This window comes from Ilyomonas limi (assembly GCF_005233845.1).
Classification (GTDB): Bacteria; Bacteroidota; Bacteroidia; order Chitinophagales; family Chitinophagaceae; genus Ilyomonas; species Ilyomonas limi.
The window spans coordinates 57,672-110,852 of sequence record NZ_SZQL01000017.1 but is presented as its reverse complement, the minus strand read 5'-3'; the positions used below and the strand labels follow the sequence as shown (position 1 = coordinate 110,852).

At 41.3% G+C, this 53,181-nt stretch carries 40 protein-coding genes and 2 tRNA genes (1 of these 42 cut by a window edge); 27 read left to right on the top strand and 15 right to left on the bottom strand.

All coding sequences use genetic code 11. From position 1 onward, the window contains the following. Positions 1-369: 369 nt before the first annotated feature. A tRNA-Leu gene (locus tag FC093_RS18760) sits at positions 370-453 on the bottom strand. Positions 454-545: 92 nt separating this feature from the next. Beyond that, complete coding sequence (locus FC093_RS18755; RefSeq protein ID WP_240743362.1) at positions 546-1,523, bottom strand: LuxE/PaaK family acyltransferase; 978 nt, start codon at positions 1,521-1,523, stop codon at positions 546-548. Between the two features lie 52 nt (positions 1,524-1,575). On the opposite strand from FC093_RS18755, the gene FC093_RS18750 reads away from it, so the two are divergent. From FC093_RS18750 to FC093_RS18725, 6 genes are all read left to right on the top strand, one after another. Next, positions 1,576-2,031, top strand: coding sequence for a hypothetical protein (locus FC093_RS18750; RefSeq protein WP_137263345.1), 456 nt, complete (start codon positions 1,576-1,578; stop codon positions 2,029-2,031). A gap of 2 nt (positions 2,032-2,033) precedes the next feature. Continuing rightward, the gene (locus tag FC093_RS18745; RefSeq protein ID WP_137263344.1) at positions 2,034-2,942 is read left to right on the top strand and encodes a UbiA prenyltransferase family protein; all 909 of its coding nucleotides are present in this window, start codon (positions 2,034-2,036) and stop codon (positions 2,940-2,942) included. Between the two features lie 51 nt (positions 2,943-2,993). Continuing rightward, entirely contained in the window at positions 2,994-4,118 is a 1,125-nt protein-coding gene (locus FC093_RS18740; protein WP_137263343.1) for a M42 family metallopeptidase, read from the top strand. 307 nt (positions 4,119-4,425) lie between these two features. Further along, complete coding sequence (locus FC093_RS18735; protein ID WP_170971153.1) at positions 4,426-5,250, top strand: type 1 glutamine amidotransferase; 825 nt, start codon at positions 4,426-4,428, stop codon at positions 5,248-5,250. 202 nt (positions 5,251-5,452) lie between these two features. Continuing rightward, complete coding sequence (locus FC093_RS18730; RefSeq protein WP_137263342.1) at positions 5,453-6,097, top strand: DUF998 domain-containing protein; 645 nt, start codon at positions 5,453-5,455, stop codon at positions 6,095-6,097. A gap of 396 nt (positions 6,098-6,493) precedes the next feature. After that, positions 6,494-7,372 (top strand): glycoside hydrolase family 16 protein, encoded by an 879-nt coding sequence (locus FC093_RS18725; protein WP_137263341.1) that lies wholly within the window; start codon positions 6,494-6,496, stop codon positions 7,370-7,372. A 117-nt stretch (positions 7,373-7,489) separates the two neighbouring features. Here the strand turns inward: FC093_RS18725 and FC093_RS18720 are convergent, their stop codons facing one another. After that, on the bottom strand, positions 7,490-8,404 hold the full coding sequence (locus tag FC093_RS18720; RefSeq protein WP_137263340.1) for a pirin family protein: 915 nt from the start codon (positions 8,402-8,404) through the stop codon (positions 7,490-7,492). A gap of 308 nt (positions 8,405-8,712) precedes the next feature. Between FC093_RS18720 and FC093_RS18715 the strand changes: the two genes are divergently transcribed. Both FC093_RS18715 and FC093_RS18710 read left to right on the top strand, forming a co-directional pair. Further along, positions 8,713-8,910, top strand: a complete 198-nt coding sequence (locus FC093_RS18715; protein ID WP_137263339.1) for a YwbE family protein — start codon at positions 8,713-8,715, stop codon at positions 8,908-8,910. A gap of 293 nt (positions 8,911-9,203) precedes the next feature. After that, on the top strand, positions 9,204-9,413 hold the full coding sequence (locus tag FC093_RS18710) for a hypothetical protein (RefSeq protein ID WP_137263338.1): 210 nt from the start codon (positions 9,204-9,206) through the stop codon (positions 9,411-9,413). A 143-nt stretch (positions 9,414-9,556) separates the two neighbouring features. Here FC093_RS18710 and FC093_RS18705 read toward each other — a convergent pair whose 3' ends face one another. Continuing rightward, entirely contained in the window at positions 9,557-12,619 is a 3,063-nt protein-coding gene (locus FC093_RS18705) for a ligand-binding sensor domain-containing protein (protein ID WP_170971152.1), read from the bottom strand. Between the two features lie 1,071 nt (positions 12,620-13,690). Here FC093_RS18705 and FC093_RS18700 point away from each other — a divergent pair. Beyond that, positions 13,691-15,112 (top strand): tail fiber domain-containing protein, encoded by a 1,422-nt coding sequence (locus tag FC093_RS18700; protein ID WP_137263336.1) that lies wholly within the window; start codon positions 13,691-13,693, stop codon positions 15,110-15,112. 339 nt (positions 15,113-15,451) lie between these two features. Here FC093_RS18700 and FC093_RS18695 read toward each other — a convergent pair whose 3' ends face one another. Together FC093_RS18695 and FC093_RS18690 are read right to left on the bottom strand one after the other, a co-directional pair. Next, positions 15,452-15,850: a GlcG/HbpS family heme-binding protein gene (locus tag FC093_RS18695; protein WP_137263335.1), complete on the bottom strand. Its 399-nt coding sequence runs from the start codon at positions 15,848-15,850 to the stop codon at positions 15,452-15,454. A gap of 206 nt (positions 15,851-16,056) precedes the next feature. Continuing rightward, positions 16,057-17,121, bottom strand: coding sequence for a TolB-like translocation protein (locus tag FC093_RS18690; RefSeq protein WP_137263334.1), 1,065 nt, complete (start codon positions 17,119-17,121; stop codon positions 16,057-16,059). A 685-nt stretch (positions 17,122-17,806) separates the two neighbouring features. Here FC093_RS18690 and FC093_RS18685 point away from each other — a divergent pair. The 5 genes from FC093_RS18685 (at position 17,807) to FC093_RS18665 (ending at position 30,265) form a co-directional block, all read left to right on the top strand. Next, complete coding sequence (locus FC093_RS18685) at positions 17,807-19,447, top strand: hypothetical protein (RefSeq protein WP_137263333.1); 1,641 nt, start codon at positions 17,807-17,809, stop codon at positions 19,445-19,447. Between the two features lie 629 nt (positions 19,448-20,076). After that, entirely contained in the window at positions 20,077-23,598 is a 3,522-nt protein-coding gene (locus tag FC093_RS18680; RefSeq protein WP_137263332.1) for a VCBS repeat-containing protein, read from the top strand. A 275-nt stretch (positions 23,599-23,873) separates the two neighbouring features. After that, a complete protein-coding gene (locus tag FC093_RS18675; protein ID WP_137263331.1) occupies positions 23,874-26,945 on the top strand; it encodes a SusC/RagA family TonB-linked outer membrane protein in 3,072 nt (1,023 codons plus the stop codon). 27 nt (positions 26,946-26,972) lie between these two features. After that, on the top strand, positions 26,973-28,430 hold the full coding sequence (locus tag FC093_RS18670) for a RagB/SusD family nutrient uptake outer membrane protein (RefSeq protein ID WP_137263330.1): 1,458 nt from the start codon (positions 26,973-26,975) through the stop codon (positions 28,428-28,430). A gap of 251 nt (positions 28,431-28,681) precedes the next feature. Then, the gene (locus tag FC093_RS18665; RefSeq protein WP_137263329.1) at positions 28,682-30,265 is read left to right on the top strand and encodes a family 43 glycosylhydrolase; all 1,584 of its coding nucleotides are present in this window, start codon (positions 28,682-28,684) and stop codon (positions 30,263-30,265) included. A 242-nt stretch (positions 30,266-30,507) separates the two neighbouring features. On the opposite strand, the gene FC093_RS18660 is transcribed toward FC093_RS18665, so the two are convergent. Continuing rightward, positions 30,508-30,581 (bottom strand) — tRNA-Pro (locus FC093_RS18660). A 100-nt stretch (positions 30,582-30,681) separates the two neighbouring features. Between FC093_RS18660 and FC093_RS18655 the strand changes: the two genes are divergently transcribed. The 4 genes from FC093_RS18655 (at position 30,682) to FC093_RS18640 (ending at position 34,789) form a co-directional block, all read left to right on the top strand. Beyond that, positions 30,682-31,947 carry a dihydroorotase gene (locus FC093_RS18655; RefSeq protein WP_137263328.1) on the top strand — a complete coding sequence of 422 codons (1,266 nt, stop codon included), beginning with the start codon at positions 30,682-30,684 and terminating at the stop codon, positions 31,945-31,947. 5 nt (positions 31,948-31,952) lie between these two features. Further along, positions 31,953-32,489: a DUF4199 domain-containing protein gene (locus tag FC093_RS18650; protein ID WP_170971151.1), complete on the top strand. Its 537-nt coding sequence runs from the start codon at positions 31,953-31,955 to the stop codon at positions 32,487-32,489. Next, positions 32,489-33,433 carry a glycosyltransferase family 2 protein gene (locus FC093_RS18645; protein ID WP_137263326.1) on the top strand — a complete coding sequence of 315 codons (945 nt, stop codon included), beginning with the start codon at positions 32,489-32,491 and terminating at the stop codon, positions 33,431-33,433. The genes FC093_RS18650 and FC093_RS18645 overlap by 1 nt, the downstream gene beginning before the upstream one ends. A gap of 222 nt (positions 33,434-33,655) precedes the next feature. After that, complete coding sequence (locus tag FC093_RS18640) at positions 33,656-34,789, top strand: glycosyltransferase (RefSeq protein ID WP_137263325.1); 1,134 nt, start codon at positions 33,656-33,658, stop codon at positions 34,787-34,789. A gap of 4 nt (positions 34,790-34,793) precedes the next feature. On the opposite strand, the gene FC093_RS18635 is transcribed toward FC093_RS18640, so the two are convergent. Both FC093_RS18635 and proS read right to left on the bottom strand, forming a co-directional pair. Further along, the gene (locus tag FC093_RS18635; protein ID WP_137263324.1) at positions 34,794-35,255 is read right to left on the bottom strand and encodes a Uma2 family endonuclease; all 462 of its coding nucleotides are present in this window, start codon (positions 35,253-35,255) and stop codon (positions 34,794-34,796) included. Between the two features lie 160 nt (positions 35,256-35,415). Then, entirely contained in the window at positions 35,416-36,897 is a 1,482-nt protein-coding gene (gene proS, locus FC093_RS18630; RefSeq protein ID WP_137263323.1) for a proline--tRNA ligase, read from the bottom strand. Between the two features lie 111 nt (positions 36,898-37,008). Between proS and FC093_RS18625 the strand changes: the two genes are divergently transcribed. Both FC093_RS18625 and FC093_RS18620 read left to right on the top strand, forming a co-directional pair. Continuing rightward, positions 37,009-37,809, top strand: a complete 801-nt coding sequence (locus FC093_RS18625) for a hypothetical protein (protein WP_137263322.1) — start codon at positions 37,009-37,011, stop codon at positions 37,807-37,809. A gap of 74 nt (positions 37,810-37,883) precedes the next feature. Continuing rightward, positions 37,884-39,422, top strand: a complete 1,539-nt coding sequence (locus tag FC093_RS18620) for an OmpP1/FadL family transporter (RefSeq protein ID WP_137263321.1) — start codon at positions 37,884-37,886, stop codon at positions 39,420-39,422. 201 nt (positions 39,423-39,623) lie between these two features. On the opposite strand, the gene FC093_RS18615 is transcribed toward FC093_RS18620, so the two are convergent. The 3 genes from FC093_RS18615 to FC093_RS18605 form a co-directional block, all read right to left on the bottom strand. After that, positions 39,624-41,432: a glycoside hydrolase family 35 protein gene (locus FC093_RS18615; protein WP_137263320.1), complete on the bottom strand. Its 1,809-nt coding sequence runs from the start codon at positions 41,430-41,432 to the stop codon at positions 39,624-39,626. A gap of 367 nt (positions 41,433-41,799) precedes the next feature. Then, positions 41,800-42,861 (bottom strand): Gfo/Idh/MocA family oxidoreductase, encoded by a 1,062-nt coding sequence (locus FC093_RS18610; RefSeq protein ID WP_137263319.1) that lies wholly within the window; start codon positions 42,859-42,861, stop codon positions 41,800-41,802. A gap of 302 nt (positions 42,862-43,163) precedes the next feature. After that, on the bottom strand, positions 43,164-44,297 hold the full coding sequence (locus FC093_RS18605; RefSeq protein WP_137263318.1) for an AI-2E family transporter: 1,134 nt from the start codon (positions 44,295-44,297) through the stop codon (positions 43,164-43,166). 219 nt (positions 44,298-44,516) lie between these two features. On the opposite strand from FC093_RS18605, the gene pnuC reads away from it, so the two are divergent. The 4 genes from pnuC to FC093_RS24475 all read left to right on the top strand — a co-directional run bounded on the left by pnuC (position 44,517) and on the right by FC093_RS24475 (position 47,334). After that, entirely contained in the window at positions 44,517-45,167 is a 651-nt protein-coding gene (pnuC, locus tag FC093_RS18600; protein ID WP_137263317.1) for a nicotinamide riboside transporter PnuC, read from the top strand. Continuing rightward, on the top strand, positions 45,154-45,756 hold the full coding sequence (locus FC093_RS18595; protein WP_137263316.1) for an AAA family ATPase: 603 nt from the start codon (positions 45,154-45,156) through the stop codon (positions 45,754-45,756). The genes pnuC and FC093_RS18595 overlap by 14 nt, the downstream gene beginning before the upstream one ends. 243 nt (positions 45,757-45,999) lie before the next feature. After that, positions 46,000-46,473, top strand: coding sequence for a methyltransferase family protein (locus FC093_RS18590; protein ID WP_137263315.1), 474 nt, complete (start codon positions 46,000-46,002; stop codon positions 46,471-46,473). Between the two features lie 303 nt (positions 46,474-46,776). After that, entirely contained in the window at positions 46,777-47,334 is a 558-nt protein-coding gene (locus FC093_RS24475; protein ID WP_137263314.1) for a sugar O-acetyltransferase, read from the top strand. 248 nt (positions 47,335-47,582) lie between these two features. Here FC093_RS24475 and FC093_RS18580 read toward each other — a convergent pair whose 3' ends face one another. Together FC093_RS18580 and FC093_RS18575 are read right to left on the bottom strand one after the other, a co-directional pair. After that, a complete protein-coding gene (locus tag FC093_RS18580) occupies positions 47,583-47,978 on the bottom strand; it encodes a transmembrane 220 family protein (RefSeq protein ID WP_170971150.1) in 396 nt (131 codons plus the stop codon). Positions 47,979-48,165: 187 nt separating this feature from the next. Further along, positions 48,166-49,815, bottom strand: a complete 1,650-nt coding sequence (locus FC093_RS18575) for an alpha-amylase family protein (RefSeq protein WP_137263312.1) — start codon at positions 49,813-49,815, stop codon at positions 48,166-48,168. Between the two features lie 201 nt (positions 49,816-50,016). Between FC093_RS18575 and FC093_RS18570 the strand changes: the two genes are divergently transcribed. From FC093_RS18570 to FC093_RS18560, 3 genes are all read left to right on the top strand, one after another. After that, complete coding sequence (locus FC093_RS18570) at positions 50,017-50,610, top strand: Crp/Fnr family transcriptional regulator (RefSeq protein ID WP_137263311.1); 594 nt, start codon at positions 50,017-50,019, stop codon at positions 50,608-50,610. A 68-nt stretch (positions 50,611-50,678) separates the two neighbouring features. Then, positions 50,679-51,554, top strand: a complete 876-nt coding sequence (locus FC093_RS18565; RefSeq protein ID WP_137263310.1) for a pirin family protein — start codon at positions 50,679-50,681, stop codon at positions 51,552-51,554. Between the two features lie 102 nt (positions 51,555-51,656). After that, entirely contained in the window at positions 51,657-52,055 is a 399-nt protein-coding gene (locus FC093_RS18560) for a YidH family protein (protein WP_137263309.1), read from the top strand. An 82-nt stretch (positions 52,056-52,137) separates the two neighbouring features. Here FC093_RS18560 and FC093_RS18555 read toward each other — a convergent pair whose 3' ends face one another. Then, positions 52,138-53,181: the end of a cation:proton antiporter gene (locus FC093_RS18555; protein ID WP_137263308.1), read on the bottom strand. Its footprint extends 1,125 nt past the window's final position; the window shows 1,044 of its 2,169 coding nt (coding positions 1,126-2,169); its start codon lies beyond the right edge, outside the window; its stop codon occupies positions 52,138-52,140.

Below are 53,181 nucleotides of genomic sequence, written 5' to 3'. Positions count from 1 at the left end.
AAATATTTTTGCCAACGCACGGGCAAACAACAAAAAAATCAACCTTATTCAGGATGTATTATCTTCATCAACCAATAACAGGATTATTAACTAAAACCAGTCAACTTTTTTCAGGACGGGTCACCTATCTTTTCAAAAGCAGGACAGCATTGACAAAATAATTTTTGACAACAACTGTAAGGCTTGTCATTTACCCAATAAGGCGACTAGTGTTGCACCTTCATTTCAGAATATTCGTAAAAACTACGGCTTACAATAGACTTTGGCATTGTGTAAACAATAGTAGTAGAAAGCGTAAAAAAGCGACACTTTTTTGGCACACCACAAATAAAAAAGCCTTGCAGATCAATGATTTACAAGGCTGAGAAGTGCCCAGGACTGGATTCGAACCAGCACACCCTTGCGAGCGCTGCGACCTGAACACAGTGCGTCTACCAATTTCGCCACCTGGGCATTTACAATACTATTCAAAAGAGCCTTCCTGAAAGAAGGTTTTGTGTCAGGGGTGCAAATATATACACTGCATTCATTTCACAAAAACAATTTTAAACAACCAATAAGCTGCAACCGCGAATATCGCTGTTGTCCACGCGTCCCCACACTTCAAAAGAGCCATCTTCATGCACAATCCCGGCATCGTCGGTAGCAATAAAGGCGCAGCTTTCTATATTGGCAAGGTCAATGATGTTTAAAATACCTTTACCCGAAACACTTATTTTCAGCGGATCCTCTTCATCGCGCACTAACACTTTCATCCATGGCGGACAATGAAATACGCCGGCAGCTTTAGCATAAGCCTGACTCAACAATTCCGTCATGCCATATTCGCTATGTATGGCATTAACACCCAATTGTTGTTTAAGGATAGCATGTACTTCGTTGCGGGTGAGTTCTTTTTTTCTGCCCTTCATGCCACCGGTTTCCATCACAACCGTATGCTGCAACTGCATAGGAAATGCGGCTGCAAAGTCAAGCAAGGCAAAGGTTACACCAATCAATAACGTTTGTTGCTTTCTCCCTTCCAGTTGTAATAAAGTGGCATGCAGTTTTTCAAAATCATACAAATAAAAACCACTCCGTTCGTGCTTCGATTGCTGTATTAAATCGTTCACCATATACACTAATGATGAATTAGTCCTTTCTAAATAAGCTGGCAACAAGCCAATAATACACCAGTCCTGTACATCGCCATAAAATAGAGAGAATGCTTTGGTAAAACTTTTCTTGTAAATGTTGATGTCGTGAATGTAATGATGACTGTTGATGGTTTGCGTGGTACCGCTGCTGGTAAAACTCATTTGCGGTTGTACATTGCCGGTTATTACTTTGTGTGTTTTAAAAAGAGAAATGGGTAAGAAAGGGATGTGTTGAATATCCCTGATTGTGGCTGGATTGATATTGAGTAAAGTGCACCATTGCTGATATACCCTATTATACTGGTACTGGTAATGAAACAATTCCAAAGACGTTGCTTCATCAAAAGCAGGGTTGCTGAAAATATTGTTAACAAAAGTTTGATTCACACTAAAAAGGAAATTTGTTTGTTATAATTTTGAAACGAAATTAAACCTGATAATGAAACTACCCTATTTATTAGCAACTATTGCAGTATGTGTGCTGATGGCAACTTGCTCTAAAGATAAATACACCACCAAACCTCAGCTGGAGCTGCAATCCATAAATGGGGAGGCATTTCCAAGTGGCGCGAATCTCAGCTTTAAATTTGATGTTACCGATAAGGAAGGTGACATACAGGATACCATGTGGGTACAAAAAATTTCTTACAGTTGCCCCGATGCAAATGTTGGCTGGCCGGGCGCTTACAAAATTCCTGATTTCACCGGCAGCAAAAACCTAAAAGTAGAGTTAGATGTTAATTACTGTTACAACTGCTCAGTAAGCCCATATCCTATTATCTCCGGCTGCGAACAACGCACCGACTCTTGCTATTTTAAATTCTGGATGAAAGACAAAGCAGGTAATGTAAGTGATACGGTTACAACTGCCACACTCAAACTTTTAAATGAATAGTATTGGTAAGAAAGCTTGGGCAATTCTTCTTCTTCGGAAATTATTTCTTAGGACTTTGTATTGCTATGCTTTCTGCCGAAACCCTTGTACAGAACGGCTTTCATTCCATCAACCTGTTATATTTTATTGAAGTAGTACTGCTTACCAAAGTGTATTACACCAATGCTTACACCAGTGAAATAAAGTTTTATAGAGGTACGAATGTGCGCACGCAGTGGTACGTGCAACATCGCAATTTTATCCGCACGGCACAAAAATTTTATACAACAGTTGCTGTAGTTATTCTTATTTATTTTTTAATCCACTATTACCATCACTTGCTTGTTTTATCAGCAGCAAGCTGGTTGCTTATCCTTATTTTTCCTTCGCTGGCGTGTATGTATTATGGCATTTTAATTTTTCCGCGCCGCAAATTCAATCTTCGCAGTTATGGCAAGTTAAAGCCCTTTGTTATTGGCTTTGTTGCAACCGGCACTGTTACAGTTTATCCGCTCCTTTTTTTTAGCATTGAAGAAAATACGGCATTTCACTTCACGGCGCAGGAAGCTTTTTTCTTTATAGCTAATTTTATGTTTACTACTGTTATTGCTATCATGTTCGATATAAAAGATTATGCTGCCGATCATAATAGCCGTTTAAAAACGCTAATCGTTCGTTTCGGCTTGCGCAGATCCATTTATTATGTGTTGCTGCCTTTTATAGCTGTAGGAATGATGGCGTTTATTGTTTTTACCATTAATAAAAACTATTCTTTTATACAAATACTTATTAATTGCATTCCGTTCCTTTTATTGGCAATGGTTGCATGGTCGCTGCAACAGCGCAAAAAAATTCTCTATTATCTTGCGGTAATAGACGGGCTTTTGCTGGTAAAAGCAATCTGCGGCATTATTGCTGTTGTGTTATTTTGATGAAAGTCCCCACTAACTTTGCACTTTTTAAATTGAATATAAACATACATAATGGCAAAAGAAAAAGATAAGAAGCAACCGGATGAAAAGCAAACGATTATCACAGAAACCTCTTTTCAGTTTTTTAAAAATTATATCAACAATCCATCGCCCGTAGGGTTTGAGAGTTCGGGACAAACAATGTGGCTCAACTACCTGCAGCCTTATATAAACACGCATTTTGTAGATCCGTATGGTACTGCCGTAGGCATCATCAATCCCGATGCACCTTTTAAAGTGGTGATAGAAGCTCATGCCGATGAGATAAGCTGGTTTGTAAATTATATAAACGACCAGGGTTTGATTTATCTGAAACGCAACGGCGGTGTTGACCATCAGGTGGCACCTGCAAAACGGGTGTTGATACATGGTAAAAAAGGGTTGGTAAAAGCAGTGTTTGGCTGGCCGGCAATCCATACGCGCTTAAGTAATAATGATGCAAAAGAACCGCAGCCCAAAGTAGAAAACCTGTGGCTGGATTGCGGTGCAAGAAACAAGAAAGAAGTGGAAGATTTGGGCATTCATGTTGGTGCGGTAGTTACGTATGAAGAAGGCTTTGATGAACTGGCAAATAACTATTACATAGGTCGTGCATTCGACAACCGCATTGGTGGTTTTATGATAGCCGAGGTAGCGCGTTTGTTGAAAGAAAACAACAAGCAACTGCCGTATGGTTTATACATTGTAAATGCAGTACAGGAAGAAATTGGTTTGCGCGGTGCCGAAATGATTGCCCGTCGTATAAAACCCAACGTTGCCATTATCACCGATGTAACACACGACACACAAACGCCGATGATAAATAAAATGATTGAAGGCGATGTGGCCTGCGGAAAAGGACCTTCACTGGCGTATGGGCCGGCAGTGCATAACAAACTGCTCAACTTTGTGATGGATGTGGCAGAAAAGAATAATATTGCCATACAAAACCGTGCTGTAAGCCGCAGTACCGGCACCGATACGGATAGCTTTGCATATGCCAATGATGGCTGCCCGTCGGTGCTGATTTCTATACCATTGCGCTACATGCACACTACGGTAGAAATGTTGCATAAAGATGATATAGAAAACACCATCCGGCTGATGTATGATACGTTGCTGGCATTGACACCCGAAACGAACCTCAGCTATTTATAAGCAAGCCTTTGCAAATATGTTGTAATTATGTGCTACGTCGCCACAGCGCCGTGGCACTTTTTTGTACGTACAGGCAACATATAGAAAGCTTATCTGGAGCATGCTTCTTTACGCGTAAATATGATAATATACCGGCCATTTTATACATCATTTTTCTATCATCAGACCATTTGATTACACACATCCAACATTACAAAACGTTGTACTTTTTGCTCACTTTTTATGTAAGTGAGGTTAATGTTTTGGTCAGCAAAACGTATTTTTTTCTAAAAAGTGTAAATTTGTAATTTATTCAAATAAGTAACACATGGATTTGAGGATTGCAGTATTGGATATGAATGATGGTCATGCTAATCAGGGTATGCGTTGCATAAGAGAGATAATAAAGCATTGGAGTACATTGCACCAGTACAATATACAGTTGGATGAGTTTAATGTTCGGCAAAAGACTGAACTGCCTGATTTATCATATGATATATACATTTCCAGTGGTGGCCCCGGCTCGCCATTGGAGAGTGTGGATGAGGCATGGGATAAACAATTTTGCCAATGGATTCAGGCGGTAGAAGATTATAATACAGATGTTAATCATTACCCTAAAAAACATGTATTTTTTATTTGCCATAGTTACCAACTGGCTTGCCGTTATTATGGGTTGGCTAAAGTATCGGAGCGGAAATCAATGTCGTTCGGCGTATTTCCTATGCACATGACCGAAGCTGCCAGTAATGAGCCGGTATTTGATGGTTTACAGGATCCGTTTTATGCAGTGGACAGCCGGAGCTATCAGGTAACGGAGCCTGATGATGAGGTGATAGAAAAAATGGGCGCGCAAATTTTAGCAATAGAAAAAGACCGGCCGCATGTACCTTACGACCGTGCGGTGATGGCTATACGGTTTAATGATTATTTTATTGGTACACAGTTTCACCCGGAGGCAGATGCAATTGGTATGAGCATGCACCTGCAAACAGAAGATAAAAAGAAAAGTGTAATTGAAAATCATGGTGAGGCTAAGTGGAAAAGCATGATTGAACAATTGAATGATCCGGATAAAATCATGTTTACCTACAGCCATATTTTGCCCAACTTTTTAAATATTGCTGCGGGTGCTATGATTGAAGCGGCTTAAGTTGAAAGAATATAAGTTATTAATAACAAGCCTGTGCATGTAAGTACACAGGCTTGTGTATTTGTTATTTTTTGTAGTATAGATTTTAAATTTTTAAGCGAGATGATTTTGTAGCCCGATTAAAAAAGAAGAGTGCAGCCGTTTAAAACTTTTGTATTTTTAGTTGAGTTTTTTATACCGAATTTCAATCCCTTGCTTAATCATGGCAACCGATTCGCAAACCCCAACACGGCCCGATTCGCTGGTGATTTCTTACTTAACCCTGCGTAAGTTAGTAGGACTGCTTGGCATTTCGTTGGTGCCTGTAATGGTAGTAGGTTCATTTATATTTGATCATACCAATGAAATACAAGTCTCTGTAAGTGCTTATTATCACACCAATATGCGCAACGCATTGGTGGGTATTGTGTGTGGAATTTCGTTGTTTTTACTCTCTTATAATGGTTACACCTGGGAGGATGCGTGGGCAAGCAAACTGGCAGGCGTATTTGCATTGGGCATTGCCTTTTTGCCTACTTCTGCAACCGGCGATAAGAGCGATATTATAAGTACGCTGCACTATATTACCTCCGGGATTTTCTTTGCTATTTTGGCATATATGTCCATCTTTCTGTTTACACGAAGCGCTGGTAATATGACACCACAGAAAAAGAAAAGAAATCGCGTTTACAGGATTTGCGGCGTGATTATGACTGTTTGTGTCATTGGTATTCCTGTTAGCGGTATTCCGGCTATTCACGACCATATTAAATCGATAAGGCCAACATTAATTCTTGAATTTCTTGCACTTACGGCTTTTGGTATTTCGTGGTTGACGAAGGGAGAATTTATATTGGAAGACAAATAGATTAAGGTTAAGCGCTGTATAAAAGGCTACAAATTTTGTAACCACCTGTTTGTTCGCAGAATGTTGCGCAACGGCAAACAGGATTACAAGGAATATGCTTCATGAATAACTGAATGCTCATATAATAAAATGGCTGTTATAACCTCAACAGGCATTTTACAAAACCTAAAATCATCCGGTGGATTTTCTAATAGGAAAACAGCAGGTTCGTTTTTGTTATTAATAGCATGATGAAAATCTTGCAAGTGGGTAAAATAAACTATCGTTCCATAGCCAAAAATTTTGTACTTCTTCAAACGAATCCAGGGCTGTTCAAGAAAGTAGGAGAGAAGGGTTTGTTGAGTCTTAGCTTGTAAAATGTATTACATTCGTATAAAGCATAATATTCATCATTTCATGAAACAAACCACGCTGCTACTGGCTTTATTTTTTATTGGTTGTATTATTCATGCACAACAAGGAAAGTTATCCGGCGCTTTTACTGAAGATTTTAGTGATTCTATTCTACATAATTTCAGATATGGATCTACCGGAAATAAAGCTCCATTTAAATGGACATCCGGTGTTAAGGGAATAGAACCAGGCTCGAATGTGCTCCTGTTTAAAATAGATCCTGCGGATAGTGCCGGTGCAGGGCGTGGTCCGGAAATTATATCCAATAATTTTACTCATTTTGGTACATATACAGCGCGGCTGAAGGTTCCTGATGTAAAAGCAATTCAACCAAATACCGGTGCTGTTGTTGGTTATTTCACCTACTATATGGATAGTGTGTACGGGTTAAGTGAAATAGATTTTGAATGGCTGGTTGCAGATCCTTCTATTGTGTATATAGGCACCTGGACTGGTTATGAAGGGCAACTTAAAAGAATCGGGCGAACCATCAATTTAGCCAAGGGCATTGTATATAATACCGTTTATAGAGAGGGGCATACAGGTGAAAATACTCCTTTAACAGGTGCTCAAAATGTACCCGAAACAATTGCAGCTATTGATGGTTATGATGCATCGGCTCAGTTTTATACTTACGGCTTTGACTGGTTTTCCAACCGTCTCAGATGGTGGATGATTCATCCGGAGACAGGAGAGAAAATCGTGTTGTGGGATTATCAGGGTTCTCAAAGGGGCATACCTCAGCATCCGTCGTATTACCGGATGAACTTTTGGCATACCAACGAATGGTCGGTTGAAACCAATGCAAATGCTATAGAGAAGCCGCTGCACCCGTATGCGTTGGAAGTAGATTGGATGAAATATGAACCATTCAAAAAGTGATAAATTTTCCTTTCAAACGAATGGTAGTAGCCACTTTGCGGAAACTGACTTGCTTTAGTTAATTGGTATAACGAATTTCTACAACCATAAAAACAGTAATTGATCAAACCGCTATCCTCATGAAAGTGCCTGAGGCGGAGGACCTGCAGAGGGCTTTGACTTATCTTCGGGTAGCGGCATAAACACTTGGTTATCGGTAGGCGGCAGCAGAATGCGCCCTTCTTTCCAATCGTTCTTTGCCTGTTCTATGCGTTCTGCTCTGGAAGATACAAAGTTCCACCAGATGAAGCGTTGCCCCAAAGGTTCGCCGCCTAAGAGCATTAACGTGGAATCTTCCATTGCAATAATTACGGGATCAGCACTTTTGGTGAACACCAGCATTTGCCCTGCAGTATAACGATTCCCTGCTACTTCAATCGTCCCTTTGGCGATGTAAATTCCTCTTTCCGAATGCTCCTGCGGCAAGCCGAAGCGTGCACCTTGTTTTAATACTACATGCAGGTAAAATAAGGGAGAATGTGTTCGTACACTATTAGTGAGCCCAAACGCATTACCGGCTATCAGCCGCATCCAAACACCCGTATCGGTAAAGATGGGCAACTGGTTCACCTTATAGTTGTTGAAAGTAGGCGCATCTTCTTCATCCTTTTCAGGCAATGCTACCCACGTTTGTATCATTTCTAATGCACCACCTGCCAGTGCTGCGGGGTCTTCAAACCGTTCTGAGTGGGCTATGCCGCTGCCGGCTGTCATCCAGTTCACTTCGCCGGGGCGAATAATTTGTTGGGCACCCGTACTGTCGCGGTGGGTTACCTGTCCGCCAAATAAATAGCTCACTGTAGATAAGCCTATATGCGGATGCGGTAATACATCCATTTCCGGCAGGGCCTGTGGTGCTACATTCACCGGGCCCGCATGATCCATAAAGATGAAAGGACCTACCATTCTGCGTAACCGGAAAGGCAGTATTCTGCGTACATCCAGCCCATGGCCGATGGAAGCTTTGCGTGCTTCTATTACAATATCCAGCATCGTATTATTATGGCTTATACCATCAAAGATAACAATTCAGTTCATCCGTTTACTTTGCACTCCGGCACAGATTGGATAAAAAGTTTTATCTGGTTAAATACTTAACAATAATAGCAAAGTGCACTTATTACATTATCAATTAAGCAACTTAGGTGTTCGTCGGGTGGGACACCCGCCAATAGCTCTCTAACGGTGGTGCCTTACCTGCCGAAATGGTAGCCATAGCGTTTAAATATATTTAATAGACAATGCACTTATTGCTAATGGCATGAAGACTGTATTATCATAAACAAATTTAAATAACACATATGGACGGAACAGTAAGAGCAAACATCAAACGCGGTATGCTGGTAAACATTGTCCTTAAAAAAGACCAACGGACCGGCATACTTACGGAAGGTATTGTAAAGGATATACTTACCAGTTCGCCCAAACATCACAGAGGCATAAAGGTGCGTCTGGAAGATGGGCAAATAGGGCGGGTGCAAGAGATTTTGGAAACATAAATAAATTGAAGAAAAATGTTAAAAACATGTGATTATAGTAATATGTCTATCATCGTCAGCCCAATTTTAATCTCATTCTAAGGTGAAATCTGCATAGTTTATTTACAATTGCAGCTATGTTCATCAACTACAGCATACTGATTTACGTAATAATAGGTATCGTATTAATCGCCCTGCTTGACACCTTTGGATCCATCCTTTCCAGAAAGCTCAAATTTAATTACGGGTTATTATCGCCAGTTTCCTTTGCTATCTACACGTGCATTGGTTATTTTATTTCAAAAAATAATTCAATGGATATAGCCATAGCATGTAATATCCTTATCGGGATGTTTGATGCAATTATTGGCTGGAATGTTTCTATCAAGCTGAAAGCCAATACTGGCCAAGCGGAAGGACAGGTAATTGAAATAACGGAGGGACAAAGGATTATAGTGATGGCAATAATCGGGAGTTTTTTTGCGGTAATTGGCTATATGATGGCGCACAACATGACCATATAATTGTAATAAGTACCGCTATTATGAACACCTGCGTAAAGGTTCACGAGTATAAGAATTTTTTATTGCTTTACCAGATGGTACGCATAGATGTTAGCAACCGACCTTCGCAATGCCACGGAGACTTTGCGGTAGAATAAAAGATGTTACTTCACCGGAATTGTCAAGACAATAGACGTATCCCGTTTCCCCATTTCAAAATTTAAATGTGCCTGCATAGCGCGTGCTTGTTCTGTCAGGTTCTTGTGCAGTTCCTGCATTTGCAAAATTCCTTCTTCGGTCTCCGAACCAACGCTTAGTATTTTTACAACAATTTTTGTCCGCACCAGGTCAATATCTACCATAATATTTTTATTGGACGAATATTGGGCAAGGTATTGTAATGCTTCTTTGCAAACGAGGAAAAAATCGTGACGCACCTTCATATCGAGCCGCAGGTCTTTTACTTTTTCGTGCACCACCATGTCAATGGAAGCACCAGAGGCAGTTTCCAGTGTATTGGCAAGTTCTAAGATGCGGAGTAAGGTTTTCTCCATGGTGTCATTGTTCGGGTCAATGCTCCACAGGATGTCATCCATCGAAACAATCATGTCGTAGCTTTTACCACTGATTTCATCAATCAGTTCCTTCGAGCGCACAATGTCTTTTTCGGCTTTCAGTTTGGCAATCTGGCTAAGCATGTTGATGTTGTTGAGTGTGGAGCTAACATCCTGGTGCAGTTCGCTGGCAATGTTTAACCGCATATTGTGCAGAGTGGCAAGACGTTTCATCCGTTCCCTGTCGAGGAGATATAGCACCAGTCCGATGCTCACAATAATGGCAGAGTAGAACCACCATGTTTTCCAGAACGGCGGATTTACTGAAATATAAAAGTAGGTGATTGCCGGGCTGAAAATGCCTTCTATATTTTTCGTTTTCACCTTGAAGCGATAATTGCCCGGTGGCAAATACGTATAAATCGCCTGGTGCCTGTCATCGCTTTTAATCCAGGCGGTATCAAAGTTTTGCAACTGGTAATAGTAATCCAGCTTTGCCAGTTTGTTATAGTTCAACGCACTGAACTCGATCATCATGTTGGTGCCATTATAGTCCAGTTTTATTTTTTTTAGTCGCAGCAAAGAATCCACCAGCAACGGACAATTCATTAGTTTAAAGTCGGTGATGAAGGGCGTGTTGAAGCTGTCTTTTCGTAGTATGAAAGAGGGGTCGAAGATCAAGAAACTTTCTGCCGTCATAAACAGGAGCCTGCCATTGGAAAGGTTGTGTGCACCGGCTACGTTAAAGCTTTCGTTCATCAGCCCGTCGCGTTGGTCATAGGTAGTAAAAGTATGTTTAGCTATATCGGTACGGCATAATCCATTCAGCGTTCCCAGCCAAAGCATTCCCGAAGCATCTTTTACCACACTCTGCACAGTATTGGATGGAAGCCCATCATAGCGGCTGATATGTTGTACGCGAAGCGTGTTCAGGTTAATGATGTTCAAAGCGCCGGAAGCCACCACCAGCAAACTATCGTTGTATTGCAGCATGTCTTTCGGATTGTTGTTCCAAAGCGCATAGCCTGCCGGGCTGGCTGCATTAATTTGTCCTACCACCTTGTTTGTTTGGGGATCTATTTTTAAAAGACCTTCAGCCTCGGCTGCTACCCATACATACCCGCTCTTGTCGGTAAAGAGTTTTTCAATAACCCCCCATTTTTTCACCAAAGAAAATCCTGCAGCGATGTTTTTCCCCGCTGCCGCATAGTCCCATTTCACCAGGTTGCCACCCTGTGTTCCCAACCAGAGGTTGCCTTGGTTGTCTTCGATGATTTGTGTAATGGCACGTTGTGCCATTGGTTCGGGTGCCAGTAATTGTGCCTTTTTTGTTGTGGTATCGTAAATAATTAACTGACCACCCCGCAGCGCAATCCAGAGTTTCCCGGTTTTGCTGTGCAGGTGCATGTCCCACACCGATTTCCCTTCCCGCAAAGAAGCAAGGGATGCAGGGAGCGGCAAAGGGAGCATGTGGCGGTCGTAACAAAAAATACCAAGGTCGCGGTAACCAACCCACAATTCGCCATTGGGCCATTGAAAAAGCGATTGGGAGCGGCCTTCCACAGTAAAGCGTTTGGGGGTGGTAAGCGTGTAGTTGTGAAAAAGCTGCGCATCTGGATTAAACTGGTAAACACCATTATCGGAACACACCCAGATGTTGTGCTGGCGGTCTTCAAACAAAGAGTACACGATATTAAACTTCGGTTCCTGCTCCTTGTTGTAATCTTTCTTCAAAAAAGAAAAAGGCTCGGTACTACCTGTGTACCGCGCTAAAAAAGGAAGTCCGAATATCCAGAGCTTTCCACTCCGCTGTTGCAAAAAGCCCTTTATCTGGTGGTAACTAAGTCCATACTCCTTTTGCAGGTCGTACTTTTTTTGCACGCCTGTTTTAAAGTCGAAAAGATGCAGCGAAGGATGCGTATTGTTTGGTAGCCATTGTTCGGCAAACAGCCGGTGCGCCGCATCCATATACAGGTAATTGAAAAATCGCTCGCCTTTGTATTGTGTTATAAGCGGGTCTCCTTCGGGATTGTGATCGTCGTATGCTGCAACACTTGTTTTTGGATTATATACCAGAAGACCAGAATCGGTGGAGCAAATAAACCGCTGTCGCCATTGGTCATAAACAATGTAGTTGATCTTCCGGCTGTTAACAAAGGGAAAGTAGGTAGAAGGTACAAAAGCATGAGCGTGGGTATCGTACTGAAAAAGCTTGTTGGATTTGCGAAATTGCAACAGCAGCCGGTTGTCAGCTGTTTCGATGAAGAGTTTGTCAACATGTACTTTTTCCCGGCTCCATTGTTTGATGGGTACTTCGGTGTACCGGAAGGTGTGTGTGTTAAAAATGCCCACTTTGTTATCGGCCGTGGCGACCCAAAGATTGCCTCTTTTGTCGAGGTACACCTCGGTTACTTCATCGGAAGGCAGACCGGCGACATCACCAGTATCGCTGTTGATGGTAATAAAATTGTTGCCATCATAACGTTGCAGGCCATTGTTGGTAGCCAGCCACAGAAAACCGCTTTCATCCTGCACCATGTTGTTGACCACATTGGAGGCGAGCCCGTCTGATAACTTGTAATGAGTATAAGCATACTGCTCCGGAGGTTGACACAACCCGTAAACAGCAAGATTGAGTAGCAGGAGTATAAGATTAAAGCGAATGAATGGCATTAGTCTGGTTGTTTCATCATAGCTGCATTGCTGCACCCACAAGGCGCTGCACAAAACCGATTCAATATAGGGTAAATATTTGGATTTTGTAGTGAATTTTGGGTTTGAAAATATTCTTGAATTAAACGTCATATTAGCATTGGGAAGCTTTCGTTACAACATCATGCAATAGTGGAGGTGAACAGTTATAAATAAAGAGATAGAGAGATCAGCTTTTATCTTTTACTCCGAGGTGCGCTGCGCTTAATACCGGGAAGAAAAAGGGAGAAGAAAAATAAAAGGGAAATCAATTATTTTATTTACCTTAGATCAAGGAATTGATCATTTGATGCAACGTTAGTTGTTTTTAATAAAGATCGCCAGAAAACAAACCTTCATAAAGCCATAGCAAACACAATATCAACACACTAACGTCCCGGATATCTTAACGCCAGCCTTGTTGAGAATGAATTACATAATATAGCCAAAATAGAAAAATTAATACCTGGAAAATGCTTTTTCTATACAGTATGCTATCGCAGTAAGTAATTGATAGTACATTTTTTATATGCCTCCAAAGCTTCTACAAAAGGCACCCATACAGTATATATAAAGCATGTATATGTACTACAAAATATTTGGGGCTATGCTTATACGTCAAAGTAATGGTTGAATGCCTGCATCATTATGAATCCAAATTATTCAGGTATCCTTTAAATTCTCAATAGTAACCTTTTTAAATGTTCATAAAAGCAGACTGAACATTTACATTTTTGAGTTTTTATACTTCAGACATTATCAAAAAAAAATAGGGTAGTAGTCAATTTCATTCCCAGGCAGCACTTGTATTAAGTTGTTTTTACCGGCACGTAATAGAACAATTAAGGCATAAAAAAGTTACCAAGCCATCTTCCTGATCATAAAATTTACAAACATCTGTATGCTCCATATTCTATATATTATAATACACTGTACTGTCAATAAATTATACAGTAGCTATGACATTCCACCTTAGCGTGTGCTTCTTTAATCAGTCATTACCCTTAAGACATTTATTGTATAAAACATTTCTTCATAACAAATCATATCTATATGAAAAAGCAAATTTTATTTACATTATTCTGCTTGTTGCTGTTTGGTAACATGCAACTACTGGCTCAATGGGCAATAAACGGTAATAATCTGCCCGGAAACAGAAGCTTTGGCTCTAACAACAATTTTTCTGTAATTTTTGAAACACTCAACACCGAACGCGGCAGAATGACCAATACTGGTTTATGGGGCTTTGGTACGCCGGCACCTAACAGCCTGGTACATATCAACAGCACTGTTGCAGGGCAAAATCCTTTCAGGGTACAAGTCAATGGTGCATCAAAACTGTATGTGGACAATGGCGGAGGTGTTTCTATCGGCAGTTCATCCATTCCTCCAGCTAATGGTTTGTTTGTTGCCGGGAATGCAGGTATTGGCACTACTGCCCCTGCTACTAAATTGCATGTTGTAGGCGGATCAGATGCCAGCTTAACCAACAATGGCTTTATTGTTTCGGGACCTATATCCGGTTTCAATGTAGTGATAGACGATAATGAAATCATTGCCCGAAACAACGGCGCTGCTTCTACATTAACGCTCAATAACAATGGAGGTAATTTGATATTTAACGGAACCACTGTTGCCGGTGCAAAATTTGGCGTAAACACACCATCTCCTGTTTCTGACATTAGCCTGGTACATACCAACGGTTTTATTTCGAATGGTATTACGCTTAAAAACAGTTTTGCTGCAGGGCTTAGCTGGAATATTTACTCTGCAACAACCGATGATCTTTGGTTCTCCAACGATGGATCACATGTAGCTACGATTGATGGTACCTCGGGTGCGTACACACCACCATCTGATAGGCGATTGAAAAAAGATATTGTGCCTATGGACAATGTAATGGAAAGGGTAATGAAACTAAGTCCGAAGCTCTATCATTTTAACACGCAAAGCGCATCTAATGCACGTAAATATATGGGCTTGATTGCACAGGAAGTACAGCCGATTTTTCCGGAAGCAGTATATGCACAAAGTGGTAAAAACGATGGTACAGACGATTACCTCTCGATGGATTATTCAATATTTGGGGTAATTGCTGTAAAAGCTATACAGGAACAGCAGGAAATAATAACTACACTTGAACAACGTGTTGCCAAACTGGAAGAAGCATTGAAAGCAGTAGCTGGTACTAACGGTAAGAATGATGTGAGCAATAACTTAGCAGGTGTTGTACTGAAGCAAAACAATCCTAACCCCTTTAGCAGTACTACAACTATTCAGTACGCCATACCTGCAGGCGCCAATGCACAAATCAATATTTATGGTACCGGTGGAAACTTAATAAAATCTGTAAAAGCAACAAGCAGCGGTCAGGTGCAACTGAATGCCGCCGAATTAAGAAGCGGCACTTATACTTATAGCCTTATTGTAAATGGTGTAACGGCAGCAACCAAGCAACTGATAGTAGTAAAATAAGATAGCTGATATAAACAAATAATATGAGGCCTGACTTTTGAATACAACAGTATAACAATAGCATTTTTGTAAAAGGGAGGATACAGAAGTATCCTCCCTTTATCTTATAACTTTAAGTCAAAACAGGAGTAATAAACTACGTGCAATTTCTTTCTTCTCCGCAATCTCTGCTTTTACAACTTATGTGTGGATAGCTAAGGGACATTGCAGGACAGCGGGTGCAAGTTGAAATAAGTACTATCCAATAAATTTAATGCACTTATCTTACAACCGCTGCAATGTCTCAAAGGGAAATATTGCAGAGAAGAAATATATCAAAATACGGTAGTCCAATTTAACTTATAATGCTGCGGCGCCTGCAGTTGCCACTTCATGATCCTGTTCTACAGCTCCACCGCTTACACCCACACCACCAATAATGTTGCCTTGCGCATCTTTCAGCACTACACCACCCGGAAAAGAGATCAATCCGCCATTGGAGACTTCAATGCCATACAACGGCTGTCCCGGTTGCGACAGCTTGCCTATTTCGCCACTGTTCATATCAAAAAAGTTCGCAGTCCTTGCTTTTTTTATAGCAATATCTACCGAGCCAAGCCAGGCGCCATCCATACGTATAAATGCCACGAGATTGCTGCCCCTGTCAACTACAGCAATGTTCATGGGTACTTTAATATCTGTTGCTTTTTGGAAGGCAGCTTTAATAACTTTTTCGGATTGTTGAAGTGTAATGTTCATAGTTTTTATGTTAGCGTAAAGGAAAGTGCTAAAATACACTTTTCGCAGCAGCATAAATAACCATTGAAGAAACAGGTATCCGTTCCGTTCTCCGAAGTAATATCATAGCGTACCCCGAAGAGCACGATATTCAGGTAGCGGTTTAAAAAACTACCCGTAAACCGATGCCTGTGCAGGCACGTTACCTTAATGTTTTTAGTATATTTTTACTTAAACTTATACAACAGCAGTCCATATCCTACGCCTGCAGGATCGGCAGTATTGGCAAACTGAAAACACATATATTTTCCATCGGTGGACACCACGGGATTAGAAGCTTTACCGCCTTCGTAATCATTAAAATGCGTAAGACGCACAAAGTTCTTTCCTGTACCATCCAGTTGTAGTTTCCAGATGTCAATATTGCCCGCACCACGTTTGCCGCCCAGCCACTCACATTGGCGGTCTGCTTCCACACACGTGTATTTTCCATCAGGGAAGATACCTTCACATTCGTTGTACGAGCCTGGTGCTTTAGACTGATTGGTAACAGCACCTGTTTGCAGGTCTATGGTCATTACCGAAGCCAGGCCATTGGGCTCATAACAGGTAAAAGTCATTTTAGTATCATTATCAAAAAAGTCCTGTGCTTCGATGGTACAATTCCGGTCGGGGCTTTGGTACACCGTTTTTCGGTTCACAATCTTCGGCGTGCCACCGGCAGTATCCACATCGGCTACAATGAGGCGCGAGGCGCCTTCGGGCAATTCGGGTGCTTGTACATGCACCTGCGAAAAGGCGATCTTCATCCCTTTTTTAGAGACAGCTACTCCTTCACTCATCTTTATACCAAACTTTACAGGCTTTGCTCCTTTTTCTTTACTTAAATACCATAGTTCATTATCGCGGGAGCGGCTGACGTTAATATCTTCGAATTTCTCCGGACCAATAAGGATATAATCTCCCGATACAAGGTGCATCACGCGCAGGAAGGCAGCCGCAGGTATGCGGCAGGTGAGGCAGGTAATTTTGCGGGTAGCCAGATCAATCACCATAGCATCGCCAAAGCTTTTTGCCATAAAAGCTACCCGTTTATTATCAGGTGAAAAGTCGGCCCGCTCGCCAAAGCCGGTAAGGACTTCTATGTTTTTGGGCAGATGGTCTATTGGGCGTCCGCTTTTTCTTTGCTGTAACTGCTGTACGGGAGCAGCCGTATCTTTCGCAGATGGGGACTGCGCTGCTATTGGCGCTGCATATAAAAGAATAACAAGTAAACTTACCAGAGTTTTCATGATTGGCAGAATCGAGGTGTAATATTGTTTCAAATGTAGGGAAAGTAAGGGCATTATTATACTATGCTATCCGGAATGTATGCCGGTACTCCTGATGTTGGCCTGAAGAGGCATTTTACTCCTGAAAATACACCTGAATGAAAAGTGATAAAAATTATGTAGAATTCACTCGGACTATTAAGAAACAAATTGTACAAAATAAGTATGTTGCTGAAAGGATTGTTAACCGGGAGGAATTGCCTCTTTAATATTCTACCAAAAAAAAGAATTCTGATAAAAACAGAATTTAAACTGGGTTCGAAACTAATGGATCAAGTGTTGCGAATTTACAAAAAATGGCTTGTTTAGTGCAAGCAACCTTACGTTGTACAATGATTTTATGCAAAAGAATTTTTTTCCTGTGCAGATAAAGGAGAGAGACAAACAGGACAGAATTTAAACTACTCAATGAGTTTTTTGAATTCACAGGATTGGGAGCGGATAAGGCAGGCATTCTGGATATAGTTAAAACATAGCACAAGTGGGTACAGTGACTTTTAATTGAATATAGCTTGTTGTTTTCACAATTGCACTAACCTGAAAAATGCAAGTGCGCAATATCCCCCAAAATAAATGTGATTGCTAACATTGTTGCGCTCCTGCAGGAGCGCTGTATTATATTTGAACCTTCCGCATCAACAAGCCTATGAAAAAATTACTTACCGCTTTGTTCTTTATTTTTTACAGCATTTATGCTCATAGCCAGTCGCCCAGAATAGTCAATATTGTCAACTTTATTCGCCTGCTGGAACCACGTGATGCTGCCATAACCCAGGATGTGTTGTATCAAACAGTCGTTAACCAAATCAAACTTATGCGGCAGTACCACCTCGGCGGCACCTTCCTACTCCAGTACGATGCTTTGATGGACCCGCGCTATCAAAAGCTGCTTAAAACGCTTCCACGCGATAGCTTTGAAATTGGTGCCTGGTGGGAGATACCGCAACCCTTGGTAGAGCACGCCGGTATGGTATGGCGCGGACGTTATCCATGGGACTGGCGTGCCAATATAGGCTTCTCCACCGGCTACACACCGCGCGAACGCGAGCTATTGGTTGATACCTATATGAAAGATTTTAAACAGATATTTGGCTATTATCCTAAATCGGTGGCTTCCTGGTTTATTGATGCGCATAGCCTGTATTATATGTACAATCATTATCACATTGTAGCCTCGGCAAACTGTAAAGACCAGTACGGTACCGACGGTTATACACTTTGGGGCGGCTATTGGAATGGTGCTTATTATCCTAGTAAGCTTAACGCCTATATGCCAGCCCAACATCAGGCTAATGCGATTCCGGTTCCTGTCTTCCGTATGCTGGGCAGCGATCCTGTGCGGCAATACGACGATAATCTCTCACGTGACAGGCAGGGCGTTATTACACTGGAACCGGTATATCCGCGTGCGGGAGGTGATTCTACATGGGTGCGCTGGTTTTTTAATGAGTTTGTGAGTGGTGCTAATATGGCGTTTTCGTATGCACAGGCCGGGCAGGAGAATTCCTTTACATGGGATGCAATGGCAAAAGGACTGCAAATACAGTTTCCGCTTATAGAACGTCTGCGGGATGAAAAAAAGATACGTGTAGAAACCTTGGCGAAGTCGGGAGCGTGGTTCGCCTCACAATTCAAGATTACGCCTGCAACGGCTGTTACCATCAACCACGATCTGCCTGGCAGCAACAAGAAAACTGTTTGGTTTAACAGCCGCTTCTATCGTGCTAATCTGCTTTGGGAAAATGGTCATCTGCGTTTTCGCGATATTCATTTATTCAGCGAGGAGTTACCATCGCGTTACGAAACCGAGGTTGCTACCACCAACGATTGCGAGTTTTATACCTTACCCCTGGTAGATGGCTATTTGTGGAGCGATACTACTTTCTTTGCCGGACTCCGGTTCAAAAGTCTTATCAATGGCGTAGAAAAAGATATTACAGGTGGCATACCTACTATATCGGATAGTGTACCGGGTAAGCTATTTATATCTTGGCCTTTGCAGAATGTACCGGGCAAGCTTACTGTGCAATTCAGTGAAGATGCCATATCTATGTCATTACAGGGTAATGATTCATTTCGCTGGTATCTTTCTTTTGCTGCCGCTGCTGGTAAAAAGCTACCGTTCACAGGCATTGCCAGCAATCGTATGAATGCTATGTTCGAAGGAATGAAATACGCTGTTGTGGCAGCCAATGGCAGTTTCACCAAAGGCAAGCGTCCGGATGAATTTACTATTCAGCCTGCTCAACAGGAAGTTGTGCTGCACTTCACAACGGAGGCTTCGTAAGTTGCGCTGTAATTGTACTTTTTTTCTCTTGCAACTACACTTGGTAAGGACATACAGTACTGCAATTACCAATGCTATAAAATGGAATAGTTGTAAATGTTGTAGAATTACGGCGTTATCTGTTGCTATTCCGGTAATTACATTTATCCTGCTTCTGCATACTTAAATCGCTTTCAATGGAATGAGTTATACTCCCTGTGTTTTTAATCATTCACCATTTATACAACTTTTATCTAAACAAGCGTAGTTTCGTTCAACTCCTCTCTTTACATAAAAATTCCATACTATTTTATACATCCGTATAGTGGAAAAAGAGAATTTGAGAGACTATTAAAAATAGCATCCTGTCCAGGAGAACTTTGAAGGCTATGTTTAAGGTCATCTTTGGCATTGTTTCGCTTTTCTCATTTAGCAGTTCATTCTCTGGACTATTCGTGAAAACCGATTCGATCAGTTGGGAAAACAGGGCAGTTTTTATGAGTTTAAAATGGCATACAACTGCGTTTTCCCGGAAGAAAATAAAGAGTCAGGATTCAGAACCATTCGAACCAACGTTGTATAGGGTACGGAATTGAAAACTTATTTTATAGAATATAGGTACATTCAAATGCGTTATAATTATTTCTGAAATGAATATTGCTTTGCGACTCATTTTTTCTTTATTCATCATCTTAACACTTTTCATGTCAGGTTGTACATCTGATAGTCAAAAGCCTAACGCTTTATTCAAACTACTTCCTTCAAATGAAACCGGGATCACTTTTTCTAATGTTATTACGCAAAGCGATTCGCTAAATATTCTGGAATACATGTACTTCTATAACGGCGGTGGTGTTGGTGTGGGAGACATCAATAACGATGGATTAACAGATGTTTTTTTTACCGGCAATATGGTTACATCAAAGCTTTATTTAAACAAGGAAAATTTCCAGTTTCAGGATATTACTCAACAAGCAGGCATCACTACAAAAGGATGGTGTACCGGGGTAGCTGTTGTTGACATTAACAATGATGGTTACTTAGATATTTACGTTTGTCGGGCTGGAAGTAAAATTCCGGGTGATCGGGCAAACCAGTTATTTATTAACAACAGAAACAACACGTTTACAGAGTCAGCTCAGGCCTATGGTATAGCAGATACCGCGTACACCACGCAAGCCGCCTTTTTTGACTACGACAAAGACGGGGATTTAGATCTTTACTTGTTAACACATGATCATTCGCCGAAAACAGTAAATAATATCGACCCCATAAAAGAGCATGGCGAGGGCAGAAATACGGATAAATTATACAGGAACAACGGAAATATTCGCAATGGACACCCCACATTCACAGATGTGTCCGCACAGGCAGGAATACAGATAGAAGGATATGGATTAGGTGTGGCAATCAGTGATATTAACTCAGATGGTTGGCCAGACATATATGTCTCCAACGACTTTAGTAGCAACGATCTGCTGTACATTAATAATCAGAACGGAACTTTTACCAACAGAATAAGAGCGTACCTAAAGCATGAGAGCTATAACGGAATGGGGGCTGATGTTTCCGATTTTAATAATGATGGACACCCGGATATTGTAGTGGTGGACATGCTTCCTGAAGATAACTATAGACAAAAGATGATGTTGGGAAGCATGACCAATGAAAACTTCGATTTCATGCTCGAAAGAGGATACGAGCCTCAGTATATGAGGAATACACTCCAACTCAACAATGGAAATGGACATTTTAGCGAAATTGCGCAACTGGCTGGTGTAGATAAGACAGATTGGAGTTGGAGTCCTTTATTTGCCGATTTCGACAACGATGGATTCAAGGATCTTTTCATTACCAACGGATACCTGAAAGATATCACTGATAGGGATTTCATCGTTTACAGCCACAACAAAACGGTGCTGCAGGATGCAAAAGCTGCCAATAAAACACTGCTTGAGCTCATGAACAAACAGCAGGGGGTAAAGCTTCCCAATTATGCTTTTAAGAATAATCACAATCTCACATTCTCAAAAGCAGTTGATTGGGGATTTGATCAGCCCAGCTTTTCGAATGGCGATGCCTTTGCCGACCTTGATAACGACGGCGACCTGGATTTGGTGATTAACAACATTAACGATGAAGCATTCATTTACAGAAATGAGTCAGAAAAAACTAAAAAAAATAATTATCTGCAGATTTCCCTGGTAGGTGACTCTTTGAACACATTCGGCCTGGGAACAAAGGTTACGATATATCATCAGGGAAATATTCAATATTATGAACATAATTTATACCGCGGATATGAATCTTCTGTAACGAACGTGATTCATTTTGGACTTGGAAATATCAATGTGATTGATTCTGTCAATGTGTTGTGGCCGGATGGTAAAGTCCAGCAATTGGTTGATGTTCCTGTTAATCAGCGCATCGTAGTCAACAAGAAAGATGCTGCGGTTAAGTTGCACGAAAAACCTAATAAAAGTCCGACGATCTTTTCAGAGGTTTCGGCTTTGAAGGGAATCCGGTTCCTTCACAAGGAAAACAGGTACTCAGACCTGACATCTAAGCCATTAATGCCTCATACGTACTCGACCATGGGACCTGCAATGGCAGCAGGAGACGTGGATGGCAACGGACTTGACGACTTCTTTATCGGAGGCTCCGCTGGAAATGCCGGAAGCTTTTATTTTCAGGATAAATCCGGTCATTTCACCAAACAGGATTTTGCTCATGACATAGAGTATGAAGATATGGGAGCGTTGTTATTTGACGCTGATAACGACAATGATTTGGATTTATATATCGTGAGCGGGGGGAGTGAGTTTGCTGAGGGATCCGCCTTCTATCAGGACAGACTCTATAAAAATGATGGCAAAGGCAATTTTAAAAAGGATTCCGGAGCGCTGCCAGTTATTACAGCAAGTGGCTCTTGCGTAACGGCTGCGGATTTTGACAGGGATGGCGATCTAGATCTGTTTGTGGGCGGTAGATTTTCTCCCGGAAAATACCCACTGGCACCCGAAAGTTATATTCTTGAAAACAGAGGGGGGAAGTTTATCAATGCGACAGATCGGATATGCGGTGGACTGAAAAATATAGGCATGGTAACATCGGCGCTATGGACGGATTTTGACAATGATTCACTGATAGATTTACTGGTTGTAGGTGAATGGATGCCCATAACAATTTTTAAAAATGTCGGAGGAAAGTTAATCAATGTGACCGCTTCTGCGGGATTGGGTGAGACCTCTGGATGGTGGAACAGTATTGCCGGCGGGGATATAGACAATGATGGCGATATGGATTATATAATAGGAAACCTGGGATTGAACAACCCTTTTCGTGCCTCAATGAGCGAACCACTGACTTTAATTTCCGGTGATTTTGATCAAAGTGGAATTCCTCATACGATACTAACATGGTATAACGGGGGGAAAAATTATCCTTGGTCATCCAAAGATGTAATGCTCGGGCAAATGCCGCGTTTAGGGAAAAAGTTCTTTATGTATAATGACTTTGCAAAAGCAACTATAACGGATATCATCCCGTCTGAAATTTACAAGAAGGCTTCTGTTTTAAAAAGCACCTGCTTTTCCACATCCTATTTAGAAAACCTCGGAGGAGGAAAATTCGAACTAAAGCCATTACCAATACAAGCTCAGTTTGCTCCGGTCAATGGCATTATTATCAGGGATGTTGACCATGACGGAAATCTTGACTGTCTGCTTACGGGAAACTGGTACGCTCCCGATGTTTCCATCGGGCGGTACGATGCTTTCACCGGGTTATACCTAAGGGGAAATGGCAAAGGAAACTTTGCAAATGTCCCTGTTTCTGAAAGCGGCTTCTTTATTAATTCCGATTCGAGATCGTTGATACAGTTATATTCGGGAAGCGGTGAGGCGCTGATTGCCGGAGCCTCCAATTCCGATAGCTTACTTGCTTATTCTCAGAAAATCCCACAAGGAACGACGCTTTTTAAATTACAGCATACGGATGTCTTTGGTTCGCTGATAACAAAGGATTCCCGCAAAAGAAAACTCGAATTCTATTACGGTTCAGGTTACCTGTCCCAATCATCCCGAACAGTTGAAGTTCCTCCGGAGGCGGATTCGGTTGTAATTATAGATTCGCAAGGAAATGGACGTAGCTATAACAAAAAACACCGGTAAGGCGGAAATGAATCAAACAGTTTTGGGCTGTTTGTCCAGACCTGATTGCTGGCCAGATTCAAATTAATATAAATAATCTGAAGAAATTATTGTTTAATATCTATTTAAATACTTTATCTTGCTAAAACGATTTTCCTACTTGCAAAAACGATTTTTCTAACACGCTAAAACCTTCCTATGAGTTCCGATAAATGCCTGCCATTTTATATTCCGGATTTTTTGAAATACCTGCATATTCCTAACAATTCATCCATACCTGCTTAATTAATAACATTATGAAACAAATGCTACTATTAGGCTTATTAATAGCCTCCATTTGGCCTGCAATAAAGGCTCAGCAAACTGTGACGGGGAAGGTCACAGATATAGAAGGAAAAAGTCTTCCGGGAGTGAGCATCATGATTAAAAATACTACGGTTGGTTCTACTTCAGATAACGCCGGCAATTTTCGCATCAATGTAACAAGTAATAGTGATACCCTGGTGTTTTCACTTGTTGGATTTGCCATAAAAGAAGTAGCGGTAAACGGGCAAAGCAGATTTGATGTGACTTTAGTAGAAAATGCCAGTAAACTGAACGAAGTGGTAGTGGTGGGGTATGGAACAGTAAAGAAATCCGATCTCACCGGATCGGTAGTCTCCATTTCTTCCGAGCAATTAAAAGCAGTTCCTGTAACTACATTTGATCAGGCATTACAAGGAAGGGCGGCAGGCGTTCAGGTAGTTCAGGCAACTGGTGCCCCGGGCGGTGGTACGAACATAAGAATCAGGGGTACAACTTCTGTAAATGCAAGTAGCGAACCGTTATATGTTATTGATGGTTTATTAATCAATAGTAATACCAGTGAGATGTCCATTGGTGGACGAGGTCCTGCGGTAAGCCCGTTGGCCACCATAAACCCCAGTGACATTGAGTCCATTGAGATATTAAAAGATGCATCAGCCACAGCAATATATGGATCAAGAGCCGCCAACGGAGTAGTATTAATCACCACAAGGAAAGGAAAGGCAGGAAAAGCTTCTCTGAATCTTGAATCCTACTACGGTGTGCAGGAAGCTACTAAAAAGCTAAATCTGTTAAATGCTGCTCAGTATGCAGAACTGGTAAATGAGGCTGAACAAAATGCTGGTCGTACGCCGGTTTACCCTAATCCTCAAAGTTTAGGAAAAGGAACCGACTGGCAGGAAGCGCTTTTTCAGCAGGCGCCGATTGCTAATGTTCAGCTTTCAGTGACTGGCGGCAACGAAAAAACGAGATACGCAGTTGGTGGAGGATACTTTTCTCAGAAGGGTATTGTAGTTGGTTCCGACTTAAACCGGTATTCCTTCAGAACAAATCTTGAAACAGAAGTTAGTAAAAAGCTGACTGTCGGAACTAACATCTCTTACAATAGAATGCAAACAAATGGTGTTTTAACCGGGCCTGCTCCCGTTGTGCAAGGGGTAGTTTACAACGCACTTTTATTCAATCCCATTCTTCCTGTTTATGATTCCTCAAGAGCGGGAGGATACACGTTTGCTCATGACAGGAGAGATGCAGTGGCCAACCCTATCGCGGAGGCAAGGGAGTATGAAGCTGTAACTACAACTTCCCGTTTACTCGGAACCGTGTTTGCTCAATACGAAATTATCGAAGGTTTATCACTGAGGTCCAGTTTTGGTATAGATGCTTTGTCTACAAAGTCTAATACTTTTGGTCCTAACTTCCTTAAGCGGACAGAAAACAGTATGGGGGAAGCATCCATTGCTACGCTGGAAGCATTGACGTGGCTGAATACCAATACGCTTACATACAACAAGCAAATTAATGCAAACAACAGTATTAACGCACTTGCAGGATTGGAGTTCCAGAAGTTTAGAAACGAAACGACCAGTATGTATGCTTTTGGCTTTCCTGAATCCACAACAGGCTGGCACAATATAAGTGCAGGAGAGAACCCTCAGCCGCTGTCGAATGGTGAAACAGAATGGAGCATAGCCTCTTATTTCGGCAGACTAAACTACTCGCTGATGAATAAATATCTGTTCACTCTTACAGGTAGGGTGGATGGTTCTTCGAAGTTTGCTGAAGGCAATAAGTATGGCTTTTTTCCATCCGGAGCTTTTGCGTGGAGAATGTCTGAGGAACCATTTATGAAAAATGTCAGCTTTATTTCAGACCTGAAACTCAGAGCCAGTTATGGACGAACAGGAAACCAGTCTATTCCTCCCTACCAGTCTCTGGCATTAATATCCGGCAGTGGTATCGAGGGCGTTTTTAGTAACGGAAATATCATAACTGCAGTTCGCGGCAGACAGCCTATCCAATATCCTAACAAACTTTTAAAATGGGAAACAACAGACCAGGCTAATGTAGGTATTGACATGGCGGTTTTTAGGGGAAGATTGAGTCTTACTGCGGAGGTATATCACAAGAACACCAAAGACCTGTTACTTAGCACTCCGCTGCCCTATACAACAGGCTTCGGCAGTTCGCTGACCAATGTAGGTAACATCACAAACAAAGGGGTTGACTTGTCGCTTAGTTCGGTCAATTTTGATGGAGTGCTTAATTGGACAACGTCGGTCAATTTCTCAGTAAACCGAAATAAGGTTACTGAACTTGTAAGCGATGAGGATGTTCATTTGATTGCCGGCAATGTTCTCCGGGTAGGACAACCCGTTGGATCGTTCTATGGCTATGTGTTTGACGGAATTTTTCAGAATGCCGACGACATAGCCAAAAGTCCTATACTTACGGGAACGAATCCGGCTCCCGGAGACCTGAAGTATAAAGACATCAGCGGTCCGGGTGGTGCGCCCGATGGTATTGTAAATGAGTTTGACAGAACGATCATCGGCAGCGCGCAACCAGATTTTACCTGGGGGCTTAATAATACCCTAAGCTTTAAAAATCTTACTTTATCATTCTTTTTTCAGGGGTCACAAGGCAATGAACTGATCAACCAGAATTTGGCAGATTTGGCAAATCTCAATGGAAAACAAAACGTTCTGGCAGATGTTGCACTCAACCGCTGGACTCCGCAGCATCCCGGTAATAAATATCCCCGTGCATACACCGATGCCAATGATAACGTATTCTCTTCAAGATTCATCGAAGATGCATCTTACCTGAGATTGAAAAACGTAACGTTAGGATATAATCTTCCGTCATCTGCTTTGAAAAGAATGGGTTTAAGCAACGTTAGATTATATGTAAGTGGTACGAACTTATGGACGGTGACCGGCTATAGTGGCTTTGATCCTGAAGGTAACGCGTATGGTGGCACAACGGATATAGTAGGAGTTGATTATGGAGGGTATCCACTCGCCAAAACGTACACCGTTGGTCTTAACATAGGGTTTTAATTATCACCTGCTTAAATAAAATTGAAAATGAAAAGCTTTATAAATATAAGAACATTTGCAGTGGCCTTTTTACTCGCGGTGATCTGGTTAAGTTCGTGCGAGAAATTTTTGAAAGAAGAGCCTAAGGATAGAGTATTCAGTGCCAATTTTTACAAAACGGAAGAAGATGCTATAGCCGCAACCAATGCCATTTACGCCAGCTTAGGATCTTATTTTGACAATGGTGATGGTCCATACCATAGTACAACGTGGATTGCAATGGGGCTGGCTTCTGATGAAATGGCTAATAAGCAAACCGACAATTCGATGGATCAACTCGATGATTTTGCCTGGAATGCGGAAAATGGGGCTATTCTCAGTATATGGCGCAGCCATTATAAAACGATAACTGTGGCAAATATTGCCATTAACAGAATTCCCGGTATAGATATGGACCCAACCCTGCGGGACAGGCTTGTAAATGAATCGAAGTTCCTAAGAGCATTGATGTATTTCAACCTGGTAAGGATGTACGGTCCGATTCCGCTTATAACAACCGAAGACGCGCCTATTAACATCGGTGTCTCCAGTGTGGATGACGTTTATGCACAGATAATCAGTGATCTTCAGTCAGCAGAAGCTTTACCCGCCGATGGAGACATTGAGGAAGGAAGGGCAACGAGCGGTGCAGCAAAATCGTTGCTTGCGAAAGTGTACCTGACAAGAAAGGAGTGGGATAAAGCTGCGGCCAAAGCGCTGGAAGTAATCCGATCAAATAAATATGGGTTATGGGAGCATTTTGCAGATGTATTTAAACAGTCGAACAGGAATGGCAAGGAAGCTATTTTTTCGGTTAGTAATGGCGATGCTGGCGGCACCATTTCTTTTTGGGAGTTCGGGCAATTTAATGTAAGGCTGCTACCCAAAGAGCTTACAGAAAAGAGGAGTAACGTCAGGAATACCCAGGGCTGGCAAGTAGCCACCTGGGATTTATATAATTCATTTTCTGATGACGACGAAAGAAAGAGCGTCACCTTTATGACAGAATTTGTAGCAGACGATGGCAGTGTTGTGAAACTCAGTGATCCTTATTTTCAAAAGTACTGGGATCAGTCGGTAGAGCCGAACGGGGGCGATTCGCAGCAGGATTTTCCTGTGATAAGATATGCTGACGTACTCCTTATGTACGCGGAGGCAGAAGCAGAACTCGGGAACTTAACTGTTGCAAATGATTACCTGGAAATGGTGAGAAACCGGGCTGGTCTCACATATGTGGATATTAACGACCTAGAAACTTTCAGAGCGGAAATACTTACAGAAAGAAGAAAGGAGCTTGCTGCCGAAGGTCACCGTTGGTTTGATTTGGTAAGGACAGGCCAGCTTGAGGAAAGAGTTCAGGCAGCTAAAGGTATAAGCGTTAATCCAAGATATAATATATTCCCGTATCCTCAGCGCGAAATAGACACCAATAATGAGTTGCCATCCAATAGTGATAAAGGTTATTGATCTTCCTATTTGAGTAATACGATGGTATAAGTTTGGTAAAGAGGAGCTGTCTCAGCTCCTCTTTACTATTATATTGTGCAGAACTCATTTCTGTATTATGCTTAGAGAATTTACCAAAATAGAGGGGTTGGTGAAGTTCAGATGTGCTAAAACCTGGGTATGTACTGCACCGTGATAGAGGTTAGTCACTTGTGGAATGCTACCGGTGCCAAATGGATTCTTCACTACATTTACCCGTTTAAAATAATAACATGAAAACACTCTTTCTGCTGCCTTTCTTCTTTTCGCTTGTTTATTTTTTGAGTGATAAGGCAGAATGTTATTCTCATAAAAAAAATACAATAAGCCAAAACAAGCATGAAATAGCTGCAATCTATCCGGCAGATAGTAGCAAGAACAAGGAAAATCCTGTAATTCCAGGTGATTTTGCCGACCCTTCCATCATACGGCAGGGCGATATGTATTATGCCTCGGGTACTTCCTCGGAGTGGGCGCCGCATTATCCGTTGTTTCAATCTACCAACTTATTGCAGTGGCAGCAGATCGGTTATGTGTTTTCAAAAACGCCGTCCTGGGCATCAGCGTCTTTTTGGGCGCCCGAACTTTTTTACCATAATGGAATGTATTATGTGTATTATGTTGCAAGGAAAAAAAGCGATGGTATTTCCTGCATTGGTGTGGCTACTTCTCAGGATCCCGCAAAAGGTTTTACCGATCATGGTATTTTGCTGGAGTTTGGAAAAGAAGCTATTGATCCGTTTGTGATGGAGGATAGTGGTAAATTATACATCACCTGGAAAGCATACGGGCTGGATCAGCGCCCGATTGAGATTTTGGGCAGCCGGCTTTCAAATGATGGATTGAAAGTAGAAGGAGAACCGTTTATGCTGCTGCGCGATGATGAAAAAAAGGGTTTGGAAGGTCAGTGCCTGGTGAAGCGGAATGGCTACTATTATTTGTTTTATTCTGTAGGAAATTGTTGCGGAGGTGGTTGTAGTTATCAGGTAGCGGTAGCGAGGTCTGCTTCGTTGAAGGGGCCTTATGTCAGGTTTTCTAATAACCCCATCCTGTCCCAAACGGAAGATTGGAAATGCACGGGGCATGGTACAATTGTAACCTCCAAAGAAGGAAAAGATTTTTATCTGTATCATGCGTATAGCAAAACGGATGGTGTATATACCGGCAGACAAGGCATGCTGGCAGCAGTAACCTGGGATGCGCAAACCGGTTGGCCATACATTCAACCTTTAGGAGAGAAAGTAGCGATAAAAAAGAACTTTAGGGATGATTTTTCAAAAGATAGTTTGTCTGGTGCCTGGCAATGGGATTTTCGTCATACACAGCCAGATTATAAAGTAAAAGAAGGTAAGCTATATCTCTCCGGCAAAACGGCTGCAGATAATCTTACCGGAACAGCGTTGACTGTGCGCCCGCTAAGCGGCGATTACGAAATCACTACAGTAATAGTCAATTACAATGCCTCGCTAAAAGGTTTGGTGCTTTATGGCGATGCAGGTCAGTCGGTAGGCATTGGTATCAAAAACAATACGGTACAGATATGGGAAGTAAAGAACCAAAAAAGAATGATTTTGGCGGAAGAAGAAATAAGGGTAAAAATGCCTTTGCAACTAAAAATGAAAATAGACAAAGGTTACCAATGCAGGTTTTATTGGAGCGAAGAAGGTAAGAACTGGACCGAAATAAAAACGGGAAGTGATTATTACAACGCCGGTTTTTTGCCACCTTGGGATCGCAGCCCACGTCCTGGCTTAATGCAGCAAGGCGTTGTGGCAGAACCTGCCGTTTTCAGCTTCTTTACCATTATAAATCAGTAAGCCTGTTAAAATGCAGGATGGTGTTTTGCAGATGCATAAATAATTGTAAGTAGTTATGACGATATATGGTATAATTACAGCGTTCCACGAAATGGTAAGTGTGCAGAAGAATAGGCAGAGCTTAACGAGGGCAAAGGGCCAAACACCAGGTATAAAAATATGTAAGATGTTAAACATCCTAAGCAAAAAGCCTGTAAATACAATTATTTACAGGCTTTCATTGTTGTTTGATACGGTTACTGTCGGGATGACAAGATTCGAACTTGCGACCCCACGCCCCCCAGACGTGTGCGCTACCGGGCTGCGCTACATCCCGAAATTCCTGTTAATCAACTACACTTCGGCAGTAAGGGCTGCAAATGTAAAAGTGTTTTTATAAAAATCCACCTATCTTGCGATAAATTTTGTCCTTTCGCATGAATATCTTGCTGAAAAAAGTTTTAATAGCCGATACCAGTTCTCCTTATTGCAATACAGTTAAAGATGTTTTAGTACAAGATGGATTCATTCAAACGATAAATGATACTATTGAGGCAGCAGCAGAGGAGGTGGTGGATGAACCTAACCTCATTGCATCGCCGGGTTGGGTAGATGTGTTTGCCGATTTTGCCGACCCCGGTTTTGAGCACAAAGAAACAGTAGAAACCGGCGCGGCCGCAGCCCTGGCAGGCGGTTTTACGCAAGTGTTGGTAGTGCCAAATACACAACCGGTGCTTTCTACCAAAACGCAGGTGAGTTATGTTGTTCAAAAATCAAAAGATACCCCGGTTAGTATTCATCCGATTGGTGCAGTATCCAAGAACTGCGAGGGCAAAGAATTGGCTGAAATGTATGATATGTACTACAGCGGCGCAGTAGCTTTTAGCGATGGACTACAGCCTGTACAGTCGGCTGGTATTTTACTCAAGGCATTGCAGTATGTAAAAGCATTTGACGGCGTGCTGATACAATTGCCCGTAGATAAAAGTATCAACGCGCATGGCTTGATAAACGAGGGCATTGTTTCCACACAATTAGGATTGCCCGGCATACCGGCCATCGCCGAAGAACTGATTATACAAAGAGATATTGAACTCTTGAAATACACCGGTAGTAAGTTGCACATCACCGGTATTTCTACAGCGAAAAGTGTGGAATTAATAAAAAGAGCCAAAGAAGAAGGTTTGCAGATTACCTGTAGTGTGGCGCCTTATCATTTGTATTTTTGTGACGAGGATTTACGGTCTTACGATACGAACCTGAAAGTAAAACCGCCATTGCGCACGCCGGCAGACAGAGATGCTTTGCGGCAGGCAGTGTTGGACGGATGGATAGATTGTATTGCCACACATCATATTCCGCAGCACTGGGACGATAAAACATGTGAGTTTGAATATGCAAAGCCGGGAATGATTGGGTTGCAAACGGCTTTTGCTGTGGTGCAAACGGTATTGCCGCAATTAGCCAATGAAGCCCTAACAAAACTGTTTTCTATTAATGCTGCAACTATTTTTAACTTACCGGTAGCTACAATACAGGAAGGTAAAAGAGCAGAGCTCACTTTATTCAACCGCTCTGGAAAAACATTGCTTACCGAAGAAAACAATAAGAGCAAATCGGGCAACACACCTTTTTTAAATAAAGAATTGAATGGGAAAGTAGCAGGTGTTATTAATAAAGGCAATTTATTTTTAAATATATAATGGCTATGGAAAAAAAAGAAATAAAACCCGCAACGGCAGGGCTTATCATAGGTTTAGTTTCAATAGTCCTTTTCCTACTGTATTATTTTACGGGGCTTATCTATCACAGAGATTTTACCAGCTTTATTCCAATGGCTGTATCTATCGTTATTATCATTGTATTTATTAACCTCTGGGCAAAAGCAAAAAACAATGTAGTAACTTATGGTAGCTGTTTTGGATATGGATTTAAATCTGTTTGTGTTGCTGCATTAATAGTTTTTTTCTTTATGGTGATTTTTATTTATGCCTTTCCCGATTATAAGGTGCACATGCTGGATGTAATAAAGGACCAGATGAATAAAAACCCGAAGATAACAGATGACCAACGGGATAAAGGATTAGCCATGGTTTCTAAAATGTTTGTGATAAGTACGTTGGGTGGAAGTCTGTTTGGAAATTTATTCATTGGTACTATTGCCTCATTAATCGGGGCTGCTATTCCTAAAAAAATTCAAGCCGACCCATTCTCTCAAATAAATCAAATAGGCGAACCGCAGTAATGAACCTTTCTATTATTATTCCCCTTTTTAATGAAGAAGAATCTTTGCCCGAACTGAGCGAATGGATAACGCGCGTAGTAGAAGCAAATAATCTTACTTACGAAGTAATAATGGTGGACGATGGCAGCACCGACAATAGCTGGCAGGTGGTGGAGCATATAGCTGCAAAGAATCAGTATTTCAAAGGCATTCGTTTTCAGCGCAATTATGGCAAATCGGCTGCGTTGAACGAAGGTTTTCTGGCGGCACAAGGTGATGTGGTAATAACGATGGATGCCGATTTACAGGACTCGCCCGATGAAATTCCGGCATTGTACAACATGATCGCGGAAGACGGCTATGACCTTGTAAGCGGCTGGAAGAAAAAGCGCTATGATAATGCACTTACTAAAAATCTCCCGTCTAAAGTATATAATGGTGTAAGCCGCAAAATATCGGGCATACCACTGCACGATTTTAATTGCGGGTTGAAATCGTACCGTAAAAAAGTTGTCAAAAGCATTGAAGTATATGGCGAGATGCACCGCTATATTCCGGTGATTGCCAAGTGGGCGGGCTTTAAGAAAATAGGAGAGAAGGTGGTGGAGCATCGGCCCCGCAAGTATGGTGTTACAAAATTTGGCTGGGAGCGTTTTTTAAATGGTTTTCTCGACCTTACCACCATTACTTTTGTTAGCCGCTTCAGCAAAAGACCTATGCACTTTTTTGGCATGTACGGCACGCTTTTTTTCTTTATAGGCTCTGTTATTTTTGTTTATCTTATTATAGCCAAGATAGTTGATGTAGATTTTGCACTAACCAATCGTCCATCGTTTTATATTGCATTAGTAGCGATGATACTGGGTATGCAATTGTTCTTAACCGGCTTTCTGGCGGAAATGATTTCCCGAAATTCTTCGGAAAGGAATAATTATTTGGTTGAAGATAAAATAGGATTGAGGTAACAACTCGTCATTGCGAGCACAGCAAGCTGTGGGTAGTAATAAAATCAAAATATGTCTGCAATGATGAATGATAGTAATTACTTTACAATAAACTTGTATCTAAGCCATTTATATTGTTAAAGCTTAGCACAGATTGCTTCAATCCGCTCGCAATAACGACAATTTAAACCAACTGCCGACATCTCCTTTTACATTCTCCTTTTCTTTCCGGTTATTTGTAGCATGAATCAACAGGTAGTTATTCTTGGTCCCGCGCACCCGCTCCGCGGTGGACTGGCTTCTTTTAACGAGCGGCTCGCGCGGCAATTTCAGCATGAGCAGGATGATGTTTGCATTTACACTTTTTCATTACAATATCCCGGCTTTCTTTTTCCCGGCACTACCCAATATTCCAGCGAGCCGGCACCGGATGATATTTGCATTAAAGTGCGTATCAATTCTGTTAACCCGATTAATTGGATACAGGTGGGTAAGGCATTGAAAAAATTACGTCCCGATATAATTGTGGTGCGTTACTGGCTGCCTTTTATGGGACCTTGCCTGGGTACTATCTTGCGTATAGCAAAAAAAAATAAGCACACCAAAGTGGTGTGTATTGCCGATAATATTATTCCGCATGAGCACCGCCCTGGTGATAAACAATTTACCCGGTATTTTGTAAAACCTGTGGACGCATTTGTTACGATGAGTGCTAAAGTGTTGAATGACCTAAAGCAATTTACAAATAAACCCGCTAAACAAATTGTACATCCGCTATACGACAATTTTGGAGAAGCGGTTAGTAAAGAAACAGCACGTGCTTACCTGAATCTTCCTGCAACAGAAAAAATCATCTTATTCTTTGGGTTTATCCGCAAATACAAAGGATTGGATATTTTGTTTGATGCAATGAAGATTTTAAAAGAGCGAAATGCTGGTATTAAACTATTAGTAGCGGGCGAATTTTATGAAGATGAACAGCCTTACCGGGAGCAATTGGCACAATTGCACATTCAGGATGTTATTTACCTGCACACTTCCTTTATTGAAGACAGCAAAGTAAAATATTACTTAAGCGCTGCCGATTTTGTAATACAACCTTACCGAAATGCAACGCAAAGCGGGGTTACGCCATTGGCCTATCATTTTGAAAAACCCATGCTGGTAACAAATGTGGGTGGCTTACCCGCGTTGGTGCCCGATGAAAAAGTAGGTGTTGTAGCCGAACCTAATGCACAGGATATTGCAGATAAAATATGGAGGTTGTATGCTTTGGGAGAAAGTTATTTTTTGCCTTACTTACAAGCAGAAAAACAAAAATATAGCTGGGCAGTTTTAACAGGAACAATCAGAAGCCTTGCTGAAAAAGCTTCTTGAACATTTACCATATTTCACTGAAGTCAACAGTTGCTTCACAATCTTCTAATGTGAAAGTGTAAGTAAAAGCATGTGTTTTTTTGCGAAGCGCATATTCTTCGTTTTCTATTTCGTACACTTCTATTGTTTCCTCCTCCGGCGAAACGATTAAATAGTACCGTATTCTTTGCTGCTGATAAATATCAAATTTGGTATGCCTGTCCTTCAAGGCTGTTGCAGGCGATAAAATTTCAACTACCAACGCAGGCGGAAAATCAAGGTACTTTTTTCTGATTTCTTTGCAGGTAATAAATAAATCCGGCTGTACAATTGTTTCATCTGTTACCTTGTAATCTACCGGTTGATATACCTTGCATTTTTTACATTTCTTTAGAGCAATATTAAATTCAGTAGCAAGATTACTCGCTACATATTGATGTTTTGGAACTGGTGCAGGCGCCAGCGCATACGCTATTCCATATATCACTTCCCACTTCCCTTCCTACTGTATATAATCGTCGTAAGTGTATCTTGGTAATAGTTGTATTGCTGACATATAACATCCATTTTAGTAAAAATAGATAATATATGATAAAGAAAAAAGGCAACAATTGACGTTGCCTTTTACATAAAAACGATTAAGAATATCAATACGCTCTTGCAAATAACACACGTTGCTTAGAAGGCGCTCCTGTTAAAACATCTTTACCTTCTTCCAATTCATTATTTAAGGGAATACAGCGAATGGTGGCCTTTGTAAGTTCTTTTATTTTTTCTTCTGTTTCTGCAGTGCCGTCCCAATGTGCCAAAATAAAACCACCTTTGTCGTCCAGCACTTTTACAAATTTATCCCACGTGTCCACTTTAGTGATATGCTCATCACGAGAAGCTTTTGCTTTTTCAAACATACTTTGCTGAATATCGTCCAATAAATTTTGTAAAGCATTGGGCAAGCCATCCAGACTATATTGTTTCTTTTCCTTCGTATCCCGGCGGGCAACTTCTACTACATTATTCTCCAGGTCGCGCATACCTATTGCAACGCGCACCGGCACACCTTTCAATTCATATTCTGCAAACTTCCAGCCGGGCCGGTTGTTGTCGTTATCATCGTATTTTACCGAAATACCGAGTGCTTTTAATGCTGGTAAAATTTCACCTTTTACTTTTTCATCCAGCTTTGCTTTTTGTTCCTCGCCTTTAAAAATGGGCACAATTACCACTTGTAAGGGAGCAATTTTGGGCGGCAGCACCAACCCTTCGTCATCGCTGTGTACCATTACCAATCCACCAATCAGCCGGGTGCTTACACCCCAGCTTGTAGCCCACACATAATCGAGTTTGTTATTTTTATCGCTGAATTTTACATCAAATGCCTTTGCAAAATTTTGCCCTAAAAAATGCGAAGTGCCTGCTTGTAATGCTTTACCATCCTGCATCATGGCCTCTATGCAATAAGTTTCTTCAGCACCCGCAAAACGTTCGTTTGGTGTTTTTACGCCTTGTATCACCGGCACTGCCATATAGTTTTCTGCAAAATCGGCATACACGCGGAGCATTTGTTCTGCTTCGGCAACGGCTTCTTCTTTGGTAGCGTGTGCAGTATGACCTTCCTGCCACAGAAATTCTGCCGTACGAAGGAATAAGCGCGTACGCATTTCCCAGCGCACCACGTTTGCCCATTGGTTTACTAATATTGGCAAATCGCGATAGCTCTGAATCCAGGTTTTATAGGTGTTCCAAATGATGGCTTCGCTGGTGGGGCGTACTACCAATTCTTCTTCCAGCTTTGCTTCTGGATCTACCATTAGCGCACCTTTTTTATCGGGGTTCGCCTTTAAGCGGTAGTGCGTAACCACTGCACATTCTTTGGCAAAGCCTTCTGCATTTTTTTCTTCGGCCTCAAACAAGCTTTTTGGAACAAAGAGCGGAAAGTAAGCATTGGTATGCCCGGTTTCTTTAAACATCTTGTCCAGCACATCCCGCATATTCTCCCAAAGTGTATAGCCATAAGGCTTTATTACCATGCAGCCACGCACCGCACTGTAGTCGGCAAGCTGCCCTTTAATTACCAGATCGTTGTACCACTGTGAGTAGTCGCTGCTCCGCGATGTTATTTCTTTGCTCATAATCAGCTACCGGCTTTAAGCTATTACAGCATCCGGCATTTATTTCTTTTAATTTTATCTTTTTTAGGCAGCGCAAAAGTAGTAATTTAGTGTCTTAAAAGAAAAGCAGTTATGAAGAGGAGAATACTTAGCGTTTTAGCTATCGCCATAGGCCTTGCCAGTTGCTCTACTGCATACCGTCAGGGACAAACACCGGATGATGTGTATTATTCTCCGGCAAAAGAAAAAACAGAAGCTTATGCTTCGGCAAATAATAACAGGCAATATGACCGCTACCAGCAGCGTAACAATAATAATTACGATGATTATACCAGTAGCAGCGAAGACAATTACCTGCGCATGAAGATACAGGACCGCTACCGTTGGGGTGCGCTGGACGATTATGACTATTGGTATAGCCCAAGCTATGCCTTCAACAACTATTACGGCTACAACAGCTTCAATCCATTTATGTTTAACAGTTGGGGTCTAAGCTATTACTATAGTCCGTTTGCTTCTATCCGTCCGTATGGATGGTTTAACAGCTATTATCCAACATATGGTTATTACACGCCGTATAACGGCTATTTCGGTCACAATTATGGTTACGGGTACATGCCGGTGTTTACAAGCAATACAAGAAAGGTTAATGGTGTACACCGTCCGTTGCTTGGCAGTTATGCTAACAATAATTACAACAACAATAACAATCGCAGCAGAACAAACGGCAGGTATATCCCCGGCTTTAATGATAACGGCAGCAGGTATAACAACCGGAATAATAGCCTTAATAACAACAATGTTAACCGTTCTAACAGCAACTTCAATAACAACAACAATTCTGCACCTGTAAGAAGCTTTACGCCTTCGAGCAGCAGCGGCAGCAGCAGTTCAGGCGGTGGCGGCGGTGTATCAAGGCAACCACGCCATTAAAGCGTACAATTGTTGCTGTACACTCTTTGGTTTAATATCAAACTAAAGAATTGACTGACGAAAAAACACCATTAATGAAAAAGTGTTTATTTACGGCTATGCTGCTTTTTGTGGCAGCCATAGTTTCTTATGCCCAATTGCCCGAAGATGTTTTACGCTACAGCTATTTTCAGCAGCAAGGTACTGCCCGCAGCATTGCCATTGGCGGTGCCATGGGTTCGCTGGGGGGCGATATAAGTGCCATGTACGTAAATCCTGCGGGGCTGGGTATGTATAGAACATCGGAAATTGTTATAAGTCCAGGGTTTAGATTCAACAACAACAAGGCAGATTTTCGCGGCACCAGTTTTCAAAGCAATAAAACGGGTTTTAACCTCGGTACTACAGGCGCTGTATTTGGTAATGGCAGCCCATACAGTCGCAACAGAAGTGAGGCATTTAGCATTGGTATAAGTCAAACGGCTAATTTTAATAATACGCTTACTTATAAAGGATTGAATGACTACAGCAGCTACTCGGAACAGTTTAGCGAAGAAGTGGCGCGCAGTGGCTATTCCAATTTCGATGCAGTATTGAATGATCCGTCTTTTGCTTTTGGCTCCTCGCTGGCTATTGATACGTACCTGATTGATACATTTAATAATGGTAGTATTATAAAAGGTTATCCTGAATTTATCCTGCAAAACGGCGGCGCACTCAACCAGGAAAAAACCATTAAAACAAGCGGCGGCATTTATGAGATAGCTTTGGGATATGCTGCTAACACCAATGATAAATTTTATTGGGGGCTTTCAATTGGTATTCCTATTGTAAGCTATACCCGCAATACTTTTTTCAGAGAGTCGGATGCAACGGATAATACAAATAATGGCTTTAACTACTCGGAGTGGAATGATAAACTGACTACTAATGGTGCCGGCTTAAATGGTAAAATAGGTCTTATTTACAAACCCGCTGGTCAGGTGCGGCTTGGGCTGGCAGTGCACACACCCTCTTTTTATATTTTAACAGATAGAGAAAGTGCCAGCATGATCACCGATGCAGAAGGCAGTGCGCCTTATCAATCCAGTTCTACACGGTTTATAGATGGTGGTATTGGCAGTACGCGTTATAGTGCAAATTCGCCCTGGAAATTTATTGCGAGTGCCTCGTATGTGATAAACGAAGTAAGTGACGTAACAAAGCAACGAGGTTTTATAACTGCTGATGTAGAATATAACACTTATTCTTCCGGTTCCTTTTCGGCAACAGATGCCGAATCCTCCAGCTCCAATTCTTATTATGATGCGCTTAAAAGCATTATCAAGGCAAACTATAAAGGGGCTTTTAACTTCCGGCTGGGCGGCGAACTGAAGTTTAATACATTGATGGTAAGATTGGGGGGCGCATACTATGGCAATCCTTACAAAAACAGCGACTTATCTTCCAATATCACGCAATTAGGCGGCGGTTTGGGTTACAGAAACAAGGGGATTTTTATTGATTTAGGCTACGCGTATGTAATGAATAAAAATGTAGATTTCCCCTATCGCTTACAGGATAAAGCCAACACTTTTGCATCGTATAAAAACAATCAGAATAATGTGATACTGACGGTTGGTTTTAAACTGTAGAGTGAAAACACAACTGTTTAGTATTTAATTTTTATTTTCTTCCTATAATTCCATCATAAATAATAATGGAATTTTTTTGCTCTTAATAAATAGCACTGCACAAAGTAATTGTAAATGTTATAATGCTATTGAATAGAATGAATAAACTAATTATTATGAAGTTCTTGTTTATCGTCCTATAAAAATGCTTCGGCATTTATTTTAATACAAACTTTTTACACCTTCTATTTGTGCTGCTTCTGTTTGGTGCATATCAAAAACAATTACCTCGTTACTGCCTTTTTTCAGCCAGTTAGAAGGACAATAAAATTTAAACTGCGGGCCTACATTCCAGTAACGTCCGAGATTATGTCCGTTTACCCAAACAATACCCTTTTTAAAATGTTGCATATCCAGATAAGTATCTGCAGGCGTATCAATGCTAAAGCTGCCTTTGAAAAAGATGCTATTTCTTGCTGTATCTGTTGAAGCGGTTGGTTGCAGATGCTGTATAAATTGTTCATCCATAGGCAGGCTATAAATGTTCCAGTTCATCAGCGTCATGCCATTTAACGTTACCCTGTCTGTAATGCCTTTCCGGTCTATCATGTATTGCGCAAAGTTGATGTGTCCCATTGCTTCAACGAGTATATCCAGCTTGGGGTTTTTGCTATTTGTTTTAGGCAGTTCAATCGTCCATTTACCACCATCTCTATATACCGTATCAATAAATTTTCCATCCAGAAACACCAAGGCAAAATCGCGCGGTTCGGTAATGGTCAGCTTGCCGCTTTTGTGCCCGATTAAGGTAGTGCTGTACAATACAAAGCCGCTGTTTTGATGTAAACTTTCCATTGGTACAGGCTGTGGCGAATGAACAGGTGTAGGCAAATGTTGCCAGATACTCGTAAAAGGCTGTAAGGTAAAAGGAGCAACCTTTATAGCTTCCGGCTGCTTTGGAACATCCGGTATTGGATATGACACATATTGTTTAAGAAGCTTGCGGATAGCAAAATATTTTGGCGTAGCCTGTCCCATTTCATTAATAGGTGCATCGTAATCGTAGCTGGTTACATCGGGCTGATATTGCGTAGGAGAAAAGGCATTGGCACCTGCCCAATAGCCAAAATTAGTGCCGCCATGCACCACATACAGGTTGAACGATTTTTTATGGTCTAATAAATACTTCACTTCTTTTAATAGCGAAGCTGTATCGGTATGTTGCCACGCTTCTTTCCAATGGGTAAGCCAGCCGGGATAAGTTTCACTGCTAAAAACCGGAACATCCGGATTATGTTTTTTTGCGGTAGCAAAATCTGCATCGCTGCCGCCGCTGTCAAGTCCTATTGCAGCACTATCTATGTTGCCTGCTTCCAGCATAAAATCTGTAGGTCCATCAGCCGTATAAAATGGCACATTGATACCGTTTGACAGCCATAGTTTTCTCAATGCTTCCAGATAGATTTTGTCGTTGCCGTAGCTGCCGTATTCATTTTCTATTTGCACCATCAGTATTGGTCCGCCATTGGTGCATTGCAGTGGCGCTACTTCTTTGCTCAGCCTGTTTATGTAGTTTGTTACGGCTTTCATATACGTGCTATCCATGCAGCGTACTTTAATGTCGGGTTTTTGTAGCAGCCAGGCAGGCAATCCGCCAAAATCCCATTCAGCACACACATACGGTCCGGGACGCAGTAATACCCACATGCCTTCCTGCTGACATAATTTTATAAACTCCGCTATGTTTCTGTTATCACTGGTAAAGTCAAAAACACCGGGTGTTTGTTCCAAATAATTCCAAAAAACATATACCGCAATGGTGTTGCAGCCCATCGCTTTTGCCATTTGTATGCGCTGCCGCCAGTACTGCTTTGGTATGCGCGCCGGGTGCATTTCGCCGCTGATCATCTGGAAAGGTTTTCCGTCCAGCAGAAAATCTTCTTTGCCCAATGCAAAGCTGTGTTTCTGCTGCGCAAAAAGTGTAGGCTGGAAAAAGCAACAGCAAAGAAGAAATGCAATAATATATTTCATGATCATTGTTTTATGGAATAAGTCCACAAGTGTTTGAAGCCTTTATCGTTATTGCGAGCGGAGCGAAGCAATCTGTGAAATTTATTACGATCAACATAAGCCATTAGAAGTGAAACTCTATACAATTTAAAGTAAGCCATCAATGATGGTTTTATTATAATCTACGGATTGCTTTGTACCTCGCAGTCGCAATGACGATAATTGCGCTGCTTTCAAATAAAAAGCTGGATACGCTATCTTGTTTAAACCACAAAGGCATTAAGGTAAGAAGACACACAAAGTATTTTCTATACAGGATTCTCTGTGAACCTTTGTGCTCTTTGTGTCTTAGTGGTTCAAAAAGAAAATAGATTGTTCTTACAATCGATCAATAAGCATCCATCAATCCTTCCACCGGCAACGTGCATCTTTTTTTACTGCTTTCAAAAGCCAGTTCTATCAGCTTTATCGTATTGTATGCTTGCCAAGGTGTTGTTTTAAGTGGTGCGCCGTTGGCAATGGTTTGGTATAAATATTCGTAAAACAAACCGAAATTCCCCTGTTGCGAAGGCACATATTCTTTCACTATTGCTCCATTTATTTCGGTGTGCAGCAGTCCATAAAATTCCTCAGATTCTATACCCAACGTTTCTGAGGGCATTTCACCCGCCTTTAGTTTTGCTTCCTGTGGATCGTCGCCATATTTGATAAACGAGCCTTTGGTGCCGTGAATAATATAGTGTGGCCCGTGCTCTCGTACCAGCATGCCCGCTCTTAATGTTGCCTGTAAAAAACCATAATCCAACACCACTGTAAAAGCATCATCGGCTTTTGCGTGCGGACGTTGCAACCGCACATCGGCAGTAATGAATTTGGGTATGCCAAACAAACACAAACACTGGTCAATTAAATGCGGCCCCAAATCGTATAAAATACCGCTGCCCGGCTCGGGTTTTTCGCGCCAGGCATTGGGTTTTGCTTCGGCACGATAGCGGAAGTAATTGCCTTCAAATGTATGTACTTCACCTAGCAATTGCTGCTGCAATATTTGCTGTATCGTTCTATAATCGGCAACATACCGGCGGTTTTGATAAACAGTAAGTAATGTGCCGGTTTGTTTTGACAGTGCAGCGAGTTCCATTGCTTCTGTACTGCGGATGGTAAAAGGTTTATCCACCACCACTGCCTTGCCGGCTAATAAACATTGTTTTGCATACGGGTAATGCGTTTCATTAGGCGTACCAATCACAATCAAATCGGCGTTGGTTTGCAGCAGTTCTTCAAAGCTGCGCACAATTTGCGCGTTTGGAAAAAGCGCTTTGGATTCTTCACGATGGCGCTCCAGTACGGCTACTACTTCGTAGTGTGGCGATACTTTTAAAAAGGGTGCATGGAATACTTTGGATGCTATTCCAAAGCCTGCAATACCTACTTGTATGGTTTTGTTCATAGATGCATTTTTTAGCCGCGAAGGCACAAAGATGTATAAAGTATTTTATTTAGCAGAAGTGTTCGAAAGCAAAATGTACATTGGAAAGTGCAACATCATAGTCAATGCGAGCACAGCGAGGCAATCTGCGGCATGTTTTAAATCAATGCAGATGACTTAGTTGGGGCTTTGTAATAATCTAATCTGTATGGTTAAATAACCTGGATGGCTTATGTTGATCGTACTATCTTTCACAGATTGCTGCGCTCGCATTGACGAACTTTTATAAACCTTTGTATCTTTCTGCCTTCGTAATAAAAGAATCACTCTTCCAATTGCTCCACGGTGCTTGTATCCGCCGGTTTAATAACCTTTTTCTTCACACTAAAAATCTTTTTTCCGGGCGTGGAAATCACTACTTCATCGCCCAAAATAAAGCCCCATGCATTCAGAGTATCCACACTATCAAATACTACTTTAAGCAATGCAATAACAGGAATGGCTAAAAACATTCCTGAAATACCCCATAAATGTTCGCCAAGTATAACGCCCAGTATAGTTACCAGTGCATTTATTTTTACTTTGCTACCCACTACTTTAGGCAATAAAAAATTGCTGTCTATCAAATGCGTGCACACCACCACAATAGCTACCCCCAGCACGGTTCCGGCAGCATTGGTGGTAAATGTAATAAGCACACTTAACAGGAGTGCCGTAAAAATACCCAGATAGGGGATAAGGTTTAATACCGCTACAATCATTGCCAGCAGCAAGGCATATTTTACACCCAACACCGTAAAACCTACAAATATCATGGTAGCAACAATCAGCATTTCTATACCCAACCCAACAATATAGCCTTTTATTACTGCTTTGGTTTTGTTTAAAATCGTATGCACCACCGGCGAGTGTTGTTCACTAAAGCTTTTAAGTAAAAAACTTACAATCATATTGCGATACAACAGCAGTAAAAAAGTATAAATGGGTATAAGCACCAGATAAATAAGGGTAGAACCTACGGTAGAAAAAGTGGTGCCTAGCAGGGCAGAAGTATGCGCCAACGTATTGGATGTGGCGCTATTCAAATAATTTTTTACTACCGATGCACGCAGATGAAATTGTTGTTGTATCCACAACTGCAGCTTATGAATACCATCAAAAAGCTGCTGACCCAATTTGGGCAAATCATCGCGAAAGTTGATGATTTGCGAAGAGATAAAATAGAATATGGTAAACACTACCGTAATAGCTAATACCAAACAAATAATAGCGGCTATACTTCGTGGCATGCGATGCCGCTCCATATAATCGCACGGCACCATTAATACAATGCACAGGAGGGAAGCAAAAATGAGCGGCACCAACACGCTTTTGGCAATGTACATAAATAGTATAATCAGCCCTATACTCAGCAACGTATGACTGAGACGAACAATAAAGGGAGTGGTTTGCATCATAAGAACAGCGCTTTAGTTTTTCTTATTTACCAACATTTACACCAAGTTAGTAAAAATTGACAGTTCGTTGCTGAATGGTTGCCGGTAGAATTGCTGTTTGTTTTTGAATGGATTGAATTTATAAAAGTACGTACTGGATTGTTCCAATTTACTTTTAAAAGCTTACTTATTTCTCCCTGTGCCCGAATATAACTCCATCGCCAACTGTATCTTCACGCCATGAGCGCACAGGAGATATGGAATGAATGTATACAAAACCTGAAGGACACCAGCCTGCTGGAGTTTACAGGCGTTGCGGCAGGCATTGCAAGTGTATGGTTTTCGCGTAAAGAAAATATACTGGTGTACCCGGTAGGGCTTATCAATACTATTATTTATGTATATATCAGTTTGAAAGGCAGCTTATTTGGCGAGGCAAGCGTTAACCTGTATTACACCATCATGAGTATTTATGGATGGGTATTATGGGCAAAAAAAGATGAACGGCATCAAACGGTATTGCAAATTACCTACAGCAGTGCCAAAGAATGGTTGTATCAGTTGCTGTTTTTTGCTACATTTTATATTGGCATCTTTGCAGCGCTTACTTATTTAAAGCAGGTTTTTTACTCCAACACTGTTCCTTATGCCGATGCGTTTGCCTCTGCTACCGCCTATACCGGCATGTGGCTGATGGCAAAAAAGAAGGTAGAAAGCTGGTGGTGGATAGCTACCAACGTTGCATCTATACCCTTGTATTTTATAAAAGGCTATGTGTTTACCTCGGTGCAGTATATTGTTTTGCTGGTGCTGGCAGTAATGGGGTTGCTGTCGTGGACGCGAAGAGTAAGCGGAGGGAAAACCGATGGATTGTTGTATGCAAGCGATTAAAAAAATAGTAGTGATTGGCCCCGAGAGCACGGGCAAAAGTATGTTGTGCCAACTGCTGGCTGCACATTACGGCACAATCTGGTGTGCTGAATATGCTCGGGAATATTTGCTCAACAACGGTACCGATTATACCTATGAAGATTTGCTCACTATAGCAAGAGGACAATTGCTGCTGCAAGAGGAAGCGGAAAAAAAAGTGGTACAAGGCGAAATAAATAACAACATCTCACATCGTACATCTCACATCGTACATCACACAACCATTGCTTCCCCTTTACTCTTTATTGACACCGACCTATATGTAATGAAAGTATGGTGCGAATATGTGTTTGGTAAATGCCACCAGTTTATCCTGGATGAAATTGTACAGCGCAAGTATGATTTATATCTCTTGTGCAAACCCGATATTGCCTGGGTAAAGGATGAGCTGCGCGAGTATCCCGATGAGCAAACACGCATAGAACTATTCCATATTTACCGCGATATTCTGATTAACCAAAACGTGCCCTGGGCAGAAGTGAGCGGCGATTATGAACAGCGGTTGAGCATGGGGATAAAAGCGGTTGAAGAAATACTCACTGGTATTTAAAAGCAGAAAAGAAATTAATTATACCATTTTCAATAGCGCTGCGCGTAATGCATTTTGCTCATAACCACCTCTTTGGAAGTATTGCGAAACGCAAACGTAAAAGGTAAAAAGCAAATCTCTGGTATGCCTTTTTCTTTTCGCCACAATTACTTTTATAACTTATTATATATTGGCAATAATTATCACGCAGAAGAAGAGACAATATTAAATAAAAAGTATCTTTAGTTTATAAATGTAGGTAGTATGTCAAACACAAAAGACAGCCCTGGCGTTTATGTTCCTCCGCCGTTGGTGTATATAGGAATGTTTCTTATTTCGTTGCTCTTACAAAAGCTTTTACCAATTGACAAGTCTTTCTTTCGCACTACCATTGCAGCTATCATCGGTGTCGTATGTATTGTTATCGGTCTCTGCTTTAATGTACCTGCACTACGCCAATTTGCAAAAACAAAAAATACGCTCATAACGGTAAAACCGGCTAATTCTTTGCAGACAACAGGCATCTACTCAATAACCAGAAATCCTATGTATTTGAGCCTGTTATTAGTTTATACCGGTCTTGCCTTGCTGATTGGAAACTGGTGGACCTTACTGCTGCTTCCATTACTCATTGTCGTTATTACTCACTTTATTATAAAGCCTGAAGAAAGGTATTTGGAAAGAGCTTTTGGGAAAACTTATCTCGACTATAAGGCAAACGTAAGACGTTGGATTTGATGATGTATAAATTACAATAGCAGTTTGCCATACACTTAACAGGCAGCATTATAATTAGTTCTCTTAAGATTTATTAACAAAAGCTTTGGTGATCATTCCTGCACCAGATTTTACAATCTATCCCTTGAAAGTAATGAAGATGAAACATAGCTAAAGATAGTAGACAAATTGCCCATGAATCAAACAAGGCGTTGTGCATATTTTTAGATACAGTTTCTTAAGCAGGGCAAAAGGTTAATTTAATTATGTAACTAAACTACATAAAAACACAAACTTTCTTACAGCACCGCCTATCTTCACCACATGAAAACAGAGAAGGAAAAAATGATAGCAGGGCAGCTATACAATCCACTGGATAAACAACTAGTAGAAGACAGGTTGCAAACACGATTACTTATAAAAGCGTTTAATGATACACGAGAAGATGAGGTAACAGAAAGAAGCCGTATCTTACAGGAGCTGATACCTAATGCAGCACCGGACTTGTGGCTACAGCCGCCTTTTTATTGCGATTATGGCTACAATATGCAAGTAGGCGAAAGAGTGTTTTTCAATTTCAATTGTATTGTATTGGATGTAGCTCCGGTAACCATTGGTAGCCGTACGATGTTTGGTCCTAATGTACAGGTTTATACTGCTACGCATCCACTAAATCATATAGAAAGAAGCTCGGGACTGGAATATGCAAAGCCGATTGTAATTGGAGCGGATGTTTGGGTAGGCGGTAGCGCCGTTATTTGTCCCGGTGTAACGATAGGAGACCGGAGTGTAATTGGCGCCGGCAGCGTAGTAACCAAAGATATTCCTGCCGATGTATTTGCTGCCGGCAATCCATGCAGGGTTATCAGGTCTTTAGTATAGGAAGAATAATTGTAGCTGTTAAAAAAAGGAGTGAAGTAGAAGATCATCATTGCAAACGGAGTAAAGCAATCTGTGTCATGCTGTAAATCAAGATAAGTAGCCAAAGACGAAATTTATAATAAAGCCTTTAGTAATATTATTCAGCAAAACAATCTTAAAGGTTTATGTTGGTTGTACTGCCATCCACAGATTGCATCGTTCGCCCTTGGTGAGATCGCAATAACGATTACTTAGCTGTAAGCAAATAGCTACAATGGGCTGTTTGCTACCTGGTGTTTTTTTCTTTTGGCATAAAAGAAATTAATAAGTAGCATCACAATTAAAATTACCAGTCCGAAAAATTCTCTTGTTTCTTCTATCCAGGGTTTTTCGGCTTTCATGGTTTCGGCAATGTTTTGTGCACCGTGCTTGGTCATCCAGTCTATCAATCCGTTAGCATCAAATATTTTGTACACGGCATACGCAGCATATACAACAATACCGGCAATATAGGCCTTAGGATAAAAATGGTTGCGAAAAGCCAGCCAGCAAAGGACTGCTGTGTACAAATAAATAGGCATCCATAAATACGGATCGGGATCGTTGTACTGCAAGGCTGCGAAAAGGATGAAAACAAAACAGAAAAAAATGTTGAACAGTTTCATAACACAGAGGGTAAAGTTAGGCGGTTTTGCATATCGTCTGCATTGCATTTTTATCCTTAAAATAATTGTTTGAGCCGCAACCCTGCCTGCTGGCAGACAGAAACGCTAAGGACACAAAGTTTCATGCAGAATATAAATTAACTTTTACCGCTTCCAAACAGTAGCCGGAGCCTTAAGTGTAGTAATATCACTGCTTACCACGGTGCAGCAAATGCGTAAGATCGCCTACGCGGAACCAACGGTAGTAATATGCCTCTACGATTATCTTGTACACACCATTTTCGTCTGCATTGGAGGTTACGTTTTTGTGCAAGTCTATAAGCTGTCCCGACTTTTTATTCGCCAGCTTCAATTGTATCTCATACTGCTTCTCATCAAAATTGTGCAGTATTAATAAAGAATTGCCTTTCCAAAAATAGCAGATGCACAACACGGCATTATTATGCACATCTATTATTTCCCATTCGCCCCAACCAATCTCCGGACATTCTTTCCGCAGACGAATCAACGCAGTTATCCAGTTTAAAAGCGAATCCGGATCGCGTCGTTGCGCTTCTACATTTACATGCTGATACCCATACGCGCCATCTTCAATAACAGGTAATACCAATTTTTTAGCGGTGGAAAATCCAGCCTGGTAATCATCAGACCATTGCATAGGGGTGCGTACGGGCGCACGTTCTTCAAGGCTTAAATCTTCACCCATTCCTATTTCATCGCCATAATAAATGACCGGTGTGCCGGGCAGCGAAAACATTAAGCTGTAAGCAAGCTTAAACTGCTGGTGGTTGCCCAGCATAGAAGCCAGCCGCCGGCGAATGCCGCGCCCATACAACTGCATATTTTTATCAGGGCCAAACTTATCGAATACTTTTTGCCGCTGTTCATCGGTAAGCCTACCCAAATCCAGCTCATCGTGGTTGCGCAGGAATTGTGCCCACTGGGCTGTTGGTGGTAGTGATTTGGTTTGATTAAGTGCTGTAATTAAAGGTGCAATATCTGCTGTTGCCAGTGTGTAAAACATGTGTTGGTTTACATAAAAATTGAACATCAGATGCACGCCATCGCCGTCTGCAAAGTACTTTTCCGTATCCTTAGGTAATACATTTGCCTCCCCTAAAAACACGGCGTCGCCACGCCGCCATTGCATAAAACGGCGCATATCCTGCAGGTATTCAAAATGCTTTTCATACTTGCTTTCCGGCGTTTTGGATTCTATCATAAAAGGCAATGCATCTATGCGAAAGCCGGCAATACCCAGCTGTAGCCAATAACCCATAATGCGGCGCACTTCGGTACGCACATCTTCATTATCCATATTCAGGTCGGGCTGAAAATGATAGAAGCGATGAAAATAATAAGCCTTTGCTTTTTTATCGTACGTCCAGGTAGATTTTTGTACACCCGGAAAAACAACGCCATCGTGTATATTGGCAGGCTTTTCTTTACTCCATACATACCAGTCTCTTTGCGGCGAATGTTTATCGCTCCGTGATTGCTGAAACCACGGATGTTCATCGGAAGTATGGTTCACAACAAGGTCGAATATTACTTTGAAGCCCATCTTGTTGGCACGGTGCATAAACTCTACAAAATCGCCACTGGAGCCATAGCGCGGAGCAACACCAAAATAGTCCTTGATATCGTAGCCATTATCTCTGTTGGGTGTGGGCTGAAAAGGAGCGAGCCATATCGTATCTACCCCCAGGGCATGAAGGTAATCGAGCCGGCGCGCCAACCCTTCAAAATCGCCTACGCCGTCGCCATTAAAATCCATATAGGTTTCCAGGTTGAGGCTGTAAATAATAGCGTTTTTATACCAGAGATCTTCTATCATAGCCGTATGTTGAGATGGATAAATGCGCTGTATAATTTCAAATAGTATTCCATAATTTGATAGCAGTTAATTGCGGATTTATCATTTGAAAACACAAAAAACATAGAAAAAGATGGAAGAAAAGAGAAAGTTGGAAATTAATAAAAGTGAAGCGTAACGTATATTTTTGCTGCTGGTGCTGATACAATGAGCCGCCTAAAAATGAACGACTTTAAGTTAATCACATTTCTGACATCAAATATTGATATTGACAAACACTCTATTGAGGCATTAATTGAAAATTGTAAATTACTGAAAGTAGATAAAGGCAGTTTTTTGCTGCGGCAGGGAGAAATTTGTAAATATTCTTTTTATGTAGAGCAGGGTTTATTGAGATACTATTCAATAGACGAAAAGGGAAAAGAACATATTCTTCAATTTGCACCTGAGACATGGTTTGTTGCCGATAGGGAAAGTGTTTATTTTAATCAGCCATCCCATTATTTTATTCAGGCACTGGAAGACAGCAGTGTTATTTTGCTCGATGAAAATTTTATCACCCAATTAGCTCAAAAAAATACATCTTTCCTCCAGTTTAACAACAAGCTATTACATAACCATATCCGGCATTTGCAAAACAGAATCAACCAACTGTTAAGTGCCACTGCCGAAGAACGTTATCTGGATTTTATAAAAATTTATCCCAACCTGCTGCTACGTGTTCCACAGTCTATGGTAGCGTCTTACTTAGGCATTACCCCCGAAAGTTTAAGCAGAGTAAGAAAAGACCTGGCTGCAAAAAATTTCAAGCGATAATTACTTACCTTACATCAATGCACAGGCTTGCTGTGATTGCTAATTTTACAGTAGAAAATTTTAATACTATGGCAATAAAAAATGTAGAATTAGTCATGTCGCCACGAGCGCCACACTATGTAGGCGATGGTTTTAGAGTGCACAACTTTATCCCGGGCGGTTACCGTTTGGATATGCAGCGAATGAACCCTTTTATCATGCTGGATTATAACTCGAAATTTTACTTTACTCCAAGCGATAAACCAAGAGGCGTTAGTGTACATCCTCACCGCGGATTTGAAACAGTGACGATTGCCTATAAAGGCAGGGTAGCACACCAGGATAGCAGTGGTGGCGGCGGTGTAATTGCAGAAGGAGACGTGCAATGGATGACGGCAGCATCGGGCGTGTTGCATAAAGAATACCACGAAGAAAACTGGAGTAAAGAGGGGGGCGATTTTCAGATGGTGCAACTTTGGGTAAACCTGCCTGCAAAGGATAAAATGTCGAACCCAAAATACCAGGCACTTTCCAACAAGCAAATCAATCGCTATACTTTGGAAAACAATAGCGGGGAAATTGAAGTAATTGCCGGGCAATATAAAAATGTTCAGGGTTCAGCTTCCACATTTACGCCGGTTCATTTGTTAAATGCAAAGTTGAATAAAGAAGCAAAGACCGACTTTAGTTTTCCACCACAATACAATACCGCAGCGCTGGTTGTTGAAGGAAGTGTAATAATTAATGAAACGGAAGAAGTACCTGCCGACCATTTTGTACTTTTTGAAAATGATGGAGAAACGTTTACTGTTAAAGCACAAGAAAATTCAATTGTTTTAATTTTAAGCGGGGAATCCATTAACGAACCTATTGCTGCACACGGACCTTTTGTAATGAACACAAATGCAGAATTAATGCAGGCATTCGACGATTATAATAAAGGAAAGTTTGGCTATTTAGAATAATAATCAGTACCTTTTTTTGAATCTGGTATTTTTCTCACAAAACATGCAAATTGCTTATTGTGCCGGTAGGTATTGTATTTGCATGCGTAGGCAAAAAGAAGCATGGATAATAAAGACAACGAGAAAGAAAGAAAACCGGCCGGACCTACCGACCACCTTGCTAATGAACGTACTTTTTTGGCATGGATACGTACCAGCATTGCACTGATGGGCTTTGGCTTTGTGATTGTAAAATTTGCTTTGTTTATCAGGCAATTATCGGTGGCACTGGGCGGTAAGGTAGCCATTCCGGGCAAAGGCTATTCGGCAATCACAGGCGTTATTATGGTAGCTTTAGGCGCAATTTTGGCAATGCTGGCTTTCATCAGATATTTAAATATAGAAAAGCAGTTGAACAACAATTCTTATTTCCCTTCCAAATGGCTGTCTGCTTTACTTACGCTGAGCATTTTGATTGGCAGCATCCTGCTGGTGTTGTACTTATTGCCCAATATTAAATAATGATAATAAATTAACCGCCGGGCGTTTCCACCCGCCGGAAAGTATAGTAGTGTAGTTGATAATGTGCTAAATGGGCAATCCTCTACTTTTTTCGCCTGAATAATTCTCTCAACAAATCGCCCGGTTTTTTAAGCACCTGTACTTTTTCAGTTACTGTTTCTGCCAGCGAACTGTCTACATATTGCACGTCATCCATCTTAATGCCTTGTTCTACCTGCTTAGGATAAATAAGCAGGTAAGATTGGTTAGCAAAATAGATCTTTAAATAATAGGGCAATTTTTCCAATGCTGTTTGATAAGAAGCATATCCTTTACGGGAGGTAACAATTGCAAACAAATCGTTTTGCTTTAAGTAAGAGCTCAAAATCAAAAAATCGTCCCAATTGTGAAAGAGGGTATACACGGCAGGAATATTTTCGCCTGCATTTTTCTGAAACTGTTTTAACTCTACTATTGTTTCGGCCGCAGCATAAAACGATAGTGTCAATCCGGCTTCTTTGGCAATGGTCATTATCTTCAGCAACCAGTGTGTAAAGCCGGGTTCAGTTTCCGCTTTGGGCGTTACAACTGTTACTATTCTTTTGATAGTATTTAGTGGCTGAACGTGATTGTAGATAAAAATGGTTTCGTAAATACGCTTGATAATTCTTTCGGTAATAGCACCGAAAAAATCTTTTTTATCATCTTCGCCACGATGCAGCCCGATGATCAGATCGGTAATGTTTTGCTCTTTAATGGTGTAAATAATACCATTACTAATGTTGGTATCGTAGCGCGTAATAGGTTGCAGCACTACTTCTGCAGCGGCCGCCTGCTTTACTGCTTTGTCCAGCAGCTTTTTACCTGCAGGTTCTGCTTTTTCGTTATTATCTTCATCGCTTACCACATGCAGTACATACAAAGCGGTAGTGCTTTTTTTGCCTTTCATCATCAGTCCTATATCCACCAGTTCTGTTACATTGTGCGGGTAAGCCAGCGAAATCAAAATACGTTGTTGTGCCGCCGTGTTATCTTTTGCTTCATCGTCATTGGTTAATACAAGCTGTCTTGCTGCTCTTTCAACCACAAAGGAACTGATGGCGCAACTTATTAATATAAGCAAAATAGTACCATTCAATACATCTTC

What these genes read in the sequence shown, in the direction of transcription:
- FC093_RS18625 (WP_137263322.1), top strand. Translation starts at nt 37,009, where the DNA reads ATGAAGAGGAGAATACTTAGCGTTTTAGCTATCGCCATAGGCCTTGCC.
- FC093_RS18595 (WP_137263316.1), top strand. Translation starts at nt 45,154, where the DNA reads ATGCAAGCGATTAAAAAAATAGTAGTGATTGGCCCCGAGAGCACGGGC.
- FC093_RS18560 (WP_137263309.1), top strand. Translation starts at nt 51,657, where the DNA reads ATGGATAATAAAGACAACGAGAAAGAAAGAAAACCGGCCGGACCTACC.
- FC093_RS24475 (WP_137263314.1), top strand. Translation starts at nt 46,777, where the DNA reads ATGAAAACAGAGAAGGAAAAAATGATAGCAGGGCAGCTATACAATCCA.
- FC093_RS18705 (WP_170971152.1), bottom strand. Translation starts at nt 12,619, where the DNA reads ATGCCATTCATTCGCTTTAATCTTATACTCCTGCTACTCAATCTTGCT.
- FC093_RS18610 (WP_137263319.1), bottom strand. Translation starts at nt 42,861, where the DNA reads ATGAACAAAACCATACAAGTAGGTATTGCAGGCTTTGGAATAGCATCC.
- FC093_RS18590 (WP_137263315.1), top strand. Translation starts at nt 46,000, where the DNA reads ATGTCAAACACAAAAGACAGCCCTGGCGTTTATGTTCCTCCGCCGTTG.
- FC093_RS18725 (WP_137263341.1), top strand. Translation starts at nt 6,494, where the DNA reads ATGAAACAAACCACGCTGCTACTGGCTTTATTTTTTATTGGTTGTATT.
- FC093_RS18570 (WP_137263311.1), top strand. Translation starts at nt 50,017, where the DNA reads ATGAACGACTTTAAGTTAATCACATTTCTGACATCAAATATTGATATT.
- FC093_RS18655 (WP_137263328.1), top strand. Translation starts at nt 30,682, where the DNA reads ATGAATATCTTGCTGAAAAAAGTTTTAATAGCCGATACCAGTTCTCCT.
- FC093_RS18740 (WP_137263343.1), top strand. Translation starts at nt 2,994, where the DNA reads ATGGCAAAAGAAAAAGATAAGAAGCAACCGGATGAAAAGCAAACGATT.
- FC093_RS18665 (WP_137263329.1), top strand. Translation starts at nt 28,682, where the DNA reads ATGAAAACACTCTTTCTGCTGCCTTTCTTCTTTTCGCTTGTTTATTTT.
- FC093_RS18730 (WP_137263342.1), top strand. Translation starts at nt 5,453, where the DNA reads ATGGCAACCGATTCGCAAACCCCAACACGGCCCGATTCGCTGGTGATT.
- FC093_RS18580 (WP_170971150.1), bottom strand. Translation starts at nt 47,978, where the DNA reads ATGAAACTGTTCAACATTTTTTTCTGTTTTGTTTTCATCCTTTTCGCA.
- FC093_RS18750 (WP_137263345.1), top strand. Translation starts at nt 1,576, where the DNA reads ATGAAACTACCCTATTTATTAGCAACTATTGCAGTATGTGTGCTGATG.
- FC093_RS18620 (WP_137263321.1), top strand. Translation starts at nt 37,884, where the DNA reads ATGAAAAAGTGTTTATTTACGGCTATGCTGCTTTTTGTGGCAGCCATA.
- FC093_RS18640 (WP_137263325.1), top strand. Translation starts at nt 33,656, where the DNA reads ATGAATCAACAGGTAGTTATTCTTGGTCCCGCGCACCCGCTCCGCGGT.
- FC093_RS18575 (WP_137263312.1), bottom strand. Translation starts at nt 49,815, where the DNA reads ATGATAGAAGATCTCTGGTATAAAAACGCTATTATTTACAGCCTCAAC.
- FC093_RS18615 (WP_137263320.1), bottom strand. Translation starts at nt 41,432, where the DNA reads ATGAAATATATTATTGCATTTCTTCTTTGCTGTTGCTTTTTCCAGCCT.
- FC093_RS18710 (WP_137263338.1), top strand. Translation starts at nt 9,204, where the DNA reads ATGGATATAGCCATAGCATGTAATATCCTTATCGGGATGTTTGATGCA.
- FC093_RS18695 (WP_137263335.1), bottom strand. Translation starts at nt 15,850, where the DNA reads ATGAACATTACACTTCAACAATCCGAAAAAGTTATTAAAGCTGCCTTC.
- proS (WP_137263323.1), bottom strand. Translation starts at nt 36,897, where the DNA reads ATGAGCAAAGAAATAACATCGCGGAGCAGCGACTACTCACAGTGGTAC.
- FC093_RS18605 (WP_137263318.1), bottom strand. Translation starts at nt 44,297, where the DNA reads ATGATGCAAACCACTCCCTTTATTGTTCGTCTCAGTCATACGTTGCTG.
- FC093_RS18690 (WP_137263334.1), bottom strand. Translation starts at nt 17,121, where the DNA reads ATGAAAACTCTGGTAAGTTTACTTGTTATTCTTTTATATGCAGCGCCA.
- FC093_RS18715 (WP_137263339.1), top strand. Translation starts at nt 8,713, where the DNA reads ATGGACGGAACAGTAAGAGCAAACATCAAACGCGGTATGCTGGTAAAC.
- FC093_RS18670 (WP_137263330.1), top strand. Translation starts at nt 26,973, where the DNA reads ATGAAAAGCTTTATAAATATAAGAACATTTGCAGTGGCCTTTTTACTC.
- FC093_RS18645 (WP_137263326.1), top strand. Translation starts at nt 32,489, where the DNA reads ATGAACCTTTCTATTATTATTCCCCTTTTTAATGAAGAAGAATCTTTG.
- FC093_RS18720 (WP_137263340.1), bottom strand. Translation starts at nt 8,404, where the DNA reads ATGCTGGATATTGTAATAGAAGCACGCAAAGCTTCCATCGGCCATGGG.
- FC093_RS18565 (WP_137263310.1), top strand. Translation starts at nt 50,679, where the DNA reads ATGGCAATAAAAAATGTAGAATTAGTCATGTCGCCACGAGCGCCACAC.
- FC093_RS18650 (WP_170971151.1), top strand. Translation starts at nt 31,953, where the DNA reads ATGGAAAAAAAAGAAATAAAACCCGCAACGGCAGGGCTTATCATAGGT.
- FC093_RS18700 (WP_137263336.1), top strand. Translation starts at nt 13,691, where the DNA reads ATGAAAAAGCAAATTTTATTTACATTATTCTGCTTGTTGCTGTTTGGT.
- FC093_RS18675 (WP_137263331.1), top strand. Translation starts at nt 23,874, where the DNA reads ATGAAACAAATGCTACTATTAGGCTTATTAATAGCCTCCATTTGGCCT.
- pnuC (WP_137263317.1), top strand. Translation starts at nt 44,517, where the DNA reads ATGAGCGCACAGGAGATATGGAATGAATGTATACAAAACCTGAAGGAC.
- FC093_RS18735 (WP_170971153.1), top strand. Translation starts at nt 4,426, where the DNA reads ATGGATTTGAGGATTGCAGTATTGGATATGAATGATGGTCATGCTAAT.
- FC093_RS18680 (WP_137263332.1), top strand. Translation starts at nt 20,077, where the DNA reads ATGAATATTGCTTTGCGACTCATTTTTTCTTTATTCATCATCTTAACA.
- FC093_RS18685 (WP_137263333.1), top strand. Translation starts at nt 17,807, where the DNA reads ATGAAAAAATTACTTACCGCTTTGTTCTTTATTTTTTACAGCATTTAT.